The 55,305-nt window shown below is 74.4% G+C and carries 54 protein-coding genes (2 of these 54 running past the window's edge); 27 read left to right on the forward strand and 27 right to left on the reverse strand.

Annotated features, from left to right (window positions below):
- Positions 1-2,016, reverse strand: partial view of an FAD-binding and (Fe-S)-binding domain-containing protein gene (locus ACFQRF_RS25125; protein WP_379873665.1) — the 5' portion only. 1,074 nt of this gene lie to the left of the window's left edge; only the first 2,016 of its 3,090 coding nucleotides appear in the window; it begins with the start codon at positions 2,014-2,016; its stop codon lies beyond the left edge, outside the window.
- Between the two features lie 218 nt (positions 2,017-2,234).
- Here ACFQRF_RS25125 and ACFQRF_RS25130 point away from each other — a divergent pair, with 218 nt between their 5' ends.
- A complete protein-coding gene (locus ACFQRF_RS25130) occupies positions 2,235-3,257 on the forward strand; it encodes an SDR family oxidoreductase (protein WP_379873666.1) in 1,023 nt (340 codons plus the stop codon).
- 48 nt (positions 3,258-3,305) lie between these two features.
- Here the strand turns inward: ACFQRF_RS25130 and ACFQRF_RS25135 are convergent, their stop codons facing one another.
- Complete coding sequence (locus ACFQRF_RS25135; protein ID WP_379873667.1) at positions 3,306-4,115, reverse strand: DUF6597 domain-containing transcriptional factor; 810 nt, start codon at positions 4,113-4,115, stop codon at positions 3,306-3,308.
- Positions 4,116-4,259: 144 nt separating this feature from the next.
- On the opposite strand from ACFQRF_RS25135, the gene ACFQRF_RS25140 reads away from it, so the two are divergent.
- Positions 4,260-4,811, forward strand: a complete 552-nt coding sequence (locus ACFQRF_RS25140; protein WP_379873668.1) for a TIGR03086 family metal-binding protein — start codon at positions 4,260-4,262, stop codon at positions 4,809-4,811.
- A 229-nt stretch (positions 4,812-5,040) separates the two neighbouring features.
- The gene (locus ACFQRF_RS25145; protein WP_379873669.1) at positions 5,041-6,033 is read left to right on the forward strand and encodes a glycoside hydrolase family 5 protein; all 993 of its coding nucleotides are present in this window, start codon (positions 5,041-5,043) and stop codon (positions 6,031-6,033) included.
- A gap of 234 nt (positions 6,034-6,267) precedes the next feature.
- Here ACFQRF_RS25145 and ACFQRF_RS25150 read toward each other — a convergent pair whose 3' ends face one another.
- Entirely contained in the window at positions 6,268-7,170 is a 903-nt protein-coding gene (locus ACFQRF_RS25150; protein WP_379873749.1) for a LysR family transcriptional regulator, read from the reverse strand.
- A gap of 233 nt (positions 7,171-7,403) precedes the next feature.
- Between ACFQRF_RS25150 and ACFQRF_RS25155 the strand changes: the two genes are divergently transcribed.
- Positions 7,404-7,526 carry a hypothetical protein gene (locus ACFQRF_RS25155; protein WP_379873670.1) on the forward strand — a complete coding sequence of 41 codons (123 nt, stop codon included), beginning with the start codon at positions 7,404-7,406 and terminating at the stop codon, positions 7,524-7,526.
- 45 nt (positions 7,527-7,571) lie between these two features.
- Here the strand turns inward: ACFQRF_RS25155 and ACFQRF_RS25160 are convergent, their stop codons facing one another.
- Positions 7,572-8,507: a U32 family peptidase gene (locus ACFQRF_RS25160; RefSeq protein WP_379873671.1), complete on the reverse strand. Its 936-nt coding sequence runs from the start codon at positions 8,505-8,507 to the stop codon at positions 7,572-7,574.
- A 294-nt stretch (positions 8,508-8,801) separates the two neighbouring features.
- On the opposite strand from ACFQRF_RS25160, the gene ACFQRF_RS25165 reads away from it, so the two are divergent.
- The gene (locus tag ACFQRF_RS25165) at positions 8,802-9,092 is read left to right on the forward strand and encodes a hypothetical protein (protein WP_379873672.1); all 291 of its coding nucleotides are present in this window, start codon (positions 8,802-8,804) and stop codon (positions 9,090-9,092) included.
- Between the two features lie 30 nt (positions 9,093-9,122).
- On the opposite strand, the gene ACFQRF_RS25170 is transcribed toward ACFQRF_RS25165, so the two are convergent.
- The 3 genes from ACFQRF_RS25170 to ACFQRF_RS25180 are packed head-to-tail and all read right to left on the reverse strand — an operon-like array spanning position 9,123 to position 10,814.
- Positions 9,123-9,572 carry a MaoC/PaaZ C-terminal domain-containing protein gene (locus ACFQRF_RS25170; protein WP_379873673.1) on the reverse strand — a complete coding sequence of 150 codons (450 nt, stop codon included), beginning with the start codon at positions 9,570-9,572 and terminating at the stop codon, positions 9,123-9,125.
- Between the two features lie 52 nt (positions 9,573-9,624).
- The gene (locus tag ACFQRF_RS25175; protein WP_379873674.1) at positions 9,625-10,059 is read right to left on the reverse strand and encodes an FAS1-like dehydratase domain-containing protein; all 435 of its coding nucleotides are present in this window, start codon (positions 10,057-10,059) and stop codon (positions 9,625-9,627) included.
- On the reverse strand, positions 10,056-10,814 hold the full coding sequence (locus ACFQRF_RS25180; RefSeq protein WP_379873675.1) for a GntR family transcriptional regulator: 759 nt from the start codon (positions 10,812-10,814) through the stop codon (positions 10,056-10,058). Before ACFQRF_RS25180 ends, ACFQRF_RS25175 begins: the two co-directional genes overlap by 4 nt.
- 175 nt (positions 10,815-10,989) lie before the next feature.
- Here ACFQRF_RS25180 and ACFQRF_RS25185 point away from each other — a divergent pair, with 175 nt between their 5' ends.
- The 7 genes from ACFQRF_RS25185 (at position 10,990) to ACFQRF_RS25215 (ending at position 18,988) form a co-directional block, all read left to right on the forward strand.
- The gene (locus tag ACFQRF_RS25185; RefSeq protein WP_379873676.1) at positions 10,990-12,240 is read left to right on the forward strand and encodes a CaiB/BaiF CoA transferase family protein; all 1,251 of its coding nucleotides are present in this window, start codon (positions 10,990-10,992) and stop codon (positions 12,238-12,240) included.
- 99 nt (positions 12,241-12,339) lie between these two features.
- Positions 12,340-12,735 (forward strand): thioesterase family protein, encoded by a 396-nt coding sequence (locus ACFQRF_RS25190; RefSeq protein WP_379873677.1) that lies wholly within the window; start codon positions 12,340-12,342, stop codon positions 12,733-12,735.
- 25 nt (positions 12,736-12,760) lie between these two features.
- A complete protein-coding gene (locus ACFQRF_RS25195; protein ID WP_379873678.1) occupies positions 12,761-13,735 on the forward strand; it encodes a tripartite tricarboxylate transporter substrate binding protein in 975 nt (324 codons plus the stop codon).
- Positions 13,732-14,283: a tripartite tricarboxylate transporter TctB family protein gene (locus ACFQRF_RS25200; protein WP_379873679.1), complete on the forward strand. Its 552-nt coding sequence runs from the start codon at positions 13,732-13,734 to the stop codon at positions 14,281-14,283. The genes ACFQRF_RS25195 and ACFQRF_RS25200 overlap by 4 nt, the downstream gene beginning before the upstream one ends.
- The gene (locus ACFQRF_RS25205) at positions 14,280-15,869 is read left to right on the forward strand and encodes a tripartite tricarboxylate transporter permease (protein ID WP_379873680.1); all 1,590 of its coding nucleotides are present in this window, start codon (positions 14,280-14,282) and stop codon (positions 15,867-15,869) included. The genes ACFQRF_RS25200 and ACFQRF_RS25205 overlap by 4 nt, the downstream gene beginning before the upstream one ends.
- A complete protein-coding gene (locus tag ACFQRF_RS25210) occupies positions 15,866-16,648 on the forward strand; it encodes an enoyl-CoA hydratase/isomerase family protein (RefSeq protein ID WP_379873681.1) in 783 nt (260 codons plus the stop codon). The genes ACFQRF_RS25205 and ACFQRF_RS25210 overlap by 4 nt, the downstream gene beginning before the upstream one ends.
- Before the next feature lie 198 nt (positions 16,649-16,846).
- On the forward strand, positions 16,847-18,988 hold the full coding sequence (locus tag ACFQRF_RS25215) for an insecticidal delta-endotoxin Cry8Ea1 family protein (RefSeq protein ID WP_379873682.1): 2,142 nt from the start codon (positions 16,847-16,849) through the stop codon (positions 18,986-18,988).
- 95 nt (positions 18,989-19,083) lie between these two features.
- On the opposite strand, the gene ACFQRF_RS25220 is transcribed toward ACFQRF_RS25215, so the two are convergent.
- The 5 genes from ACFQRF_RS25220 to ACFQRF_RS25240 form a co-directional block, all read right to left on the reverse strand.
- Entirely contained in the window at positions 19,084-19,707 is a 624-nt protein-coding gene (locus ACFQRF_RS25220; protein WP_379873683.1) for a TetR/AcrR family transcriptional regulator, read from the reverse strand.
- 182 nt (positions 19,708-19,889) lie between these two features.
- A complete protein-coding gene (locus ACFQRF_RS25225; protein WP_379873684.1) occupies positions 19,890-21,221 on the reverse strand; it encodes an MFS transporter in 1,332 nt (443 codons plus the stop codon).
- A gap of 32 nt (positions 21,222-21,253) precedes the next feature.
- Positions 21,254-21,709: an RpiB/LacA/LacB family sugar-phosphate isomerase gene (locus tag ACFQRF_RS25230; RefSeq protein ID WP_379873685.1), complete on the reverse strand. Its 456-nt coding sequence runs from the start codon at positions 21,707-21,709 to the stop codon at positions 21,254-21,256.
- Positions 21,710-22,382: 673 nt separating this feature from the next.
- A complete protein-coding gene (locus ACFQRF_RS25235) occupies positions 22,383-22,592 on the reverse strand; it encodes a hypothetical protein (protein ID WP_379873686.1) in 210 nt (69 codons plus the stop codon).
- Positions 22,593-23,415: 823 nt separating this feature from the next.
- Entirely contained in the window at positions 23,416-23,955 is a 540-nt protein-coding gene (locus tag ACFQRF_RS25240; protein ID WP_379873687.1) for a putative immunity protein, read from the reverse strand.
- A gap of 499 nt (positions 23,956-24,454) precedes the next feature.
- Here ACFQRF_RS25240 and ACFQRF_RS25245 point away from each other — a divergent pair, with 499 nt between their 5' ends.
- Both ACFQRF_RS25245 and ACFQRF_RS25250 read left to right on the forward strand, forming a co-directional pair.
- Positions 24,455-25,396 carry a serine/threonine dehydratase gene (locus ACFQRF_RS25245; protein WP_379873688.1) on the forward strand — a complete coding sequence of 314 codons (942 nt, stop codon included), beginning with the start codon at positions 24,455-24,457 and terminating at the stop codon, positions 25,394-25,396.
- Between the two features lie 124 nt (positions 25,397-25,520).
- Positions 25,521-26,195 (forward strand): lysophospholipid acyltransferase family protein, encoded by a 675-nt coding sequence (locus ACFQRF_RS25250; protein WP_379873689.1) that lies wholly within the window; start codon positions 25,521-25,523, stop codon positions 26,193-26,195.
- Positions 26,196-27,283: 1,088 nt separating this feature from the next.
- Here the strand turns inward: ACFQRF_RS25250 and ACFQRF_RS25255 are convergent.
- The 5 genes from ACFQRF_RS25255 to ACFQRF_RS25275 all read right to left on the reverse strand — a co-directional run bounded on the left by ACFQRF_RS25255 (position 27,284) and on the right by ACFQRF_RS25275 (position 32,449).
- Positions 27,284-28,783, reverse strand: a complete 1,500-nt coding sequence (locus tag ACFQRF_RS25255) for an aminopeptidase P family protein (RefSeq protein WP_379873690.1) — start codon at positions 28,781-28,783, stop codon at positions 27,284-27,286.
- 125 nt (positions 28,784-28,908) lie between these two features.
- The gene (locus ACFQRF_RS25260) at positions 28,909-29,394 is read right to left on the reverse strand and encodes a GNAT family N-acetyltransferase (protein ID WP_379873691.1); all 486 of its coding nucleotides are present in this window, start codon (positions 29,392-29,394) and stop codon (positions 28,909-28,911) included.
- Positions 29,395-29,470: 76 nt separating this feature from the next.
- Positions 29,471-29,689 carry a DUF3099 domain-containing protein gene (locus ACFQRF_RS25265; RefSeq protein ID WP_379873692.1) on the reverse strand — a complete coding sequence of 73 codons (219 nt, stop codon included), beginning with the start codon at positions 29,687-29,689 and terminating at the stop codon, positions 29,471-29,473.
- Positions 29,690-30,059: 370 nt separating this feature from the next.
- Positions 30,060-31,076, reverse strand: a complete 1,017-nt coding sequence (locus tag ACFQRF_RS25270) for a nitronate monooxygenase (RefSeq protein ID WP_379873693.1) — start codon at positions 31,074-31,076, stop codon at positions 30,060-30,062.
- A gap of 35 nt (positions 31,077-31,111) precedes the next feature.
- Positions 31,112-32,449 (reverse strand): TrkH family potassium uptake protein, encoded by a 1,338-nt coding sequence (locus tag ACFQRF_RS25275; protein WP_379873694.1) that lies wholly within the window; start codon positions 32,447-32,449, stop codon positions 31,112-31,114.
- Positions 32,450-33,097: 648 nt separating this feature from the next.
- Here ACFQRF_RS25275 and ACFQRF_RS25280 point away from each other — a divergent pair.
- Positions 33,098-33,505: a hypothetical protein gene (locus ACFQRF_RS25280; RefSeq protein ID WP_379873695.1), complete on the forward strand. Its 408-nt coding sequence runs from the start codon at positions 33,098-33,100 to the stop codon at positions 33,503-33,505.
- A 141-nt stretch (positions 33,506-33,646) separates the two neighbouring features.
- Here the strand turns inward: ACFQRF_RS25280 and ACFQRF_RS25285 are convergent, their stop codons facing one another.
- A complete protein-coding gene (locus ACFQRF_RS25285; RefSeq protein WP_379873696.1) occupies positions 33,647-34,054 on the reverse strand; it encodes a hypothetical protein in 408 nt (135 codons plus the stop codon).
- Between the two features lie 565 nt (positions 34,055-34,619).
- Here ACFQRF_RS25285 and ACFQRF_RS25290 point away from each other — a divergent pair.
- Entirely contained in the window at positions 34,620-35,246 is a 627-nt protein-coding gene (locus ACFQRF_RS25290) for a LysE family translocator (protein ID WP_379873697.1), read from the forward strand.
- A gap of 501 nt (positions 35,247-35,747) precedes the next feature.
- Here ACFQRF_RS25290 and ACFQRF_RS25295 read toward each other — a convergent pair.
- Positions 35,748-36,197: a pyridoxamine 5'-phosphate oxidase family protein gene (locus ACFQRF_RS25295; protein WP_379873698.1), complete on the reverse strand. Its 450-nt coding sequence runs from the start codon at positions 36,195-36,197 to the stop codon at positions 35,748-35,750.
- A 64-nt stretch (positions 36,198-36,261) separates the two neighbouring features.
- Positions 36,262-37,206, reverse strand: coding sequence for a threonine ammonia-lyase (locus tag ACFQRF_RS25300; RefSeq protein ID WP_379873699.1), 945 nt, complete (start codon positions 37,204-37,206; stop codon positions 36,262-36,264).
- Positions 37,207-37,276: 70 nt separating this feature from the next.
- On the opposite strand from ACFQRF_RS25300, the gene ACFQRF_RS25305 reads away from it, so the two are divergent.
- Together ACFQRF_RS25305 and ACFQRF_RS25310 are read left to right on the forward strand one after the other, a co-directional pair.
- Complete coding sequence (locus ACFQRF_RS25305) at positions 37,277-37,885, forward strand: flavin reductase family protein (protein WP_379873700.1); 609 nt, start codon at positions 37,277-37,279, stop codon at positions 37,883-37,885.
- Positions 37,886-37,967: 82 nt separating this feature from the next.
- On the forward strand, positions 37,968-38,993 hold the full coding sequence (locus ACFQRF_RS25310) for a helix-turn-helix transcriptional regulator (RefSeq protein WP_379873701.1): 1,026 nt from the start codon (positions 37,968-37,970) through the stop codon (positions 38,991-38,993).
- Positions 38,994-39,006: 13 nt separating this feature from the next.
- On the opposite strand, the gene ACFQRF_RS25315 is transcribed toward ACFQRF_RS25310, so the two are convergent.
- The gene (locus ACFQRF_RS25315; RefSeq protein WP_379873702.1) at positions 39,007-39,579 is read right to left on the reverse strand and encodes a dihydrofolate reductase family protein; all 573 of its coding nucleotides are present in this window, start codon (positions 39,577-39,579) and stop codon (positions 39,007-39,009) included.
- A gap of 91 nt (positions 39,580-39,670) precedes the next feature.
- On the opposite strand from ACFQRF_RS25315, the gene ACFQRF_RS25320 reads away from it, so the two are divergent.
- Positions 39,671-40,288 carry a TetR/AcrR family transcriptional regulator gene (locus ACFQRF_RS25320; protein WP_379873703.1) on the forward strand — a complete coding sequence of 206 codons (618 nt, stop codon included), beginning with the start codon at positions 39,671-39,673 and terminating at the stop codon, positions 40,286-40,288.
- Between the two features lie 53 nt (positions 40,289-40,341).
- On the opposite strand, the gene ACFQRF_RS25325 is transcribed toward ACFQRF_RS25320, so the two are convergent.
- Entirely contained in the window at positions 40,342-40,902 is a 561-nt protein-coding gene (locus ACFQRF_RS25325) for a dihydrofolate reductase family protein (RefSeq protein WP_379873704.1), read from the reverse strand.
- A 180-nt stretch (positions 40,903-41,082) separates the two neighbouring features.
- Between ACFQRF_RS25325 and ACFQRF_RS25330 the strand changes: the two genes are divergently transcribed.
- Entirely contained in the window at positions 41,083-41,844 is a 762-nt protein-coding gene (locus ACFQRF_RS25330) for a phosphotransferase enzyme family protein (protein ID WP_379873705.1), read from the forward strand.
- Positions 41,845-41,861: 17 nt separating this feature from the next.
- Here ACFQRF_RS25330 and ACFQRF_RS25335 read toward each other — a convergent pair whose 3' ends face one another.
- Both ACFQRF_RS25335 and ACFQRF_RS25340 read right to left on the reverse strand, forming a co-directional pair.
- Entirely contained in the window at positions 41,862-42,773 is a 912-nt protein-coding gene (locus ACFQRF_RS25335) for a DUF817 domain-containing protein (protein WP_379873706.1), read from the reverse strand.
- Positions 42,774-42,918: 145 nt separating this feature from the next.
- The gene (locus ACFQRF_RS25340) at positions 42,919-44,682 is read right to left on the reverse strand and encodes a serine/threonine-protein kinase (RefSeq protein ID WP_379873707.1); all 1,764 of its coding nucleotides are present in this window, start codon (positions 44,680-44,682) and stop codon (positions 42,919-42,921) included.
- 289 nt (positions 44,683-44,971) lie between these two features.
- Between ACFQRF_RS25340 and ACFQRF_RS25345 the strand changes: the two genes are divergently transcribed.
- From ACFQRF_RS25345 to ACFQRF_RS25355, 3 genes are all read left to right on the forward strand, one after another.
- Positions 44,972-45,316, forward strand: coding sequence for a DUF2218 domain-containing protein (locus ACFQRF_RS25345; RefSeq protein WP_379873708.1), 345 nt, complete (start codon positions 44,972-44,974; stop codon positions 45,314-45,316).
- A 63-nt stretch (positions 45,317-45,379) separates the two neighbouring features.
- On the forward strand, positions 45,380-45,961 hold the full coding sequence (locus tag ACFQRF_RS25350) for a sugar O-acetyltransferase (RefSeq protein WP_379873709.1): 582 nt from the start codon (positions 45,380-45,382) through the stop codon (positions 45,959-45,961).
- Between the two features lie 12 nt (positions 45,962-45,973).
- Positions 45,974-46,561: a TetR/AcrR family transcriptional regulator gene (locus ACFQRF_RS25355; protein WP_379873710.1), complete on the forward strand. Its 588-nt coding sequence runs from the start codon at positions 45,974-45,976 to the stop codon at positions 46,559-46,561.
- A gap of 233 nt (positions 46,562-46,794) precedes the next feature.
- Here ACFQRF_RS25355 and ACFQRF_RS25360 read toward each other — a convergent pair whose 3' ends face one another.
- Positions 46,795-48,375, reverse strand: coding sequence for a PucR family transcriptional regulator (locus ACFQRF_RS25360; RefSeq protein ID WP_379873711.1), 1,581 nt, complete (start codon positions 48,373-48,375; stop codon positions 46,795-46,797).
- A 409-nt stretch (positions 48,376-48,784) separates the two neighbouring features.
- Here ACFQRF_RS25360 and ACFQRF_RS25365 point away from each other — a divergent pair, with 409 nt between their 5' ends.
- From ACFQRF_RS25365 to pucD, 4 genes are read left to right on the forward strand one after another with little or no spacing between them, the layout of a single operon-like run.
- The gene (locus tag ACFQRF_RS25365) at positions 48,785-49,654 is read left to right on the forward strand and encodes an FAD binding domain-containing protein (RefSeq protein WP_379873712.1); all 870 of its coding nucleotides are present in this window, start codon (positions 48,785-48,787) and stop codon (positions 49,652-49,654) included.
- Positions 49,645-50,169 (forward strand): (2Fe-2S)-binding protein, encoded by a 525-nt coding sequence (locus tag ACFQRF_RS25370; RefSeq protein ID WP_379873713.1) that lies wholly within the window; start codon positions 49,645-49,647, stop codon positions 50,167-50,169. Before ACFQRF_RS25365 ends, ACFQRF_RS25370 begins: the two co-directional genes overlap by 10 nt.
- Positions 50,166-51,536, forward strand: coding sequence for an 8-oxoguanine deaminase (locus ACFQRF_RS25375; protein ID WP_379873714.1), 1,371 nt, complete (start codon positions 50,166-50,168; stop codon positions 51,534-51,536). Before ACFQRF_RS25370 ends, ACFQRF_RS25375 begins: the two co-directional genes overlap by 4 nt.
- Entirely contained in the window at positions 51,533-53,950 is a 2,418-nt protein-coding gene (gene pucD, locus ACFQRF_RS25380; RefSeq protein ID WP_379873715.1) for a xanthine dehydrogenase subunit D, read from the forward strand. The genes ACFQRF_RS25375 and pucD overlap by 4 nt, the downstream gene beginning before the upstream one ends.
- A 137-nt stretch (positions 53,951-54,087) precedes the next feature.
- Here the strand turns inward: pucD and ACFQRF_RS25385 are convergent, their stop codons facing one another.
- Together ACFQRF_RS25385 and ACFQRF_RS25390 are read right to left on the reverse strand one after the other, a co-directional pair.
- On the reverse strand, positions 54,088-55,038 hold the full coding sequence (locus ACFQRF_RS25385; RefSeq protein WP_379873716.1) for a D-alanine--D-alanine ligase family protein: 951 nt from the start codon (positions 55,036-55,038) through the stop codon (positions 54,088-54,090).
- A gap of 47 nt (positions 55,039-55,085) precedes the next feature.
- On the reverse strand, positions 55,086-55,305 hold the 3' end of the coding sequence (locus ACFQRF_RS25390; RefSeq protein ID WP_379873717.1) for an aminotransferase-like domain-containing protein. 1,109 nt of this gene lie beyond the right edge of the window; the window shows 220 of its 1,329 coding nt (coding positions 1,110-1,329); the start codon falls outside the window, past its right edge; its stop codon occupies positions 55,086-55,088.

A 55,305-nucleotide genomic window follows, 5' to 3' on the forward strand; every position in this document is an offset into this window, starting at 1 on the left:
CCGGAGCCGCCGGGCGTAGTGGTGGGACAGGAACTCGGCCCGGTAGGTGGCCATGTCGACGTTGACCGGGCAGTCGTGGCGGCAGCCCTTGCAGGCCAGGCAGAGGTCGAGGGCGTCGTGGACCTCCCGGGACCGCCAGCCGTCGGCGACCAGGTCGCCCTGCAGCATGTCGAAGAGCAGCCGGGCCCGGCCGCGGGTGGAGTGCTCCTCCTCGCGGGTGACCCGGTAGCTGGGGCACATGACGCCGCCGGAGTCGTGCCGGCACTTGCCGACTCCGACGCAGCGCAGTGCGGCGCGCGCCAGGCTGCCGTCGTCGTCGGGGTAGCCGAAGTGCGTGGCGGGCGTCGCCGGCCGGTAGCGGGCGCCCAGGCGCAGGTTGTCGTCCAGCCGCTGGGGCGGGCCGCCGCCGGGGCGGATGAGCTTTCCGGGGTTCATCCGGTCTGCGGGGTCGAAGATCCGTTTGAACTCGGCGAACGCCGGCATCAGTTCGGCGCCGAACATCTTCGGCCACAGTTCGGCGCGGGACTGGCCGTCGCCGTGCTCGCCGGAGAAGGAGCCGCCGTGTTCGACCACGAGGTCGGCGGCGCGCTCGACGAAGCGCCGGTAGTCGGCGATGCCGGGCCGGGACCGCAGGTCGAACGGGATGCGGGTGTGCAGGCAGCCGTGGCCGAAGTGGCCGTAGAGGGAGGAGCGCTCCGCGAAGCCGAACTCCGTGAGCAGGGCGCTGAGGTCGCGGAGGTAGCGGCCGAAGTTCTCCGGGGCGACGGCCGAGTCCTCCCATCCCTCCCAGGTGTCGCGTTGTGCCGGCACCCGCGCGGTCGCGCCGAGGCCGGACTCCCGGATGCGCCAGAGCGCCGCTTCCTGTTCGGGGTCGTCGTAGATGCGGACGGTGGGCGGGTGGTCCAGCCGGAGCATGGCGTCGCGGAATTCCGCGGCGCGCTCCCGGGCCTGCCGCCGGTCGTCGCCGCCGAAGCGCACCATGAGCCATCCGTCGCCCTCGGGCAGCCCGTCGAGCGCGGCGGTGGGGGCGAGGCGCTTGCGGCGTTCGTAGCCGATGAGCTTGCGGTCGAGCCCCTCCAGGGCGAGGGGCCGGAACGGGGTGACGTCGGGCACGGCGTCCGCGGCGGCGAACACGTCCGGGTAGCCGCACACCGCCAGCGCGGAGGAGGCGGGCTCGCGGGCGAGCCGGAGTTCGGCGCGCAGCACGGTGACGAGGGTGCCCTCCGAGCCGACGAGGGCGCGGGCGACGTCGAACCCGTTCTCGGGGAGCAGCGCGTCCAGGTTGTATCCGGAGACCCGGCGGGGGATGTCGGGGAAGCGCCGCCGGATGGCGAGGGCGTAGTGGTCGCGCAGCTCGCGCAGCCGGCGGTAGATGTCGGCGCGGCGTCCCCCGGCCGCGAGGATTCCGGCGTACTCCTCGTCGCTGGTGGGGCCGACCCACATCCGGCAGCCGTCGTAGGTGAGCACTTCCAGGCGCCGCACGTTGTCCGACGTCTTGCCGTAGCTCTGCGCGGTGGAGCCGCAGGAGTTGTTGCCGATCATTCCGCCGATGGTGCAGTGGTCGTGGGTCGAGGGTTTGGGGCCGAAGACGAGGCGGCCGTGTCGGCGGGTCCGCGCGTTGAGGGTGTCGAGCACGATGCCGGGCTCGACCGTCGCCGTCGCGGCGTCGGCGTCGAGGTCGATGAGCCGGTTGACGTACTTGGACCAGTCCAGGACGACCGCGACATTGCAGCACTGGCCGGCCAGGCTGGTCCCGCCGCCGCGGGAGAGGACGGGGGCGCCGTGGTCCCGGCACACCGCGATCGCCTCGACGGCGTCCTCGACGTCGCGGGGCACCACGACGCCGATCGGCACCTGGCGGTAGTTGGATCCCCCGGTCGCGTAGACGGAGCGCGAGCCGGTGTCGAACCGGACCTCCCCGGCGACGCGCTCGGCGAGGTCCCGGCGCAGCGACTCCACGTCGACGGGCGGCCCCGCGTCGGCCCGCACTCCGGGAGCCGGTAGCTGTACGGCCACGGCTGGGCACCGCCTCTCCGGGTCGTCCGGCATCTCCTGCCCTCGAACGCACCGGCCGGCCGGGACGGCGGCCGGCCGGTGCGCCGTCCCGCTAACCACGAGGCATCGCGGCAAACCCTCCGGCCCGGCCCTGTCCAGGGCGTACACCCGCATGGCGGCGCGCGGCACGGGTAGCGGGTGGGGCGCACGCAGGCCGTCAGCGGGGACTGGGGGGCGAGATGACCGGTCGAGCCGATCGGGGGGCCCGGGCCAAGGTGGTGGTCGTCACGGGAGCGAGCGGTGGGATCGGCCGGGCCTGTGCCCGCCGGTTCGCGGCACGCGGGGACGCGGTGGCCCTGCTGGCGCGCGGGGTGAACGGGCTCGCCGCCGCAGCGGCGGAGGTCCGCGCCGCGGGCGGGACCGCGCTGGCGATCCCGGTCGACGTCGCCGACTTCGACGCCGTGGACCGCGCCGCCACCCGGGTCGAGCAGGAGCTCGGGCCGATCGACGTGTGGGTCAACGACGCGTTCACCTCGGTGTTCGCGCCGGTGACCGAGATCTCCGCCGCCGAGTTCCGGCGGGTGACCGAGGTCACCTACCTCGGCTACGTCCACGGGACCAAGGCGGCGCTGGCGCGGATGCTCCCCCGCGACCGTGGCGCCGTGGTGCAGGTCGGCTCCGCGCTGGCCTACCGGGGCATCCCCCTGCAGTCGGCGTACTGCGCGGCGAAGCACGCCATCCAGGGGTTCCAGGACGCGCTGCGCTGCGAACTGCTGCACGAGCGGTCCGGGGTGGCGGCGACGATGGTGCAGATGCCGGCGGTCAACACCCCGCAGTTCGACTGGGTGCTGTCCCGGCTGCCGCGGCGCGCCCAGCCGGTGCCGCCCATCTACCAGCCGGAGGTGGCGGCGCGCGCGGTGGTGTACGCGGCCGACCATCCGCGCCGCCGGGAGTACTGGGTGGGCGGCTCCACGGTGGCGACCATCGCCGCCAACAAGGTGATCGCGGGCCTGCTGGACCGCTATCTCGCGCGCACCGGCTACGACTCCCAGCAGACGGCGGAGCCCCGGCCCGCGGGGCAGGCCGCCAACCTGTGGCGGCCGGCCGACGGGGCCGAAGGACGGGACTTCGGGGCGCACGGCCGGTTCGACCGGCGGGCGCACCGGCGTTCTCCGCAGGCGTGGCTGTCCCGCCACGCGCGCGCGGTGGCCCTGGGGGCGGCGGCCGCCGGGGTGGTCTGGCTGGCGCGGCGTCCACGGTGAGTTCCGCGCCGGCCCGGGCGGGGAGGGGGCCGCCGGTGCGGGCCGGGTTCAGTCCCGGCAGGCGCGGCGGTAGCGGTGCGGCGGGACGCCGATGTAGGCGGTGAACTCGCGGGTGAGGTGGGACTGGTCGCTGTAGCCGAGTTCGGCGGCGAGCCGTGCCCAGGCGACGTCACCGCCCAGCCTGGCCCGCTCGGCCGCCTCGTACAGGCGGTACCGGCGGATCACCGCCTTGGGCCCCAGGCCCACGTGGTCGGCGAACCGGCGCTGGAGCTGGCGCACGCTCAGGCCGGCCCCGGCGGCGAGCCGTTCGACGGTGACCACGGCCGGGTCCGCGGCGGCGAGCTCGGCGACGGCGGTGGTGTCCTCCGCGGGCTGCCGGTGGCGCGGGAGCCGTTCGGCGAGGAACCGGTCCACGGCCGCCGCGCGCGCCGCGCCGTCCGGTGCGGCGGCGACGGTGGCCGCGGCCGTTGCGGCGTCGGCGCCGAGGACGTCGCCGAGGTCGAGCACCGTGTCGAGGATGCCGGTCATCGGGCGGCCCAGGAACGGCCGGAAGCCGGCCGGGCGGAACATGACGCCGAGCACCCAGCCCGCACCGCGCAGCGTCTGTTCCGACACCCGTGTGGTGGGCCCGTGCACCGTCGCCGCTCCCCCGGGCGTGAAGACGACGTTCACGACGGGGTGGGCGAACACCCGCTGGGTGAAGTCCGGCCGGCCGCGCAGGTCCCACGTGACGGCCCAGTACCGGTCGACGAACCGCGCCACCCCGGCGGAGGGCGGGTACCGGTCCAGCCGGAACCGGGTCAGCCCGGCGGCGGGCGCGATGATGCCGCGGGCGTCCTTGGAGACGGGTTCGACCACGTCAGCAGCTTAGAACGCGGCACCGGGCCACCTGGTCCCCGGTGTGGTGTGTCGCGTTTGTACAAGATCGCCGCGGGCGCCGGCGGCAGGATCTGCCGAGACGGAAGATCACGCGCGGCGCCCGGCCGCGGAGAGGAGAGCCTGATGAGCACGGTCGCGGAGCGGTACGCCCGTTATGCGCGCGAGTTCGCCGCCACGGTGGCGGCGGTTCCGGCGGACAGGTGGGAGGCGGCCTCGCCCTGTGAGGGGTGGACGGCCCGCGACGTGGTGCGCCACGTCGTGGAGACGCAGGGGATGTTCCTCGGCCTGGTGGGCCGTGAGCTCGGTGACATCCCATCGGTGGACGCCGATCCGGCGGCGGCGTGGCGCGCCGCGGCGGACGTGGTCCTGGCCGACCTGAGGGATCCGGAGCGGGCGTCGGCGGAGTTCGAGGGGCGACTGGGGCGGATGACGTTCGAGGAGTCGGTGGAGCGGTTCCTCTGCTTCGACCTCGTGGTGCACCGGTGGGACCTGGCCCGCGCCGCCGGGCTGGACGAGCGGCTGCCGCCGGAGGACGTGCGCTGGGTGCGCGGCCTGACGGCCGGGTTCGGCGACGCGCTGCGCGGCGAGCGGATCTGCGGCCCGGAGCTGACTCCGCCGGAGGGCGCCGACGAGCAGACCGCGCTGCTCGCCTTTCTGGGCCGCCGGTCCTGGTGACCGGTTCCGCCCTCACCGTCGAAGTACGCGCATGGGAAGGCTCCCATGCGCGAACTCGGCCATCTTCGCAGCTCGAGGCGACCGTGTCGGCGCCGACAACGCACTGTCACCCGACCAACCGGTTGTGTGATCGGCGCCACTGACCTACGATGACGCCAACCAGAGCCGGCGGCCCGCTCCCACCGCCGGGTGGTCATGCCCCTCGATCCCCCGACCACCGAGGTAGGTCATGAGAACACCCCTTCCCCTCTCCCTGGGTGCGGTGCTGCTCCTGCTGGTCTCCCTGCTCGGCGTGGCGTCCCCCGCGCAGGCGGCCACCGGATTCCACGTGAGCGGCGGTCAGCTCCTCGACGCCAACGGCACCCCCTTCGTCATGCGGGGCGTCAGCCACGCGCACACCTGGTTCCCCAACGAGACCGGTGCCTTCGCCGACATCAAGTCGCTGGGCGCCAACACCGTCCGCGTCGTGCTCAGCAACGGCCACCGATGGTCGCGCAACGACGTCGGTGACGTCGCCGACGTGGTGTCGACCTGCAAGGAGAACCGCCTGGTCTGCGTCCTGGAGGTGCACGACACCACCGGCTACGGCGAGGAGGGCGCGGCCGCCACGCTCGACCAGGCGGTCGACTACTGGCTGAGCGTGCAGGAGGCCTTGACCGGGCAGGAGCCGTACGTCATCGTCAACATCGGCAACGAGCCCTACGGAAACAACGAGAGCGTCAACGCGTCGTGGGCCGCCGACACCGCCGCCGCCGTGCAGCGGCTGCGCGACGCCGGCTTCACCCACACCCTCATGGTGGACGCGCCCAACTGGGGCCAGGACTGGCGGTTCATCATGCGCGACCAGGCCGCCGGCGTGTTCGCCCAGGACCCGCTGGCCAACACGGTCTTCTCCGTGCACATGTACGGCGTGTACGACACCGCGGCCGAGGTCGACGACTACCTGACCCGCTTCCACGAGGCCGGGCTGCCGCTGGTGGTGGGCGAGTTCGGGCACAACCACTCCGACGGCGACCCCGACGAGGACGCCATCATGGCCCGCACCGAGGCGCTCGGCATCGGCTACATCGGCTGGTCGTGGAGCGGCAACAGCGGCGGGGTGGAGTACCTCGACATGGTGACCGGCTTCGACGCCGACCGGCTCACGCCCTGGGGCGAGCGCATCTTCCACGGCGAGAACGGCATCCAGGAGACGTCCCGCCAGGCCACCGTCTACGACTGATCCACGGAGCGTGAGCCGTCGAGCGTCTGAAGCCGTCGACGCCCCAGCCGAAGGCCGAACCGCGTCGGCGGCGCAAGAAAGCGAGACGGCGAACGCGACCAGAAACACCGAGCAGTGAGCCGCCGAGCACCTGAAACCGTCGGCGCCTACCGCCGAAGGCCCACCCGCGTCGACGGCGCAAGAAAGCGAGACGGCGAACGCGACCACGAACCCGATCCCGGCCCGCCGCGCCCGCTACCCCGCGCGGCGGGCCGCCTCGCGCAGGGTCGCCACCATCGCCGGGACGGGATCGCCGGCCCGGGGCCGGTGCACCACGAAGATCTCCCGTGCGAGATCCAGGCCGGCCAGCGCGACGGCGGCCCACTCCCCCGGCGGCGCGGCCCGCAGGATCGTGCGGGGGATCAGCCCGACCCCCACGCCGGCGCGGACCAGCGCGAGCGTCACCTCATAGTCGCGGGTCTCGTAGGCGACGTTCAGCCGTACCCCCTCGGCTTCGGCGAGGCTGTCCAGGGCGATCCGGTTGGAGATGCCCGGCCCCCCGCAGATCCACTCGTCGGCCACCAGGTCCGCCAGCGGCACCACGGCACGGTCGGCCACGGGGTGGCCGGCCGGGAGCACCAGCAGCAGCGGGTCGGCGAACAGCCGCTCGCGGTGCAGTCCGGCGGCGGCAGGCAGCGCCACGCCCGGATAGCGGTGCGTGATGAGCAGGTCGAGGTCGCCGGAGGTGACCAGCCCGTACCCGTCGGGCGGCTCCACGTCGGAGAGCGCGAGCCGGACGTGCGGGTGGGTGTGCCCGAAGGCCGCCAGTGCGCTGGGCACCAGGATCTTGCCGGCGCTGGCGAACGCCCCGAGGGACAGCCGGCGCGGCTCCTCGTGCGCCACGGCGCGCACCGCCGCCTCGGCGTCGCGCAGCTCCCCCAGCACTCGCTCGCCGTGCTCCAGCAGCACCCGCCCGGCCTCGGTGAGGCGCACGCCGCCGCGGCCTCGTTCCAGCAGCGTGCAGCCGAGTTCGCGCTCCAGCTTGGTGAGCTGCTGGGAGAGCGCGGGCGGCGTGAACGACATGCGCTCGGCCGCCGCGGCGATGGAACCCGCGTGCGCCACCTCGACGAGCACCCGGAGGCGGTTGGCGTCCAGCACCATGGCCTCTCCCGCCTTCACCCGGCACGTCGCGCGCCGTTCCGCTTTGCCATCCACCCTAGAGCAGGCGCCCGGGCGGCCTCCGCAGGCGGTCGCGGACGTCGCCCCGTGTGGAGCGGCCCGACCGGAGCCGCCCGCCGCCTTCGAGCCGGCGGTTCGGCGGCGCCGAGGTGGGCGGCGGGTGCGGGCGGGCGCCCGGGAACGCCGGGCCGCCCGGCCGGTGCGGAGACGCCTTGACGGCGCACGCGAACCCGCACGCGGGCCGCTACGCCCTGCTCGCCGTATCGCACGGCGGCGGCTTCGGCCCCGGCCCGGTATGGGAGTTCCCGGTGCCCGGCCTGGACGGGTGGCGGTGACACGCCGCGCCGGGCGCGGTGCCGGGGAGGTGGCCGCCCGGTGGCTCAGACCCGCGGGACGCCCAGGTCGTCCGGCACGCCGTCTTGCGCCGGGCGGCCGGCGAGTTCGGGGGCGAGGTCGGCGAGGAGGCCGAGCACCAGTTCGGCGCGGCGCACCCGTTCGCGGCCGAGGTCGGCGGCGAGGGCGGCGAGGTGCCGGCCGCTCGGGTAGATGTTGGGGGCATTGCGCACGCCCAGCTTGAGGTGGACCGGGGCGGCCGAGCGGACCAGCGCGGGGACGTCGTAGAAGCGGACGGCGCCGCCCTGATCGTCGGGGACCTCCACGTAGACGTCGACGGCCGCCGTGGTGGCGGCCCGGATCTCGGCGATGTCGCGGACGGGCAGGTCGGTGGAGACGTTGAGGCTGGTGGCGCCGAGCCGCTGGTAGAGGGCGCCGGTGGGGGCGTTGGCGAGGGGCATGAGCACCGATGTCTTGAGGACGAGGTCGGCCGGGAGCGTGCCGTCGGCCTTCATGCGGCCGAGCACGTCGAGCACGCCGACGTCGCCGACGAGGAGGCTGCGGACACCCAGGTCGACCGCGCGCAGCGCCTCGTTGACGCAGGCCGACACCGTCGCGTTGCCGCGGGCGGCGCCCCCGGCCGCCGCGGTGATTTTGGCCTGGCCGCCGATGTCCCAGGCGCCACGCGGGCCGATGAACAGGTTGACCTCGACCCGGGCCTGTGCCCCGAGGGCGGCCATGCGGCGGATCTCGGCGTCCGTGAGCATCATGACCCCGCTGCCCTGGGAGACGCGGTCGATCCGCACGTCGCGCGCGGCCGCCTCCTCCAGGACCGCCGCGAACACGTCGGGGCCCTCGCAACTGGGGATCTCGACCCGGAAGCGCGATCCGTCGGCGAACGTCGCGGTCGACTCCGGCGGCGCGCCGTCGATGACGGGGTGGCCGAACCGGCCGGCCAGGGCCGACAGTGCGGTGTGGTGCATGGGGCCTCCGTGAGTTGTGAAGCGGCCCGGGAGGGCCGGGTGTGGCTGATGGGGTTTCGCCTTCCGTGGCTTCCAAGGAATGGCCGCCCGGCCCTCCGGGGCGCTCCGGTCGCTGATCGAGATCCGCGCACGAGTCGGTGTTCACGGAGATCACGACGGGGTGTCCACGGGCCGACGGCACGAGAGCGAACGCCTGGAGGAACGGATGGAACCTCGCGGCAACGGATCCGGGTCGGTATCGACGCGGGCAAGGCCCACCACTGGGCCACCGCCGTCGGCGAGTCCGGCGGCACCGTGTGGTCGAAGAAGATCGGCAACGACGGAGGCGAGACCCTGGACGCCCTCGCCGGACTCCCGGCCCTGGCCGATGAGGTCGTCCGGGGCATCGACATCTCCTTCGTGTCGTCGGTGCTGGAACCGAGGCTCCGGCGCCTTGGGGGCCGGGTGGTCCTCCTGTCCCTGCCGGGGGCGGCCCCCCGAGGGGGAGCGGAGTTCGCCATCGCGGTCGACGGACCCGTCCACCTCCCGCAGTGCGGGACGCCCGGCCTCCCACGCCGGGGGGAATGCATCGCCGTCAGGCGCTGATGGCCCTGGCCGGCGGACGCTTCCGCGCGGTCAGCCCGCTCCGGGCGGGGGCGGGGCCGGGTCGGTGAGGGTGACGACGGCGCGGCCCACGGTGGTGGTGGCGCCCTCGGCGTTCTCCGTCCGGATGCTGAGTTCGACGCGGCCGTCCCCGGCGGTCTCCACTCGTGCGGCGCAGGTGAGTTCGTGCTCGCGGTAGTCCATCGCCCGGTAGCGCACGCTGAGGGAGGTGAGGCGTCCGGCGTCGCCGGCCCACTCGGTGACGAGGCGGCCGAGCAGCGCCGCCTTGTACAGGCCGTGCAGGGACAGCTCGGGGTGCCCGAGCCGGCGGGCGAACTCCAGGTCGTAGTGCATCTCGTAGAAGTCGCCCGACGCTCCGGCGTAGCGGACGATGTCGCGCAGGGTCGGTGTCAGCCGCAGCGGCGGCAGTTCCGTGCCGGTGGCCACCGACCGGGGGGTCGCGGCGTGGGCGGGCTCGCTCATCGGGTGCTCCTCGGCTTCGTGGTGGGCGGGGAGACGGGCGGGGGTCGTGGCCTCACCGGCGCAGTCGCACGCCGGTGTGGCGGACGAGGAGGCCGCCGTGCTCGTCGGTGAAGTCGGTGACGAAGGTGAGCAGCGCGAACGTCCCCGACCGCCCGCGTTTCTCGGCGACGTCGGTGAGCCGGGGCGCGGAGTGCAGGACGGCGCCGACCCGGACGGGCCGGTGGCCCTCGAAGGCGTCCTCGCCGTTCAGCCACCCGGTGCCGTACCGCAGAGCGGGCGGGCAGTCGGGCGGTTCGCGCAGGAAGCACGCGGCGAAGGTGAGCGGCGCCTCGTCGGAGCGGGCCGCGCCGATGGCGTCCTGGTAGGAGTGCAGGTGCCGCCGTTCCACGGTGTCGATCCGGGCCGGTCCCCGCCAGCCGACCGCCGAACGCAGCGCCGCCATCGCGGGTGATTCGCGGCCGTCGCGGCCGTCCTGCCCGTCGGTCATGCCCGTTCCTCCTCCGTCAGCGTGGCGAGCCAGGCGCGCGCCTGGGCACTGCCGTCCTCCAGGGTGCCGGCGATGTCGGCGATGAAGGTGCGGTCGCCGTGGCGCTCCAGTTCGGCGAGGACCGGCTCGGGGTCTCCCGCTTCGATCAGGTCGAGCAGCCGGCGGTGGCGTTGCGCGTCCTCGGCCAGGGTCTCGTCCCGCCGGGCGCGGGCCCTGCGGTTCAGCGCCATGCAGAGCAGCATCTGCAGGTACAGCGAGCGGTAGGAGTCCTCCAGGCGCTGGTGCCCGGACAGGCCGATCACCGACAGGTGGAACTCGAACGCCGCCTCCGTCAGCGCCGCGGGGTCGTCGTCCCGGGCCGCCGTCTCCATCCGGGCCAGAGCGGCCCGGCAGCGCGCCAGCCGCGCCTCGTCCTGGACGGGCAGCGCGATCTCGATCGCCATGCGCTCCAGGACGCGGCGCAGCGTCACGATCTCGTAGACGTCGTGCAGGGTGAGCGGCGTGACGATCGCGCCCTTGTGGGCGACCTGCCGGATGAGGCCCTCCCGCTCCAGCAGCCGCAGCGCCTCCCGCAGCGGCGGGCGGCTGATGCCGAGCTCCTTGGTGAGCCGGTTCTCGACCACCCGGTCGCCCGGCAGGAGTTCACCGCCGATGATGCTCCGGCGCAGTGCCTGCGCGGCGAGCTGCACCATGCTCGGCGGCCGCTCGATCGGCGCCGGGCCCCTGCGGCCCGCCGCCGACTCGACGATTGCCATGTCCCTCCCCGTACGTCGCCGCCGCACCGCGCGCCGGTGCGGCGGCTCACTCAGCAGTGTGGCGCGCGTCTTGCGTCTTGTCTATTGACTGTTGTAGACAATATTCCACCAACCACCCTGTGGCACCGGTCACGCGGAGAAGTGGCCGACGTCACTTGTCCAGGGGAGGAGTGCCATGCCGCCGCATGCACAGGAGACGGCGAGGCCGCCATTGAGCGGGACCAAGGTCGTGGAGGTCGGCGCCTTCATGGCGGCCCCGTTCGCCACCATGCAGCTCGCCGACCTCGGCGCCGACGTGATCAAGATCGAGAATCCCGGCGGCGGCGACGCCGTGCGCGCCATCGGACCGTTCGTGGAGGGACGCAGCTCCCCCTTCCTCCGCCTGAACCGCAACAAGCGCTCCGTCGCGCTCGACCTCAAGACCGCCGAGGGCGCCGCGGTCCTGCGCCGGCTCCTCGACGACGCCGACGTCCTGGTGCAGAACCTGCGCCCCGGTGCGATGGAACGGCTCGGGCTCGGCTACGCCGACCTCGCCGAGACCCACCCGGCCCTGATCTACGCGTCCGCCTCCGGATGGGGCGCCGACGGCCCGCTGGCCGGCCGCCCCGGGCTCGACATCATGGCGCAGGCCCGTGCGGGACTGATGAGCATCACCGGGACGCCCGACGGCGATCCGGTCAAGGTCGGGGTGCCCATCTGCGACCTGACCTGCGGGCTCTACCTCGCCATGGGCGTGCTCGCCGCCCTGGAGGCGCGGCGCCGCACCGGGCGCGGGCAGCACGTGGACGTCTCGCTCCTGGAGTCCGGCGTCTCCTTCACCATCTGGGAGGCGGCCAAGTACTGGGGCGACGGCACGATCGGCCGGCCCAGCGGGTCCGCGCACCAGAGCACGGCCCCCTACCAGGCGCTGCGCACGTCCGACGGCTGGATCACCGTCGGCGCCGTGACACCGAAGACGTGGCGCGGCCTCTGCGAGGCGCTCGACCTCCCCGGGCTGCTGGCGGACCCGCGCTACGCCGACGCCCACGACCGCCACGGCCTGCGGCACGAGCTCATTCCCGCCATCGAGGCCGCGACGCTGCGGCGGACGACGGACGACCTCGTCACGGCCCTGGACGCGGCGGGCGTCCCGTGCGCGCCGATCAGCCGGACCGACCAGACCTATGAGGACGGCCACCTCGCCCAGCGCGGCTTCTTCTGGGACGCCGGCCACCCGGACCTCGGGCCGGTCCGCCAGATCGGTTCGCCGATGCGGCTGTCCGCGACCCCCGTCCGCCGCGGCACCGCGGGACCGGACCTGGGGGCCGACACCCGGGCTCTGCTGGAGGAGGCCGGCTTCGCCCGGGCCGAGATCGCCGACCTGACCGCCCGCGGCATCGTCGGCGCCGCGTCCGCGGTCTCCGGTGGGAACGAGCCGCCCGGCTGACCGGCGCCACGCGCGTACCTCCGTCTCCCGTCCCCCCGTAGCCCACCCCCGGCCCCCTGGCCGGCACGGCCCCGTACCGCCCCACCGACAGGAGTCCCCATGGCCGTCACGATCACCGTCGGTACCAGCATGACCGCGCACCGCGCCGTCGAGCCGCGGCACTGCACCGAACGCGGCGCGCACCGCATCCTCTCCACCCCCAATCTGGTGCTGTTCCTGGAGGAGACCGCGATCGAGGCGCTCGCCGGCCATATCGGCGAGCGGCAGAGCAGCGTCGGCAGCCGGGTCGACATCGCCCACACCGCCCCCACGCTGTGCGGCCAGACGGTCGCCGTCACCGCGACCGTCACAGAGGTCGACCGCCGCCGGGTGGTCTTCGAGATCACCGCGCACGACGGCGTCGAGCAGATCGCCTCCGGCGGCCACGAACGCTTCGTCATCGACGTGGACCGCTTCGGCGCCCGGCTCGCCGGCAAGAGCGCGCCGCCACGATGACCTCCGTGACTCCGGGAGGCCGCTGATGCCCGCCGCCGTTCGACGTCTCGCCGCCGCCGCGACCGCCCTGCTCCTCGCCACCGGGACGGGCGCGTGCTCGGGCCCGCCCGGGCCGCAGGCGGCGACCACCCGCGAACTCACCGACAACGTCACCATGATCGTCCCGTTCGGCGCCGGCGGCGGCAGCGACGTGGCCGGACGCGCCATCGCCGCCGGCCTGGAGTCGGTCACCACCGCCAACATCACCGTGGAGAACCGCGAAGGCGGTGCCGGCGCGATCGGCTACTCCTACCTCCTGACGCGGCGCGGCGACCCGAACTACCTGCTGGCGACCGAGACCGCCCTGCTCACGCTGCCGATCACCGCCGACACCGAGTTCGACTACACCGACTTCACGCCCGTCATGAGCCTCGGCGAGGACTTCACCCTGCTCGTGGTGCGGGCGGACTCCCCGCTCCACGGCTGCGCCGAGGCCGTCGACGCCGCCCGCCGGGAACGGGTCATCGCCGGGGTGGCCGGCGCGGCCAGCCTGGACAACGTCGTCTTCACGATGGTCGAGCAGGACACCGGGACCAGCTTCGACCGGGTCCCGTTCGACTCGGGCGGCGAGGTGATCGCCTCCCTCCTCGCCGGCCGCATCGACGTCGCCTCGCTGAACCCGAGCGAGGTCGCCGGGCAGTTGCGGTCCGGGGACCTGCGCGCGCTGTGCGTCTTCGCGGAAGAACGGTACGACTACCCCGGCATGACCGGCATCCCGACCGCCCGCGAGGAGGGGATCGACGTCGCCTACGGGCAGTTCCGCGGCGTGCTCGCCCCCGGCGGGATCAGCGACGAGGCGCTGGAGGCGTGGCTGGCCGCGAGCCGGGAGTTCGTGGCCGGCGACGCCTACGCCGAGTACGTCGAGACCAGCCTGATGCAGCCGAACCCGCTCTACGGCGCCGACTTCGGCGCCTATCTCGACGAGAGCAACGCCCGACTGGAAGGGGTACTGCGGCCATGAGACGCTTACCCATCCCGCGCCCCGGCTCCGGAGCACCGGCCCAGTACGGTCAGGTGGTCGCGTTCGGGGTGCTCACCGGTCTCGGCGGCGCGGTCGCCGTGGCGGCGCTGTCCTACGGCGTGTGGCTCGATGAGGGCCGGGTCGGGGCGGGGCTGCTGCCGCTCGTCCTCGGCCTGCTCCTGCTGCTGACCTGCGGCGCGCTCTTCGCCGCCGCGCTGCGCCGCGCGCTCACCCGGCGCTCACCCGCCCCCGGCACCGACTCCGGCACCGACCCCCGCGGGCGGACGCAGGCCGAGCGGGTGCGCAACCTGCGCGTCGTGTTCGCGCTGACGCTGGCGATGGTCGCGGTCCTGCCCTACGTCGGGATCCTCGTGGCCTTCGGCGGCTACGTCACCGCCGTGGCCACCCTGGTGGAGCGGCGGCCCTGGTACGCGGCCCTCGCCACCGCGGCGGCCGTGGTCGCCGCCGTGCACCTGGTCTTCGGGGTCCTGCTCGGCGTCCCGCTGCCCGGCTGGACGCTCACTCCGGCGATCGGCGGCGCGCCGTGATCGAGAACCTGATGATGGGGCTGGGAACGGCCCTCACCCCCGGGAACCTGCTGTGGTGCTTCGTCGGCGTCCTGGCCGGCACGGTGATCGGGCTGCTGCCCGGCCTGGGCTCCAGCACCGGCGTGGCCGTGCTGATCCCGCTGACGCTCGGGTTCGAACCGGTGACCGCGCTCATCATGCTCGCCGGGATCTACTACGGCTCCCAGTACGGCGGCACGATCACGTCGGTGCTGATCTCGACGCCCGGCGAGGCGTCCAGCGTCGCCACCACGTTCGACGGCTACCAGATGGCGAGGCGGGGCCGGGCGGGCGCGGCGCTGTCGATCGCCGCCATCGGCTCGTTCGCGGCGGCGATCGCCTCGCTGCTGCTGCTGTCCGCGCTGGCGCCGGTGTTCGCGCGGATGGCGCTGAATTTCGGGCCGGCGGAGAACCTGGCCGTGATGGTGCTCGGCCTGGCCACCATCATCGGGTTCTCCGGCGGCTCGCGGCTCAGCGGGGTCGCCATGGCCGGGCTGGGCCTGCTGCTCGCCATGGTGGGAATCGACTCCGCCACGGCGGAGTCCAGGTTCACGTTCGGCAGCACGAACCTGCTCGGCGGCATCCCGTTCGTCGAGGTGATGATCGGCCTGTTCGCGGTGGGCGAGGTGCTGTACCAGCTCCGGGTCGGCGAGGCCACGCCGATCCGGGCGCGGTTCCGCGACCTGGTCATCACCCGGGAGGAACTGCGCCGCTCGGGCGGGCCGATCGTCCGCGGGAGCCTGATCGGGTTCGTGCTGGGCTGCCTGCCCGGCGCGGGGTCAACGCTGGCGTCGTTCATGGCCTACGGCGTGGAGAAGCGCGTCTCGCGGCGCCGCTCGGAGTTCGGCTCGGGGGCGATCGAGGGCGTGGCCGCGCCGGAGAGCGCCAACAACGCCGCGGCGAACGCGAACTTCATCCCGACCCTGGCGCTCGGCATCCCCGGCGGCGCCACGACCGCCATCCTGCTCGGCGCGCTGCTGGTGTACGGCGTGCAGCCGGGCCCGCTGATGTTCGAGGAGCAGCCCGAGCTGGTGTGGGGGCTCCTGGCGTCGTTCTTCATCGGCAACGTGATGCTGCTGGTGCTGAACCTGCCGCTCGCCCCGCTCTTCGCGCAGTTGCTGCGGATTCCCTACGCCTACCTGTACCCGGTGATCATCTGCACGAGCTTCGTCGGCGCCTACTCGATCGACAACAGCCTGTACAGCGTGTGGATCGTGTTCGTGTTCGGTGTCGTCGGCTACCTCATGAAGCTGCTCGGCCTGCCCGTCGCCCCGCTGGTGCTGGGGCTGGTGCTCGGGCCGCTGCTGGAGAAGGCCCTGGTGCAGACGTCGGCGCTGGGCGACGGCGGCTTCGTGCTGGTCGCGCAGAGCCCCATCGCGCTGGCGACGTTGTGCCTCGCCGCCGCGCTCGCCTTCGGCCCCGCACTGCTCGCCGGCGTGCGGCGCCGGATCGGACCGGCCGCGGGCGCGCCGCGCCCCGCCGCTCCGGCGTCCGCCACCCCCGGACCCACGACCGAGACCACAACCGAGACCACAACCGAGACCACGACCGAACGGGAGGACCCATGACGAGCGGCGACCCGGAGCTCCGCGTCGAACGACGCGGTGCGGTGCTGGCCGTCACCTTCAACCGGCCCGAGGCGCGCAACGCGATGACCTGGGGCATGTACGAGGGCCTGTACGAGGCGTGCGAGACCGCCGACCGCGACGACGGCGTGCGGGCCATGCTGCTCAGCGGCGCGGGCACCGCCGCCTTCGTGGCCGGGACCGACATCGGGCAGTTCACCGAGTTCCGCGACGGTGCGGACGGCATCGCCTACGAGGAACGGATCGAGCGCGTCATCTCCCGGCTGGAGACCGTCACGGTGCCCACGGTGGCCGCGATCCGCGGCTACTGCGTCGGCGCCGGGCTCGCCATCGCCGCCGTCTGCGACCTGCGCGTCGCCGACTCGACCGCGCGGTTCGGGGTACCGGTGGCGCGGACGCTCGGGAACTGCCTTTCCATGAACACCTGCTCGCTGCTGGTCCACCACTTCGGCCCGGCCCGCACCCTGGACGTCCTGCTGCGGGCCCGCCTGTACACGGCGGAGGAGTCCGCCGCGGCCGGCTTCCTCGCGGAGGTGTGCGAACCGGCGGACCTGGACGACCGGGCCGCGGCCGTGCTGGACCGGGTGCTCGGCCACGCGCCGCTGTCCATGTGGGCGGCCAAGGAGGCGGTCCGCCGTCTGCGCCGCGCCGCCCTGCCCGACGGCGACGACATCGTGGCCCGGGTATTCGGCAGCCAGGACTTCGCCGCGGGGGTGCGGGCCTTCCTGGCCAAGGAGCGGCCGGAGTGGCAGGGGAGGTGACCGGGAGGGGCCGGGACGCCCGTCCGCGCCGGTCCGCGCGTCCGGACGTATCGCCCACCTCCGAATCGGGCCAACATTTCCCCAGCCGCACGTCAGTGCGGGCCGGGCGGGTAGCGGCGCCGGGCGTACACCGTCATGGGGTCGCTCCACGACTCCGCGCAAGGCGGACGGACCGCCCGACACCACTGGAGACACGCGATGACCCGTTCAGAGCACGCCCGCGCCGATACCGCCGTGGACCGGACCGGCGAGGTGCCCGTGCCTCGTCAGGCACGTGACGCCTTCGGGCTCTCGGACTCCGCGCAGCCGCGGGCCAAGAAGGACATGGACATCGCTCTGGCGGCGATGAAGCAGCTCATCAGCGGCATATGCGCCGTGGTCCCCGGCTGGGGCACGCTGATCGCCACGGGTCTGGGGATCGGGCTCTCCTATCTGTGGCCGTCGGGAAAGGACGACGTGTGGCTGGAGATCCAGGACCGTGTCAAGAAGCTCGTGAAGCAGGAGATCGAAAGCCTGTACAAGAAGTTGATGGAGAACGAGCTCAAGGGGCTCTACGGGCTGTGCAGCCGGTACAAGAAGTCGGCCGAGGCGGCGTACAAGAACTCGGCCAGTGACAAGGACAAGGAAGACGCCCGGACGGACTGGAAGGCCATCGAGACGGCGATCATTCGCGATCTGCCCGCCTTCCAGGACAAGGATTACAAGGTGGCGGTTCTGCCGCTCTTCGTCCAGGTCGCCAACATCCACCTGTTCATCCTCCGGGACATGTGCGTGAACGGGAAGAAACTCGGGTTCGGCGACACCAAGATCGAGAACTGCAGAACGACCCTCCGCGACCTCACCCAGGGCGGCTCCCCCACGTACATCGACTACGTCATGGCGACCTACGAGGCCGGCTGGGACAAGATCGACGCGTTCGACAAGAAGGTGGAATTCCACCGGCTGATGTGGTTCGCCGCGGTCGAGTACGCCCAGGTGTACTGGCGCCCGTTCGGGGACTGGCAGAAGAAGTACGATCACCTGACCCGCGATGTGGAGCTCTTCTGGGGGCCTTTCGGGAAACGCTCCTCCACAAATCTGGAACGATTCTTCACCAAGAGCGAATGGAAGCACCGCCCGGCGAAGGGCGGCCGGATGACGGGCGTCAAGGCGTGGTGCCAGAAATACAAGACCCCGAAGACCGCGCACGAGTACACGCTCATGCACGGTATGCGGACGCGCCAGGGCGACAGTTGGCAGGGAGTCGACGGAAAGGAGAAGGGCCAGTGCTTCGGCTGCGACGAGAAACCGCCCTACTCCCCGGGGCAGGGAAAGTACTTCCAGGGTTTCCATGTCTACCACGAGCCGAAGAACGGCCTGTTCAACTACGTCCAGTTCCAGGACAGTACCGGGAGCTACACCGACCATCTCGGAAGCCTGGGGTACCCGGGCGGAGAACACCTCGACTGCGGGATCGAGGACTTCGAGGTCTCCCAGGCCCGGATCCTCGACTTCGACCATCGCCAGCACGCCGGCTCGATGATGTTCGCCTTCCGGCCGGTGAGCACGAAGGTCAAGTACAAGGAGATCAAGCCCCCGCTGTGCCACATGGTGCTGTCGCCCGAGGGCATGGACGGCGTGCTCACGCCGCCGCGCTACAGCGTCGCCGAGGGATCCGGTCTCGCGCTGCGGCCGCCGGACGGCACTCTGGCACAGCAGTGGGAGTTCCAGGGCGCCGGAGACGGGCTGTGCCGCCTCGTCAACCGGTACAGCCGCTTGCACCTCGTCCGCACCCCCGAGGGGGTGCGCCTGGGTGACGCCGCTCCCCAGGCGCCCGAGGCGCTGTGGCGCCAGGTGCGCGACGACGAGGGGCTGCTCACGCTGGCCTGCCCGGGGGACGGCGGGGCGAGGCTGAGCGCCGTCGGCGACGTGGTGGGTCTCGCCGGGGCCGAGGCCGCCCGCTGGGTCGCCGTCCCCGCGATCGCCGCGGGATCGCTGCGTCCATCCGGGGTCCCCGTGGTCGACACCGAGCCGTGTCCGGGCGGTGACGGCCGCGGCTCCACCCGGGTGCGCGTGACGGTCCCCCGGGACGGCGAGCCGGTGCCGGACTGGAGGGTGACGTTCCACCTTCCCTGCGAGGCCGGGGAGGAGGTCGACGTCGACGGCGCCGCGGTCGTCTCGGCCGGCCGTGACGACCGCGGCCTGCGCGTCACCGTGGCCGCACGGGATTCCCGGCAGCGCTCGCTGGACCCGGGGACGGCGGTGGAGTTCACCGTGACCGTGCCGATGCCGGCCGGCGCCCGGGACCGCGGCCCGGTGCCGGCCGACGTCCGCCTCAACGGGACCCAGGTCGGCGGTTGAGGACACCTCGGCCGCGCGAGCCGAGCCCGGCGGAGGGGCCGACCGGCATACCCGGGCCACGGCCCGCCCGCTCCGCCAGGGCCGCCCGGGCGGCGTCAGTGGACGGGTAGGGGCGTCAGGTCGAGTCGGCCGTCGGCGAAAGCCACCGTGGCGGAGACCAGAGCGCGCAGACAGGCCACTTCGTGCTCCTCGTCGGGCACGGCGAACCGCTGGAGCGAGAGCCCGTCGAAACCGGCCAGGAAGAACCGGGCGACCGCCTCCGCCGGCTGGGCGAGCCGCTGACCGGTGCGTTCGGCGGTCCTGGTCACGAGGTCCGCCGTCGCGCCGATCGTGTCGCGGTAGTGGCCGTTGTGCACCTCGATCAGGCCGGGCGTGCGCGACGCGAGCATGCCGAGTTCACAGAGCAGCCGGTAGTTCCGGGGGTTCTCGCGCACGGTCCGCCACAGGGCGGCGGCCAGGGCGGCGATCGCCTCGGTGAAGTCCCCCGCCTCGGGCGCCGCCCGCTCGACCTGCCCGATCAGCTCCTCCGTGAGCTGCTTCAGCACCGCGCGGTACAGGTCCTCTTTCGTGCCGAACGTGTAATGCACCGTCGCCTGCGCCACTCCCAGCTCGGCCGCGATCGCGCGGGTGCTGCCCGCCGCCACCCCCTCCCGGGCCATGAGGTCGATCGCCGCTCTGATCAGCTGGGGACGGCGTTCAGCCGCCGGGACATGCGCCATGGGGACCAGCGTAGCGACGTGGTCGGGCGATCACGTCACTCGCTCGCGTCGCCGTGCGCACGCCGCGAACGCCGTCCCGCACGCCCATCGGCGCGCCTCGCGACGGGACGCCAGGGCGCGTCGCGAAAATCCGCAGGTCGCCGTGGGCGGCGGAGCGGGCTCCGCCGCCCACGGAAGTGCGTTCAGCGTCGGCGGGCGGCGCGCACGAGGGCGCGCACCCGTTCGCGTTCCGCACGGTCCCAGGTCTCCCGGGTGAGGACGATGCCGGCGAGGCCGATCACGGCCGCGCCCAGGTAGAGCAGGGCGGCGCCCGGCCAGCCGAAGGCGCCGGCCAGCGCCGCGGCGAGCAGCGGGGCGAAGCCGCCGAGAGCCGCCGCCACCTGGTAGCCGAGGGAGGCGCCGGACGTGCGGGTCGTGGTGCGGAACTGCTCGGTGAGCAGCGAGCCCTGAGCGCCGGTGAGGGCGGCGTGGATGAATCCGATGCCGATGATGAACACCGCCACGACGAGCGCGGGCTGCCCGTCGTTGGTGAGCAGGTACATCGGGAAGGCGAACAGGATCGCGGCGATGCAGGCGCCGACGTAGATCGGGCGCCGGCCGACCCGGTCGGTGAGCGCGCCCGCGAGGAAGGTGACGAAGATGGCGGTGATGCTCGCGGCGGTGATCGCGCCGAGGGCGACGGGCCGCAGCGACGGGTCGCGTTCGGTGAGGTGGTTGAGCAGGTAGGTCGCGGTGGAGTAGTAGGCGAAGGACTCGACGATGCGCAGCGCGATGACGCGCAGGATGCCGCGCCAGTCGTTGCGCAGTGTCGCGAGGAAGGGGTTCTTCTCGGTCTTCCCGGCCGCCTGGGCCTCCTGGAACTCCGGTGATTCGGAGAGCCGGGAACGTACGACGAGCGCCACGACGACGAGGACGGCGCTGAGCAGGAACGGGGTGCGCCACGCCCAGTCGCCTTCGAGACCGGCGGAGAGCGCGAACATGCCGCTGGCCAGGGCGATGCCGAGCGGGTTGCCCGACTGCGGGATGGCGGCGTACATGCCGCGCCGGTGCCATGGCGCGTGCTCGTAGGCCATGGTGATGGCGCCGCCCCATTCCGCACCGAAGGCCAGCCCCTGGACCATGCGGATGACGGTGAGCAGGATCGGGGCGAGGACACCGATCTGGGAGTAGGTCGGCAGCACCCCGATGATGAAGGTCGCCGCTCCCATGACGATCATGGCGCCGACGAGCACGGGCTTGCGTCCGAATCTGTCGCCGAGGAAGCCGCCGATCGCCCCGCCGAGCGGGCGCATGACGAACCCGACGGCGAGGGTGGCGAACGCCAGCAGGGTTCCGGTGAACCGGTCGCTCTCGGGGAAGAACACCGTGCCGAAGTAGAGCGCGGAGGCGGTGCCATAGGCGATGAAGTCGTAGTTCTCGACGCTGGTGCCCACGGCCGCGGCGATGGCGGTCTTGTTGCGGTCCTTCGAGCCGAGTGGTGAGCGCCGGACGGCCGCGGTGGGTGATGAGGACAAGGGGACTCCTGCGATCGGGCCGGTGCGGCGGCTCAGTGGCGGGGGGTGAGGAGGTCGAGCGCGTTGAGCTTGGCGACGCGGCGGCGGGTGTCCTCGTCGTCGTCGAACGTCGCGTCGAGGAACTCGCGCACGATGTCGGCGACGAGGGCGTGCGGAACCAGCCAGGCGCCCATCGCGATGACGTTCGCGTCGTCGTGCTCGACGGCCTGGTGGGCCGAGTAGGGTTCGTGGGCGAGCCCGCACCGGATGCCGGGGATCTTGTTGGCGGCCATGATCGCCCCCGCCCCGGTCCCGCACACGAGGATCGCGCGGTCCGCGGTCCCGTCGAGCACGGGCCCGCAGGTGGCCTGGGTGATGTCGGGGAAGTCGACGGGGTCGGTGCTGTGCGTGCCACGGTCGAGGACCGTGTGGCCGAGGGCCTCCACCGCCCTGCGGACGGTGTCCTTGAGGGGGAAGCCGGCGTGGTCGGCGCCGAGGGCGACTCTCACGTGCTGCTCCTTTCGTCGTGCGCGTCGGCGACGGTGCCGCCGGCCGCGGATCGTGCCTGCCGGCTGATCGAAGCGGGACCGGCGGCGAACTCCTCGCGGGCGCGGGGACGTTCTCCTCCGGTTTGCGGTCCATGATCGAGTACTCGCTCCGGGGCACGGTCAGGTGGGGGCGGGTTCCCCAGGGCACGGCGGCCTTGGCGGGCGGGACGGTCCCGCCGCGGCGACGGCCTCGCGGGTGCCGCGTTCGCCGTCACGGCCGCGCCGAGCGGGAGAAGATCACGCGCACGACGCTACGGGTCGGACCCGGTGTGCGGCAGGTTCCACCGGTACCCCCATCTCGTGGAGACCGGAACGCCGCTGGCGACGCGGCGCGGCTCCCCACCGGCGCCCGCCATCGCCCCGGCACCGGCCGTGCCGACCCGCACTCGCATCGGCCACCACCGCCGACGACTCCTGTGCGCGTCGCGGCACCTCCTCGCCGCACGCGGGTGCCCGGGTCCACCGGCAGCGCGGTCCTTCCCGGCCTGCGGCGTCGGCCTCCTCGCATGCGGAAGGCCTCCCGGGGCGTCCCCCGGGAGGCCTTCCGCGTGTCCCGCACATTCGGTGCGGGGACCCGGCCGCCGCTCCGGTGACCGGACGGAACGGGGCCGTGCGCGTGTGGTCGGGCCAAGGATCAGGAGTAGACGTACAGGAAATAGTTCCCGGTCAGCGGGGCGACATCGCACCTGTACGGCAGGCCCGACAGCTTTCCGTCGGCGTGGCACGCCGCGCCGCTGGTGTAGTACCCGACATACCTCCACTGCGCGGCCTCGGCGGGGGCGGCGAACGCGACCGCGGCCAACGTGAGCAGCAGTGTGGCCATGCCGCGCTTGAGCATCGACATTTCGTTCCTTTCGGACACGCCTGCGTACGCACACCATGCTGGACGAACGGGAAACGGCCGTCCATGACGCGGGCTGCCCGCATTGTTGACGATGCGTCCACGCGGGACGCCGCCCCTGCCGGACGCGGCCGTCGAGCCCGCGGACCGGCCGCGCCCGGAGAGCGCTCCGCGAACGTTCCCGGTGACGGCCTCCGCCCCTGCGGCGAAGAGCCGCCCGGATCCGGGGCGGTACCGCTGAGCCGTCTCCGCGGCGGTTCCACGACCGGGCCGGTCGGCGGCATCTCGGTCGGCGGGTCCGGAGGCCCACGATCGCCCAGCCGCGGTGCGCGGCGCCGTCCTCCCCCGCCATAGGGGGACCTTTCGCCTCCGCCACCACGTGCGCGCAGGCGCGCCGGTACGCGACGTACCCCGCCTGGGGCGGATGGACCGCGCCTCGGCCGGCTCGTCCATGACGGACGGAAGATCGGCCGTGACCACCGCCGTCACCCGGCCCGCGCCGTATCCGCCCGCCAGCCCGGCGCCACCGCATGGAGCGCCCCCGGGCACCTCGCGTAGGAGACCGCGGCCGGACCGTCCAGCCGCCGAAATGGTGCTACCGGCTGCGGGGGCTCACCCCGCTTTCCGCCAGCCGCCCGCCCGCGCAGTGCCCGCCTCGTATGCCGTCGGCGTGGTGGCCGGCAGGCGCCGCCTGGTCTCCGTACCCTGGCGCCGCCTCACCGGCACCGCTCGACACGGGCCTGGTCCCTAACCTCGTCCCACGGCCGGCGCGCCGCCTCGGGATCCCACGTCAGCGGTTCCTGAGTCGGCTGCACGCCGTCCCGGATCAGCGGAGCGACGCGTCCAGCAGGCGGATCAGGTCCCCGACCCGCCCGCCCCCGGGCGGGGCCGCCGGGTAGCGCCTCAGGACGTCCACCACGACGGGAGACGCGAGGACCCGCAGCCGCGCGATATGGTCCGCCGCCACGGCGGGATCGTCCCCGGCGGCGAGTTCCAGCGCTCGCGCGGCATGGGCGGCCGAAGCGAGGATGTGCTTGACCTGAGTGGCCTTCGCCAGGGGGTGGAGGAACGCCGCACCGCAGGCGCTGGCGGCGGCTCGCGCGGCGTCGCTCGCGGCGGCCCGCCCCGCGTCGCGGGTGTCCTGCGCTGCCCGATGCGCCGCCCACGCGCTGTCACGCAACACCTTGGTCCGCTCCGCTCCCTCCGCGAACGCGTGCGCGGCGTCGACCGCCGCCCGTGGTCGCGGATCGTCAGGGCGGTCGCGTTCGAACACGACCAGGACGGGGCGCGCGCACGCCACCGCGTAGCCGGTCACCTCCCGAAGGTCGGACCGGCTGAGTTCGATCACCGGGGAGTCGTCCGCCATGGAGCCCGCCTTCCGTCTGAGAGCCGAAGCCCCTTCAACGCTATCGTTGAACCTTCCGGTGGAAACTTCGCCGAAGTCTCCGCTGTTCGGCAACGACAAAGCTTCAAGGCATGGTCACCGCCCGTCGATCCGGCACGCGAGCACGGCACGTCCACGCGGGCCGCACGCGGCCACGAGCAGGCCGGGTACCGGCCACCGTCCGGGCGCTCACCGGCAACGTCCATGGACGGCCGCCGCCCCGCCCCGGGCCGCGCTCTCCCGCCTTCTTCCGTAGCGGGCTCAGAGCCGCACGTGCAACGCACCATGCCCCGTCGCCCTGCGGGAATCCACGACCGGCCGCTTCCCGGCCCGCGGCTCGGGGGCCTCGACCGCCCGTGGCGGGACTCCCCCACGGGCGCCGTAGCCGCCGCCTCCGGCGCCCGCTCAGCCATAAGCACTGCTTAATCATCTTTAGCAGCGCGAGCTTTATCTTAAGGATCACCGCGGGCAGAGTGGAGACATGACACCGAGTACCACGGTCCCGACGCCCACCGACGCGCGTCCCGTTCCGACCGAGGCCGACGTCCGCGCCGCCGCCGAACGCATCGCCGGATACGCCCGCCGCACGCCCGTGCTGCGTGCCGAGGTCGACGGCCGGCCGCTGCTGCTGAAGCTGGAGCAGCTGCAGATCACGGGCGCGTTCAAGCTGCGCGGTGCGCTGAACGCGCTGCGCGCCGGCGAGCCCACCGGCAAGGTCGTCACCGCCTCCGGCGGCAACCACGGCCTCGGTGTGGCCGCCGCCGCGCGGATGCTCGGCATCACCGCGGTCGTCTATGTCCCCGAGACGGTGCCCGAGGCCAAGGCCCGGCTGCTCCAGGCGTCCGGAGCCGAGCTCGTGCGGGTCGGGGAGAACTACGCGGCCGCCGCCGCGGCGGCTCACGAGCGGGCCGCCGCTGAGGGAGTGCGGTACCTGCACGCCTACGACGATCCGCACGTGGTGGCCGGCCAGGGCACCGTGGGCCTGGAGATCGCGGCCGACGCCCCCGACTGTGACGCTGTGGTGGTGGCCGTCGGCGGCGGCGGGCTGGTGTCGGGGATCCGGCTGGGATCGGGAGATCGCCGGGTGGTCGCGGTGGAGCCCGAAGGGTGCCGCAGCCTGCACGCCGCGCTCGACGCCGGTGAACCGGTGGACACGGCCGTGGACTCCGTCGCCTCCTCGGCGCTGGGCGCCACGCGGGTCGGCGACGTGCCGTTCGCGGTGCTGCGGCGGCATCCCGTGACGACCGCGATGGTCAGCGACGCCGAGATCCTGGCCGCCCGCGACCGGATGTGGGAGGAGTTCCGGATCGCCGCCGAGCCGGCCGCGGCGGTGCCGTTCGCCGCGTGGCTGGCCGGCCGGGTTCCCGCGGAGAACCCGTGTCTGGTCGTGTGCGGGGCCAACGCGGAGTGGACCCCGGCCTGATACGGCCCCGCCCGGGTACCCGGGCCGGACGCCCCCATCCCGCCGCCGGCGCTCCCGCCGACCGGTATCTTCTTGTGCTGTCCGCCGTGAGGTGCGGCGACGGCGCGAGGACAGGGGGAGACGGGTGCTCTACGGCACACTTCGGGTGATCGGCTCGGTGGTGGGGCGGGCGCTGTACCGGCCCACCATCGAAGGACTGGAGAACGTGCCCGCCAGCGGCCCGGTGATCCTGGCCAGCAACCACCTGTCCTTCGTGGACAGCGTGGTCATCCCGCTCGCGGTGCCGCGCCGGGTGCGCTTCCTCGCCAAGACGGAGTACTTCGACAGCCCCGGCGTCCGGGGCCGGCTGACCCGTCTCACGCTGAGCACCCTGGGCGCCCTCCCGGTGAAGCGCGGCGCCGGCCGCGACGCCATGACCGCCCTGGAGGCAGGCCTGTCCGTGCTCCGGGACGGCGACGCGTTCGGCATCTACCCCGAGGGCACCCGGTCGCGCGACGGCCGGTTGTACCGCGGCCGGACCGGTGTGGGCCATCTCGCGCTGACGTCGGGGGCGCCCGTGGTACCGGTGGCGTTGTTCGGCACCGAGCACATCCAGCCGGTGGGCGCCCGCCTGCCGCGGCTGGCCCCCATCCGCATCCGGTTCGGCCGCCCGATGGACTTCTCGACCGGCTACCAACACCTCCGCCCGGGCCAGGCGCGCCGCCAGGTGACCGACGAGATCATGGCCGCCATCCACGCGCTGTCGGGGCAGGACCGCGCCGACCACTACAACGATCACCGGATGGACCAGGCGGCGTGAGCCCCCGGGCCGGCCCGGGGTTCCCCCGTGGGCACGGCCGGCCCGCCCCTCCCCTGTTCCGCCCGGCCTCCCGTGCCCGATCGCAGGAGTCCCGCGACTCCGGGCCGGTGTTCCGCGTCATGGCGCGCGGACGGGAGACCCAGCTGGTCGTCAGGCGTCCGACGGCCGCCCGCACGGCGCTCGCCACGGCCGCGCCGCTGGCCTGGCCGCGATCCGGGCGATCCCCGCACCGACCCGCCTGAACGGCTCCACTACGACTCCGGCACCGATGGGCACCGATGGGGTCCGTGCGGTGCCGGTGCGGCGGCCGGGGGCACGGGATACGGCGACCCGGCTCCGCCGGGCGCCACGACGCAGGACTCCGCATGGGCGGAGCAACGACCGGACGAACGACCACGGCCAGGACGACGGCCGGTACGGTACCGGACCGGTCCGCGGGTACGGCCGGACGATGTGCGCGCACCTCGTCGCCCGGCACGGCGACCGCCCGCTGCACAATGGCCGGATCGTGGACATGGGGCGATGTGCGCCGCTCACTGGCCGCCGGCCGTCAGCGAACGTTCGGCCGAACCACCGATCAGCCGGTCGTGCCGGATCACGGCGTTCGATGCCGGAATCCGCCGGCGGATGCGCATCCGAAAGCCCTTCGCCCGCGCCCGCCCGGTGGCGGTCCGGTCCGGGCCGGTTCGCCACGCGGCCAGATCACCGCCTCGATCCGCCGTCGCGGCCGGGACGGGGACTCGACCCCCGCCGGTTCGGGCCGGTCCCGGTCCCGAGTGGGTGAGCCCGGGCCCAGGCCGGCGGGCTGCTCGATCCCGGCTCCGGCGAAGTCCTCGTCGCACCCGATCGGGCACTCCCCCCGAAGCGCCTTCCCGGGCCTGCGGCCGACGCCGGGCAAGGTTTCCGGGCGGCGGCGGACGTATCCCGGCGTCCGATCGCGTGACGACGCGGCGGGTGGGCGCCGCCCGTCGCCTCCAGTGCGGGCTCCTCCGGCGCCGATCCCCCGCCCGAGGCACGCCGCACGGCACGGCCGCGTACCGCCGCCGGTTCGCCGTCGGCCGCCGCCCTTCTCGCTCGCCCCGGCCCGGTCAGCGGCGGGGCAGCAGCTCGGCGAGCCACGCCTCCACCTCGTCGGAGCGGCGGGGCAGCGCCGCCGACAGCACCCGGTTGCCCTCGGGCGTGACGAGCACGTCGTCCTCGATCCGCACACCGATCCCGCGCAGCTCGGCGGGCACCGTGAGGTCGTCCGGCTGGAAGTACAGCCCCGGCTCGACGGTCAGCACCATGCCCGGGGCCAGCGTGCCGTCCACGTAGCACTCGGTGCGGGCCTCGGCGCAGTCGTGCACGTCCAGGCCGAGCATGTGGCCGGTGCCGTGCAGGGTGTAGCGGCGCTGCAGCCCGAGTTCGAGCACCCGGTCGACCGGGCCCTCCAGCAGGCCCCACTCCACCAGGCCCTCGGCGAGGACCCGCTGCGCGGCGTCGTGGTAGGCGCGGAAAGGACGGCCGGGGGCGACCTCGGCGATTCCGGCGTCCTGCGCGGCGTACACGAGGTCGTACACGCGGCGCTGCACGTCGTCGAACCGGCCGGAGATCGGCAGGGTGCGGGTGACGTCGGCGGTGTAGAGGGTGGCCGTCTCCACCCCGGCGTCCAGCAGCAGCAGCTCACCGGCGCGGACCGGACCGTCGTTGCGCACCCAGTGCAGGGTGGTGGCGTGCGGGCCGGCCGCGGCGATGGTCCCGTAGCCGACGTCGTTGCCCTCGACCCTGGCGCGCAGGAAGAAGGTGCCCTCGATGTAGCGCTCCGAGGTGGCCTCGGCCTGCGGGAGCACCCGCACGACGTCCTCGAAGCCGCGCACGGTGGAGTCGACGGCCGCCTGCAACTGGCCGATCTCCCAGTCGTCCTTGACCAGGCGCGTGTCGTGCAGGAACACGGCGAGTTCCTCGTCGCGGTCCGCCGTGGCCCGCGCGGAGTCGGCGGAGCGCAGCTCGGCGACCACCTCTTCCAGGGCGGTGTCGTGGCCGCGCACGATGCGGGTGGGCGCGGGCGCCGCCGTGCGCAGGTGCTCCGGCAGGGTGCGGACGTCGCGGGTGGCCAGGCCGAACAGCCGCGCCGACTCGGTGAGGCTGTTGCGCCGTCCCACCCACAGCTCGCCGTTGCCGGCCAGCCAGAACTCGCCGTTCTCCCGGTTGGAGCGCGGCGGCAGGTACAGGGTGGCCTCGTGGCCGCCGCCGGGGCGGGGCTCCAGCACCAGGCAGCCGTCCTCGGACTGGTCGCCGGTGAGGTACACGTAGTCACTGGCGGCGCGGAAGCGGTACTCGGTGTCGTTGGACCGCACCTTGAGCCGCCCGGCGGGGACGAGGAGCCGCTCGCCGGGGAAGCGGGCGGCCAGGGCGGCGCGGCGTTTGGCGGCGTAGGGCGCCTGCTCGACCGGGTGCAGGTCGCGGCGTTCGGTGTCGGCCCACCCGGTGCGCATCCAGGCGGCCAGTTCCTCCGAGACGCTCTGGTAGGGGCCGTTCTTGCGCGGCCGGAACGCCGGCGCCTCGGCGTCGTCCGGTCCGTCGCCCTGCGGACGCTGCTCTTCGGTCACGGTGCGGCTCTCCTCCTCGCGTGCGTGGGCGGCCCGCCCGCCGGGCGGCGTCCGCCGGTGCCTCCATCGTAGAAGCGGCCGGTCCCGCGGGCCATGGGCCAACGCGGTCAGGCCGCTCGGGCGGGTCAGGCGGGCAGCGTCTTCGCGAACGCGTAGTAGTGCCGGCCGCCGTCGGGAGCGGTGCCCTCGCCGTCGAGGAGCGCGTAGCCGAGCCGCCGGTACAGTGCCACGGCCTCAGGCTGGGCGGGCCCGGTGCTGAGGTAGACGTGGCGGTAGCCGCGTGCGGCGGCCGCGGTCTCCAGGGCCGCGACGATCCGGCGGCCGTGCCCGCGCCGGCGGTGTGCGGCGGCGGTCCAGATCCGCTTGAGCTCGGCGGTGTGCGCGTCCTTCCGGCGGAACGCGCCACCGGCCACCGGTAGTCCGGCGTGTTCCAGCAGCAGGACGGCGCCGTGCGGGGCGGCGAAGTCGGAGTCGGGGTAGCCCGCCATTTCCCGGGCCGCCGCTTCGGCGCCGTAGCGCCGGGTGTACTCGGCGGTCAGTTCCGCCATCATCGGCGCGACGGCCGCGTCGCCGATCGTCACCGTCCGCACCGTGTGTGCACGCCCGGTCATGCCCTCGTCTCTCCGGTCCGCTCGGTCTCCGAGCGTGTGCAACACGGCGGGAACGCGGGCTGTTCCCGGCGGGCGGCTACTCGGCGTTGGGACCGTACCGGGTGTCGTGGTCGGCGGGATCGGTCGGGTCCGCGGTGTTGGCGATGATCACGGCGAACGGGGGGATCACCCCGGCGACGGCGCACATCGCCAGCGCCCATCCGGTGCCGGCGAGGTACCACACCGGCAGCGACCCGGCGAAAAGGACGAGGCAGATGCTCATCAGCCAGACGTACCGGCGAGTCCGCCGCTTCATGTCTTCAGCTTAGATCGATGTCGGCGAAACGACTCCCGGCCGAATGTCACGAGCGCGACTCCACCGCCTCCGTGACGGCTCCGGGCGCCGGTGGCCGAGCGGCCCTTCGCCGGGGAAGTCGCCCGGGCGCGTCCCCGGCGGCCTCCGCCGACCGAGCGGTGTCGTCCCGCGTCCGCTGTCGCGGCACGTCGCGGACGTCCTCGCGGCCCGAGAGCCTCCGGACGGGGTCATGATGGTGCGCTCTGCGGTAACGACCGGGGAGCGGGGCGGCGCCGGATGGATGTCGGTGGCGCGTCCGCCGCGCGGCCACCGTGGGCGGCCCGGCCCGAGGCGAGCGGCTCGGTGGCCGGCCGAACCGGCCAAGCCGTCCTCACCCGCCGGCCGCGAGCCCGGCGATGATCTCGGCGGCCGGGGCACTGCGGGCGGCGCGGAAGCCGGTGCCGGCCCACAGGTTCACGGTGCCGGCGTCACCGGCCCGGGCCGCGGCGGCGCGCAGCGGGGCCGTGAGGTGGTGGATCTGCGGGTAGGCGGCGGGCGCGGCCGGGTCGTGGGCGGTGAGGAACCGGTTCACCAGTCCACGGGCGCGACGGCCGCTGAAGGCGCGGGTGACGGCGGTCGCGGTGCGGGCGGGGTCGGCGAGCGCGTCGCGGTGCACGGCGGACGCGCCGCTCTCGTGGCTGCGCAGCAGCACCGTGCCGACCTGGGCCGCGACGGCCCCCGCGGCCAGGACGGCGCGCACGCCTTCGGGTCCGGTGATCCCGCCGGCGGCGAGCAGGGGGAGGCGCACGGCGGCGCTCACCTGGGCCAGCACCTCGGCGAGCGGGGCGGTGCGCTCGGCGGTGTCGTCGAAGGAGCCCTGGTGGCCGCCGGCCTCGGCGCCCTGCACGCTGAGCGCGTCGGCTCCGGCCTCGGCGGCGGCGCGCGCCTCCTCGGCGCTGGTCACGGTGACGACGACCGCGCTGCCGGCCCGGTGCAGGGCGCCGACCGCGGCCGGCGGCGGGCAGCCGAAGGTGAAGCCGACGACGGGTACCGGGTCGGCGGCGAGCGCCGCGACCTTGGCGGTGAACGCGTCCGAGGTCCACCGGGGTTCGCCGAGCCGCACGCCGAGCCGGTCGGCCTCGGGTGCGAGCCGGTCACGGTAGCGGGCGACGGCCGCGGCGTCGGCGATGTCGGGGCCGGGCACGAACAGGTTGACACCGAAGGGGCGGCGGGTGCGTGCCCGGACCGACCGGACCTGCTCGGTCATCGCCGCCACGTCGCGATAGCCGGCCGCGAGGAAGCCGAACCCGCCCGCCTCGGCGGCCGCGGCGACGAGTTCGGGGGTGCTGCCGCCACCGGCCATGGGCGCGGCGACGACCGGGACGTCGAGATCTTCGAACACGGGCACCTGCCGCCTCCTCACCGCACGAGCCGAGCCGGGCGTCATCCGATGATCGGGCGCCCTTCCGGGAAATCGTAGCGGCGGGTCCGCGTCCGCAGCGCGAGCGCCGCCCCCAGCGTGATCGGACCCACCCGTCCGGCGAACATCAGGACGGTGAGCACGAGTTCGGCGGAACTCGGCAGATCGTAGGTGATGCCGGTGCTCAAGCCCACGGTCGCGAAGGCCGAGACGCATTCGAACAGCACCTGGCCGACCGTGAACGGCGTGACGGAGAGCAGCACGATGACGGCGCCGCTGACCAGGCTCAGGCCCAGCGCGACGATGGCCAGCGCCTGCCGGTACACCGGCTCGGGGACGCGGCGCCACCCCAGCGTGACGTCGGGCCGGCCGCGGATCTCGTTCCAGACGCCGAGCAGCAGGATGGCGGCCGTGGTGATCTTCACGCCTCCGGCGGTGCCGGCGCTGCCGCCGCCGACGAACATCAGGATGTTGGTGACCATCAGGGTGTCCGGCTGCATCGCGGCCATGTCCAGGCTGTTGAAGCCGGCCGTGCGCGGCATCACCGCGTGGAAGAACCCGGCGAGCAGCCGGGAGGGCACGGGCAGCGCTCCGAGCGTGCCGGGGTTGCGCCACTCCAGCGCGGTGACGAGCAGGGTGCCCCCGGCGAGCAGCAGGGCGGTGCCGACGAGCGTGATGCGGGCGTGCGCGGACCAGGCGCGGGTACCGAGCAGCGCGCGGCGCGTCTCCAGCAGCACGGGGAAGCCGATGCCGCCGATGATGACCGCGAACGCGATGGGCAGGCAGACCCACGGATCCGCCACGAAGCTCATCAGGTTGTCGGAGAACAGCGCGAATCCGGCGTTGTTGAAGGCGGAGACGGCGTGGAACACCCCGAGGTACGCGGCGCGGCCGGGTGTGACGTCGTAGCCGATGAGGAACCTGCCCGCGAGCACCACCGCGGTGGCCGCCTCGACGGCGGCCGTGGTGCCCGCGATGCCCAGCAGTACCCGGCGCAGGTCGCCCGCGTCGATGCTCTTGGTCTCTGCCTGGGCGATCAGCCGCATTCGCAGGCTGATCCGGCGGGCGACGAGGACCGCGAGCAGGGTGGCCAGGGTCATGGTGCCGAGTCCGCCCACCTGGATCAGCCCGAGGATGACCAGTTCCCCGAAGGTGGACCAGTGGGTCGGGGTGTCGACGACGACCAGGCCGGTCAGGCACACCGCCGAGGTCGCGGTGAACAGCGCGTCGACCAGCCCGGTCGCGCGGCCGTCCTCGGCCGCGGCGGGCAGCATGAGCAACGCGGTGCCCAGCGCCACCGCAGCGGCGAACCCGCCCACCACGACCCGCGCGGGGTGCGCCTGCCACGCGCCCGGCCGCACGCCGCGGGCGCTCGCGGGGTCGCCGGTGCTCCGGGCCGTCCGGAAGCGACCTGGTCGTTTTGCCGGTTTTCGTACCATCTCCAGGCGATCCCAGCACACCCCGGGAACCGCTCGCGCCGACCAAGATGGTCGACGGAGAATTCTTAGCGCGTTCTTAGCGCCGGCCAGACCGGGAGCTCATCACGGGCACGGCGGGACGCGACCCCATCCCGGGGGACGCGGAGCGCGTCACCGCGCGAGCACGCGTCAGCAGGCAGGGCGGCAAGTCAGCCACGCCACGGGCAACGCCGCACGGATCAGGACGAGCAACGCCAGGCTCCACCGGACCGGCGACGCCGCTGCGCCGGCACCGGCGGCAGCGCGGCGCGGCACCCGGCGATCCTGGGATTGCGGCCGCACAGGTGCTCGCCGAGGCCGCCACCGAGGTATGGCCGGCGCGGATGCTCCGGGTACCCCGCCGCGCGATCCGGTGGACGACGAGATCGACGCACTCGGCATCGTCATGCCGCCGATCCGGCCCGGGCGGCGTCCCGGCCGAGCGCGTCCGCCGCTCCCCGCCGCCTCTGGCATACTCTCCCGTCATCGGCCAGGCCGCCCGCCGACGGGCGGACGCCCCGCCGCACACCCACGACCTGGGAGTCCCGCACGGTGACCCGCAACCGCCTGTTCCCCCGCATCCTGGCGGCGTCGGCCATCGGCGCGCTGTCGCTCGCCGTCGCGGTGGGGCTGGTGACCGCCGTGGGCCCCTCGCTTTCGCTCAGCGAGCGGGTCCTGCACGAGGAGTCCTCCCAGGAGGCCGGCGTGACCTACGAGTACGCCGGGGCCCGGCACGCCAGCGACCTCCTCCTCGTACGGGTCCGCCGCCTCACCGGCGTCGACCACGAACTGCGCATCGGCCCGGGCGCGGCCGACTACTACTACCCGGTGGAGGTGGGGTTCGGGTTCGGCGACCCGCAGATCCGCGACGTGGAGTGGCAGACCGACGGGGTGACGGTGACCTTCGAGGCGGGAGACTCCGTGCACGTTCCGGCGGACAACTTCCGCAGCGTCCGTTAGGCGCCGTCCGGCCGATCGGGTGACGGCCGCGCGTCCGGGCCGAAGTGGGGCGTGGGTCGGGTGATCCGCCGGATGAGGAGCGGGTGTGCCCCGCCCCGCGCTCGCCGGGGTCCGGGGGCCATGGCAGACTCCGGGTCGTGATCATCGGACGGTGACCTGCGGGCCCCCGGTTTGGGATCCGCACGCCGCTGGCCCAGGCCCCGGTCGGCCCGCTTCCAGGGCGTCGGCCCGCTGCACCAGGTCGGCCGCGATGTCGTCCCAGTCCGGGCCGTGCAGCCACAGGTGCTCGGCGGCCCCTCGCATCAGCGCGGGGTCGTCCGGCCGCTGCAGGAGCACCAGGCGGTGCGCCAGGTTCCGGATCCACACCGGGAGGTGGCCGTCGACCACGTGCGGGCACAGGTCGCGCAGCATGGCGAGGATCGCGTCCGCGTCGGCGAACGTCAGCTCCTCGACGAAGCGGTGTTCGCGGTGTTCGAGCCCGCAGACCGGCGTGGGCCGGTACTCGTCTCCGTAGAGACACCGGGCGTGCTCCGTCAGGGTACCGTGCATGACCCGGAGCCTACGGCGCCGTGCTCCGCCGGACCGTGGTGCGGGGACGGCACGTGCTCAGCGCAGGGTCGAACTCCACCGCGGCCGCGGCCCGCCGGGGCCACGCCAAGCCCGCCCGCGCCCGACGGTGGCCAGCGCCTCGCGCACGCCGGCTGCGGCCCGCTCGGCCGCTGTGCCCCGGACTCCGGTGCCGCGGCGGCGCCGCGTGTCCGCCCGCCGCCGCTCGGCCCAGGGGCGCGAGCCCGCCAGGCGGCAGGTCGCCACCACTCAGGAGCCACGCGGGACATCCCGCAGAGACCCGGTGCCGGCGCCTGCACACGTGCGGATCGCCCCACGGCAGGTCCGCGCGACGGCCACGACCTCCCACATCCGCCGGACCATGGCGCGACGGCGCCGGTCGCGGGATCGCGGCCGGCCGACGCCGGACCCGCTCCGCGAGCAGTTCCAGCGTGTCAGGGGCGGTCATGAGGGGTGCCCGTCCTTTCCGGTGGCTGCCGTCGCGTGCGGGCGGGCGGTCGACGTGCCCGCCGCCCGAACCCTCTATGTCTTCCGCATACTGGCCCACATGTTGACTCAACTCACGGCCGCCATCGGGGTACTGGCCCTGCTCACCCTGGTGCCCGGCCCCGACATGGCGGTCGTCACCAGGAGCGCGCTGGCCGCCGGCCGCGCCGCCGCCTTGCGGACCGCCGGCGGCGTCGTACTCGGGCTGCTCACGTGGGGGCTGCTGGCGGTCGTTGGCCTCGCCGCGCTGCTGGCCGCGTCCGCCGAGGCGTTCCTCGTCGCCAAGATCCTCGGGGCGGGGTACCTGATCTGCCTCGGCGCCTACACGCTGTGGCAGAGCCGCCGCGGCGCCCCGGTACCCGCGACCTCGTCCGATGACCCCGCGAGGAACGTGGGCGACCCTTGGCTGAGCGGCCTCACCACCAACGTCCTCAACCCCAAGATCGCCGTCTTCTACGCCGCGGTGCTGCCGACCTTGGCACCACCGACGATGCCGGTCCACTGGAGCCTGACGCTGCTCGTCCTGATCCACGCGGCGCTGACGCTCGCCTGGCTGAGCGGTTACGCCCTCCTCCTGACGCGCGCTCGCGCGGTGTTCGAGCGTCCCGCGGTCCGGCGTGCGCTGGACCGGGTGACCGGCGTGGTCCTGATCGGATTCGGCCTGCGCGTCGCGGCCGAGAATCCCTGACGGCCGCGCGCTCATCGGCCAGAGGAGGCGCTGCCGAAGGCCCGCCGGATGCGCGAGGCGGCGGCCTGGCCCGTCCCCCTGCCTTCCGGCCATCGCCCTGGCCCGCGGACCCGGGAGCCCGTGACGCCGCCGGCCGGGAGCGGGCGGACGGCTCCCGGCAGGAGCGTCCCCGCGCCGACGGCGTCATCTCCCCCAAGAACCTCGACGGTGTGGACCCGTCACGCGGCGCGACCCACGCCCGCCGGGCATCCGGCCCGGCGTCCGTGCCCGCCCGCACACCGCTGGGAGCCGACCGTCGTGCTGCACCCGCTCCCCCGCCGACGGCACCACCGAGAGCGCGTCCCCGCCCGGCCGCGCCCCTGCTCCCTCGACCGCATTTCGCCACGGTGCCCGCCCGCTGAGGCGCGCCCGGGCACGGGGAGCAGCGGGCCGGGCCCCGTCGCGTCCCGGCTCCGGCGGGCGCGTCATCACCGGAGAGGCCCGATCGTCAACGTGCCGGGGTCACATCGCGAAGACGCGCTCCGGCCGGATGAGGACCGCCGTGCGGCGGTCGCGCTCCATCGCGGCGTCGTAGGCGTCCCAGTCGTCGTGGCTGCCACCGGCGGCGGTGAACACCTCGCGCAGCAGCAGGCGCAGCCGCTCGGCGTCCACGCCGCCGAACGGGTCGTCGTGCCCGACCAGGTCGACGCCACCGCCGACGCTCGCCCAGTGGTAGTCCGGCTGGAACACGATCGTGGCGCGCGGGCGGGCGCGCAGCAGGCGCAGCTTCACGCTGGTGCCCGGAGTGGTGAAGCCGATCACCCGCTCGCCGGTGACCGGATGCCGGACGATCCCGGCCACGACCACGCTGGACTGGATGGAGCCGTCCGCGCGGGTGGCCGAGACCACGGCGCGGTGCCCGCCCCGGTCGATGAGGGTCTGGACGTCGTCCAGCCCGGACGCTACTGCCATGCTGCCTCCCGTTGTCCTAGGACCGGCGGCCGCCGCCACCCGGCACCCCCGGTTCTTCCCCGCGTCAGGCGGACCGCACCGTCCGGGCCAGCACCTCCGGGTCGACGTTGCCGCCGGAGACCACCGCGACCGTCCGCCCCGGCGGGGTCCGGCCGGCCAGGTAGGCCGCCGCCGCCACGGCCCCGCTCGGCTCGGCCACCAGCCGCGCCTCGCGGGCCAGCCGGCCCATCGCGGACCGGATCTCGTCCTCGGTGACGGTGACGACGCCGTCCAGCCGGGCGCTGAGGTGCGCGAACGTCAGGTCCGACAGCGACACGCGCAGCCCGTCGGCCATGGTGCGGCGGGTGCGGTCCGGCGGCCACCAGATCCGCCGCCCGGCGGCGATGCTCTCCGCGGCGTCCCCGGCCAGCTCCGGTTCCACCCCGATCACCCGGGTCCGCGGACTGAGCGCGGACACCGCGGCGGTCACCCCCGACGCGAGCCCGCCCCCGCCGACCGGCACCAGCAGCACCGCCACGTCCGCGAGGTCGGCGGCGATCTCCAGCCCCACCGTGCCCTGCCCGGCGATCACGTCCCGGTGGTCGAACGGTGGCACCAGCACCATGCCGCGTTCGGCCACCACCCGCGCCGCGGCCTCCTCGCGCTCCCGAGCGGGCACCGTGACCAGTTCCGCGCCGAAGCGGCGCATCGCCTCGATCTTCACCTCGGGCGCGCCCTCGGGCGTCACCACGACGCACGGCACGCCGGCCGCCCGTGCGGCGTAGGCGAGCGCCTGGCCGTGGTTGCCCGAGGAGTGCGTCACCACCCCGGCCGCGCGCGCCTCCGCCGGGAGCAGGGCCAGCGCGTTCGTCGCCCCGCGCAGCTTGAAGGCCCCCGTCGGCTGGAGGCTCTCCGGTTTGAGCCAGAGTTCACCGTCCGCCCACGGGCACGGCAGCAGCGGAGTGCGCACCACCCGGCCGCTGATCCGTTCGGCGGCGGCACGGACGTCGTCGATGTCCACCAGTCGCATGCAGGCAGTATGTCAACGCCGCAGGCCACCGCGGGTGGGGCCGCTCGCGCGCGTGGCTACATTAGGACTGATGCGTACCGACCTGACCCCCGGCGACCTGAGCGGACGCCGGTTCTACCAGCTGCTGACCTCAGTCGTGGTCCCGCGCCCCATCGCCTGGGTCGCCACGACCTCCGCGCACGGGGTGGACAATCTCGCGCCGCACTCCTTCTTCACCATCGCCTGCGCCAACCCGCCGATCGTGCAGTTCACCTCCGTCGGCCGCAAGGACACGCTCAGCAACGTCGAGGCCACCCGCGAGTTCGTCGTCAACCTGACCACGGAGGCGCTGTGGGCGGAGGTCAACGCGACGGGAGCGGACTTCCCGCCCGACGTCAGCGAGTTCGACGCGGTCGGCCTGGAGCGGGAGGCCAGCGCCCGAGTGCGCCCGCCCCGGGTCGCCGGATCGCCGGTCGCGCTGGAGTGCCGGCTGCACTCCACGCTGCCGCTCGGCGATTCCACGGTGGTCTTCGGCGAGGTCGTGCACGCGGCGGTCGACACCGCGGCCATGGACGGCGACGACCTTCCCGGGATCGGCCGGCTGCGCCCGCTGTCCCGCCTGGGCCGCAACGAGTGGGCGACGGTCGGCGAGGTGACCCCGCTCGACCGGATCAGCCACACCGAGTGGCTGCGCGGCTGACCGGAGCGGCGGAGCCGGCCCCGCGGCCGGCGCGGCCCGATACCTGACACCGGCTGTCAGCCACGGAAGCGAGACTGGAGGCATGCGCGCCAGCCGACTGTTGTCCCTGCTCCTGCTGCTGCAGAACCGCGGCCGGATGACCGCCGCCCAGCTCGCCGCCGAACTGGAGGTCTCCGAACGCACGATCTACCGCGACGTGGAGTCCCTCGGCTCGGCCGGAATCCCCGTCTACGCCGACCGCGGCACCGGGGGCGGGTACCGGCTGCTGGACGGCTACCGCACCCGGCTGACCGGGCTGACCGACGCCGAGGCGCACTCGCTGTTCCTGTCGGGCGTGCCCGCGGCGGCGGCCGAACTCGGCCTGGGCGCCGAGATGGCGGCGGCCGGCCTCAAGCTGCTGGCCGCGCTCCCGGACGAGCTGCGCGACCGTGCCGAGCGCGTCCGTGAGCGCTTCCACCTGGACGCGCCCGGCTGGTTCCGCCGTCCCGAGGACACCCCGCACCTGGGCGCGCTCGCGACGGCCGTGTGGAACTGCCACACCGTCGAGGCGGAGTACCGCCGCCGGGACGGCCGGGAGGTCCGGCGCACCCTGGACCCGCTCGGCCTCGTGCTCAAGGGCGGCTCCTGGTACGTGCTGGCCCGCCCGCACACCGACCGGCCGGACCCCGCGCCGCGCACGTTCCGCGTCGGGCGCCTGCGGCGGCTCGTCGACACCGGCCGGGTGTTCCAGCGCCCCGCCGACTTCGATCTCGCCCGTGCGTGGGCGGCATGGGCGGCGGAGTTCGAGGCGACCCGCTACACGACGGTGGCCCGTGTCCGTATCACCGAACGGGCCCGCTACCTGATCAGCCAGCTGTCGTCCGCCCCGGCCATCGCCGCGATCGAGGCCGCCGGGGAAATGGGCCCTGATGGCTGGCTGGAGCTCGACCTGCCCATGGAGTCGGTCGAGACCGCGCTCGTGGAGTACTCCGGCTACGGCCCCGACATCGAGGTCCTGCATCCGCCGGAGCTGCGCGCCCGCCTCGCGGAGTCGGCCCGGGCCACGGCCCGGCTGTACGGGACGCCGGACGCCGGACCGGCGCCGGATCCGCCGCCCCCGCCGGAGTGAGCCGCCGACTCGGCTACCCGGCCGGGCGGTAGGTGGTGATGGTCCCGCCGTTGCTGAAGGCCAGCGTCTCCACCGGGGTGAACGCGCGCGGCCGGAACGGCCCGGCGAACATCGGCAGGCCGCCACCGGCGACGACCGGGTATCGCTTGACGACCAGCTCGTCGATCTGGGGCAGCAGCTGCCCGGCCAGCACGCCTCCGCCGCACAGCCAGATGTCGCCGTCCCCGGGTTCGTCCTTGAGCCTGCGCACGAGGCCGGCCGGGTCGCCGGGGACCACTTCCACGGCCGGGTCCGGGCTCTCGCCGAGGGACCGGGAGACCACGTACTGGCGCAGGTGGGCGTAGGGGCTGGTCACCTCGATGTCGACCTGGTAGGTGGCACGCCCCATGATCACGGTGCCGAACCGCCGGTTGGGCGCGCCCTCCAGGCCGATGTGCGGACGTATGTGGGTGGGCATGGTCTCGGGAAACTCCGCGCGCAGGTGGTCGACCATGTCCGGCACCTGCGGGTAGAAGTCGAACTCCCCGCCCGGGCCGGCGATGAAGCCGTCGACGGAGACTCCCACGTAGTACACGAGCTTTCGCATTCACGACCTCCGCGCCACTGAACAACACTCTGAATGTAGTACTTTGTTCGTAGTGCCAAGAACGTAGTACTACACATGGAGTGGTGTCAACATGGTCCGCCGCAACCCGGAGAGAAGGGCGGCGCTGCTCGACGCCGCGATCGAGGTACTGGCCCACGAGGGCGCGCGGGGCCTGACGTTCCGCGCGGTGGACCAGCAGGCGGGAGTCCCCGCCGGCACGTCCTCCAACTACTTCGCCAGCCGCGAGGAGATCCTCACCCAGGCCGGCGGGCGCGTGTACGAGCGGCTGGACCCCGGCGAGGCCGCGCTCGCCGCCGGCCTGACCGGCTCCCGTGACCGGTCCCGCCTCACCGAACTGATGCACGAACTGGTGGAACGGGTGGCCGCGTTCCCGACGGGCTTCCTGGCGCTCCTGGAACTACGGCTGGAGGCCACCCGCCGCCCGCACCTGCGGGAGATCCTGACCGAACGCGTCCGCGCCGACGTGGACTTCAACATCGGCTACCACCGCGAGACCGGACGGCCGGGCGACGCGACCACGGTCGTGCTGCTCTGGCTGGCGCTCAACTGGCTCATCCTCGAACGCCTCACACTGCCCGACCTGTTCGCACCCGAACAGCGCGGCGACCTGGTGACCGCCCTGGTCGACCGCCTCCTCGCCGACCAGCCGACGCCGGCACCCCCGGTTCCCGGCGACGCGGCGCGGTAGCGCGCCCCCGCGGCGGCCACGTACGCGGCGCCGCCGGAGGTGGCGGCGCCGCGTCACCCCCGCACGCGGTAACCCACGTACACCATCCCGTCCGCGAACCGCCGCTCCGCGACGCACTCCAGCCCCAGGCGGACACCGTCCGGAAACGCCCGCAGGCCGCCGCCCACCACGGCCGGAGCCAGGAACACGTGGCAGTCCTGGACCAGGCCGGCCCGGAAGGCGTGGGCGGCGAGGGTGGGGCCGCCCACGCTCACGTCGCGGTCGGCCGCGGCCACCATCCGCCGGACCGCCTCCGGGGCGAACTCGCGCTCGATCCGGGTGCGGGCGGTGGCCGGGCGGTCCAGCGTGCGCGAGTACACGACCTTGTCCGTGGTCCGCCACCCGGCCGCGAAGTCCCGCGTCGTCCGCGCGTCGCCCGGATCGGTGCCCATGGTCTCCCAGACGCGCATCGTCTCGTACATCCGCCGGCCGAACAGGTAGGTGCCGACCGACCGTTCGAGACCGTTGACGAAGGCGTGCGCCTCCTCGCCGGGAACCGCCCAGTCGAAGCGCCCGTCCTCATCGGCCACGTAGCCGTCGAGCGAACAGATCGCCGAGTACACCAGCCGCGCCACGTCTCCCCCTCTCCCGTCGCCGCCCGGTCCGCCCGCGCGACCGCTCCGTCCAGGGCGCCCGGCGGAAAACCGGTGGCCCGGACCCGTCCCAGGATGCTTTCATCCGGGTACGACAGCGGCGGGCTCCGCCGCCCGTGCCCCGGCGCGGCGGCGCCGGGCCCGACTCCCCGGAGGTGGCCGGTGCCCCGCGACGTCGAGGTCCCGCTCACCGGCGGTAACGTCAGTGTCGGTGTGGTCCGGGTGGGCGGCACCGTCCGCAAGCCCGCCACCGCCGCCACCCCTGCCGTCGAGGCGTTTCTGGGCCACCTCGCCGCGGCCGGGTTCACCGGCGCGCCCCGCACCCTCGGGCGGGACGAGCGGGGCCGGCACGTCCTGGAGTACGTACCCGGCGTCATGGCCGACACGCTGCCGCCCATGACCCCCGCCGAGCTGCGCCGGCTGGGCGCCATGATCCGGGGGCTGCACGACGCCGCCGCCGGGTTCACGCCGCCGCCCGGCGCGCGGTGGGAGGTGGTGATCCCGCCGGACCGCGAGGAACTGGTCTGCCACCACGACCTCGCCCCGTGGAATCTGGTCCGCGACGGCGAGCGGTGGGTGTTCATCGACTTCGATGGAGCCGGCCCCGGATCCCGGCTGTGGGACCTCGGCTACGCGGCGCACGGGTTCGTCCCCTTACGCCCCGGCGGCGACCCGGCCCACGACGCCGCCCGGCTGCGGGCGCTGGCCGACGGCTACCGGCTCGACGCGCACCAGCGGGCCGCGCTGCCGGAGCTGACCGCCGAGCACGTGCGCGGCATGCACCGCCTGCTCGTGGACGGCGCCCGGCGCGGCCGCCGGCCGTGGGCCCGCCTGCACGCGCAGGGGCACGCGGCCTACTGGGCGGCGGCGGCCGACTACGCCGCCGCCCACCGCGGCCGGTTCACGGCCGCGCTGCTGGCGTGAGCGGACCGCCGTCCGGCTCAGCCCGCTGCGGCGCCCCTCGGCTCTGCGGCGCGGTGCCGCCACGTCGCGACCAGCACGAACGACACCGTGACCAGCAGCGCCCACGCGCCGAACTTCGCGGGGTGCACCATCGCCCACGCCGCTTCCTGGTGCGGGTAGCTCCAGGCGCCGAGCAGCGTGGCCGCGTTCTCCGCGACCCACAGGAAGAACCCGATCAGCACGAAGGCCACCGCGAGCGGCATCCGGTACCACCGCTCCCCCACCCGGTAGCGCACCCACGCGCCCCACGTCACCGCGACGATGCCGGCGGCCAGCGGCAGGCGCAGGTCGGGCAGCCAGTGGTGGGTGAAGAAGTTGGCGTACACGGCGGCCGCCAGCAGCGCGGTGGCCACCGGCCGGTAGCCGGTCAGGCCGAGCTCCAGCAGCGTCCAGGCCCGCACCACGTAGCTGCCGACCGCCGCGTACATGAATCCGCTGTACAGCGGGACCCCGGCGATCTTGGCCACCGCCTCCTCCGGGTAGCTCCACGAGCCCATGTGCACCTTGAACAGCTCGAAGGCCAGCCCCACCACGTGGAAACCGAGGATCGCCATGACCTCTCGGCCGGTCTCCAGCCGCAGCCCCCAGAACGCCGCGGTGACCGCGACGGCGTACAGCAGCAGCGCGTCGTAGCGGGGGATCGGCAGCGGCAGCACGCTCGACACCGCCAGCCCCGCCAGCAGACATCCCGCGAACGCGCACGCGCGCGCCTGCAGCAGGCCGAACCGCACCAGCTGGGTGAGCGGGCCGCTCCCGGCCGGGGGTCGTTTCGTCTCCCTCGTCACCCGGCTCTGACGGCGCCGCCGGCCGCCGGGGTTCCCGGCCGGCACCATCGGCGCCGCGAGCTGCGCCCCGGCCGGCCGCGGTGCGGCCACGCGATCGCACGGCACGGCGGCGTACGGTCCGCCGTCGGACCATCGCGCCCTGGCGGGCCACCGCAGACGCACCCTGGGCACCGCGCATGCGGGGGCGAAACGCCGAGGGGGCGGCCGTGCCATCCGGCGCGACCGCCCCCTCGGGCCGTTCAGCGGCGGGTCAGCCGAAGAACCCGAAGTACCAGAGTGTCGCGTTGGTGCCCACGATGGTGGCCGCGGCGAGCATCGTGCCCGTCGCGAACCCGGTGCGCAGCGAGCGCACCAGGTACTCCAGCGAGACCACGTTGTTGAGCAGGAAGTACCCGAGATACAGGGCGTGGAAGAACCCGCCGGTGGTGAGGATGCCCTCGTAGTACCAGGGCGAGCCCCAGTAGCCGTCGGTGAGGGTGAACCACGACCACGCGTGCGACGCGCCCCAGCCGAGGGGGATCTGGATCAGCGGGATGATGAGGAGCGGCAGTACTTTGACGAAGCTCCACAGGCTGGGCTGGTCCGCCACGCGGGCCGCCTGTTCGGCGCGGCGGGCCGCCTCCCGCTCCGCGCGCAGCCGCTCGCGGTGCGCCTCCTCGGCCTCCCGCTCGCGGCGGCGTTCCCGCTCGCGCTCCCACTCCTCGCGGCGGCGCTCCTCCTCCCGGCGGCGGCGCAGTTCCTCCTGCTCGCGGCGGGCCCGCTCCTGTTCGGCGTGGCGCCGCTCCTCGTCGCGCGGGGATCCGCGGTACAGGTCGGAGTAGGCGGACTCGTCACCGCGCCGCGGGTCGCTCCGGGTGTGGTCGGCGGTGCCGGCCGGCGGCATCGCGGCGGTCGGCGCGGCCTGGGTGCCCGGGTGGCCGGCGGCGGCCGGGTAGCCGGCGGTCCGCCCCGACTCCGCGCCCATGACCGAGGTGGCGTCCGGTGCCGCCCCGTGCTGGGTGACGGCGCGGGTCGCCTGGTGGTCGTCATAGCGCTGGGTGGCGGCGGCGCCCGCCGCGGCACCGGCCGCCGCGCCAGCCGCAGCGCCGAGCGCCATGGTGGCGCCGCCGTCCGTGGGGGCGCCCGCCCCGGCGGCCCCGCCGGCGAGAGCGGAGTTGACGCGGGCGACCTGCTCCTGGATGCCGCGCATGAACTCCGGCGGCAGCCAGGAGCCGCCCACCTCGGCGTCGCCGAGATGGTCGAGCACCTGTCCGGGGGTCGGGCGCTGGCGCTCGTCCTTGGCGAGGCAGGCCGCCACGAGACGCTGGAGGGACGGCGGCACAGCCGAAATGTCGGGATCGTGCTGCAGGATGCGCATCACCAGGGTCGGCATGGCGCCTTCACCGAAGGGGCCGATGCCGGAGGCCGCGTAGACCAGGACGGCACCGTAGGCGAACATGTCGCTCTTGGGGGTGAGCGCCTCGCCCTGGATCTGCTCGGGCGACATGAAGCCGGGCGTGCCGATGATGGACTGGGTGGCGGCGGTGCCGCTGGTGGCGCGGGCGATGCCGAAGTCGATGACCCGTGGCCCGTCCTCGGCGAGCAGCACGTTGCCGGGCTTGAGATCGCGGTGGATGAGGCCGACGCGGTGGATCTCGGTGAGCGCCTCGGCCAGCCCGGCGGCGAGCACCCGCAGGCTCGGCTCGGGCAGCGGCCCCAAGGCGCGGACCGCCTCGTCCAGGGGCAGCGAGGGGACGTAGGAGGTGACCAGCCAGGGCACCTCGCCGTCGGGATCGGCGTCGATGACCGGGGCGGTGAACGCGCCGCTGACCTGGCGGGCGGCGGTCACCTCACGCCCGAACCGCTGCCGGAACGAGGGATCGGTGGCCATGTGCGGGTGGATCCGCTTCACCGCCACGGCGCGTCCACCGGCCGAGCGGCCGAAGAACACCTGGCCCATGCCGCCGGCGCCCAGCCGTCCGATCAGCCGGTACCGGCCGATCCGCTCCGGGTCGCCGTTCTCCAGAGGGCCCACGCCAAACCTCCGTTGTCCGCCGCTGTGTCAACCGCTTGAGATCGTAACGAAAACCGGGGGCACGGTGACCGAAAACGCCTACGGATTGCGGTCTTCGGTGGTGATAGGAGGTGATGGGGCGCGGAGTGTGGGAAGGATGAGATGTCGCTCTGCTGGGAGAGTGAGTTCCCTCTCCTGTACGTCATAGATCGGCCGATTCGTCCGCACCGCGCACGCCCCCGCCACACGGATAGCTTAGGCTGACCTAAGTAATCGCCCGTCGTGTCCCCCGATCCCCGGAGGTGCCCGCATGTCCAGAACCGAGGCCCGGGTGGCCACCGAACGCCCGCACCGCTACGCCCGGCAGCTCGCGGCCCACATGGGCCGGCGCATCGAAGCCGTCTGGGACGACGCGGCCGGCCACGGGCGACTGTCCTTCCCCTTCGGCGAGGTGGAGCTCACCGCCGAGCCGGGCGCGCTGCTGCTCGCGGCCAGCGGCGCGGCCGCGGACCTTGAGCGCCTGGAGGACGTCCTCGGCCGCCATCTCGTGCGCTTCGGCACGCGCGAGGAACTGGTCGTCCGGTGGGTGCGGGACACCGGCGGGCCGGGCCTGGTTCAGCGGGGCGGCGAGGCGGCGGGCCCGTCCGGCACGTGATCGCCGGCCGGTCCGGCCGGCGGGAGTGTACGTTCGTACGCTCCTTTCGGTAGCATCGCCGCCATGCCGCTCGACCACTTCGCACCGGACCCCCGCACCAACTTCGAGCGGATGCTCGCAGGCGACCTGTACATCGCCGACGACCCGGAGATCACCCGCCGGCAGCAACGAGCGGTGCGGCTGGCCACCCGCTACCAGGCCGCCTACGCGGAGGACGCCGCCGCCGCGCGGCCCATCCTGGCCGAACTGCTCGGCGCGCTCGGCGAGGAGGCGCACGTGCGGCCCCCGCTGTACGTCGACTACGGCGACAACATCACCATCGGGGCGGGCACCTTCGTCAACTACAACCTGACCGCGCTGGACGTCGCGGCCATCACCATCGGGGCCGACTGCCAGATCGGGCCCGGCGTCCAGCTGCTCACGCCCACCCACCCACTGGAAGCACAGCCCCGGCGCGACAAGTTCGAGGCCGCGCGCCCGATCACCATCGGCGACAACGTGTGGCTCGGCGGCGGTACCATCGTGCTCCCCGGCGTGACGATCGGCGACAACGCCGTCGTCGGCGCCGGCGCGGTCGTCACCAAGGACGTGCCCGCCGACGTCGTCGCCGTCGGCAACCCCGCGCGGGTCGTCCGCAGACTGTGACGGCGCACCCACATGGCGACCGGACACACCGACCCGCGGCGGCGCGAACGCATCATCACCGCCGCCCTTGACCTCATCGCCGACGAGGGCGTGGCGGGCGTCTCCCACCGCAAGATCGCCGCCCGCGCCGGCGTGCCCCTCGGGTCCATGACCTACCACTTCCGTGGCATCGACGACCTGCTGCACGCGTCCTTCACCCACTTCGCCGCGGGCGTCGCCGCCGTCTTCGAGGCCCACCTCGCCCGCGCCGCCGACCGCGACCAGGCCCGCGTGGCGGTCGCCGACCTCGTGCACGCCCTCGCGGAGGGACCCCGCCGCGACCTCGTCCTCGCCCAGGAGCTGTACACCCTCGCCGTCCGCGAGCCGGCCTACCGGGAACTGGCCCGGGAGTGGATGCGCCGCAGCCGCGTGCACCTGGAGCGCCACTTCGACCCCGCCACGGCCCGCGGGCTCGACGCCCTCATCGAGGGACTCGTCCTGCACCGCGCGGTGGACGGCGAGCGCCATGATCGCGCCCTGACGCTGGAGGCCGTCGTCCGCATCACCGCCACCGGCGAAACCATTGACGGGAGTTCTTCGAACGGGCCGCTGACGCGGTGAAGCGGCACCGGGGAACGGTGTGCGGCGACCGGCGGTGACGCCCTTGCGCACACCACGCGCACTCCCACGGCCAGGTACCGCCCACCGGCCCGGCCCGTCCAGGCCCGTGCCCGGCCGGGCGCGGCACGCGCTTCGCCGAGGGCCGCCTGGAGCGCCGAAGGCCGGGGCGCACCGCCCGCGTACGGCCACCCCGTCAACGATCCAGCCGCCCGCACGGCGGGCACGCGGCCGGATCAGCCGCGCAGCTTCAGGGCGAGGAACAGATCGACCCGGTGCTCCAGGCTGCTGAGATCGCGGCCGGTCAGCTCCTCGATGCGGCCGATACGGTACCGCAGCGTGTTGACGTGCACGTGCATGGACGCCGCGCAGCGCTGCCACGAGCCGGAGTGCCGCAGGAACGCCTCCAGGGTGGCGACCAGGTCGGAGCGATGGCCGCGGTCGTAGTCGACCAGCGGCTCCAGCAGCCGCTCGCGGTAGGAGGACTGCACCTCCTCGGGCACCGAGGCCAGCAGCAGCTCGTGGGAGTCGATCTCGGCGCCGGCGACCACCCGCGCCCGGCCGCCGCGGAGTTCGGCGAGGCGGCGGGCGTGCCGCGCCTCCACCGCGGCGCCGCGCAGGGCGGCCGGTTCGCGTGTCATCGCGGCGATGCCGATCGCGAGCCGGCGATCCGTCAGACCGGACTCCAGGACGCGGACACCGGCGGAGACCGCGGCGTGCAGCCGCTCGGCGTCGGGCCCGGCCGCACCGCCGACCGGGACCACCGCGAGCGCCGCGTCGTCCCCGCCGTCCTGGGTGATCACCGCGCCGGGCCAGTCGGCCACGAGCTCGGCGGCGATCCGCCGGGTCAGCCCGGCCGGGCGCGGCTCCGGGCGCAGCGCCACACTGAGCGGCACATAGGCACCGGCGCGCCGGCCCGGCGCGCGGCCGGCGGCGCTGAGCAGTTCGGCGACCTCGTCGAAGCGCTGCGCGGCCAGCAGCCGGGGCAGCCCCTCGGCGTGCCGCGCGTCGACCACCGCGCGCTCCTCGTCGCGGCCGCGTGCGAGGACCGCGAACGACACGAGTTCGGCCACCGCGTCGCGGGTCTCCTCCGACCAGGTGGTGTGGTCGCCCGCGCACGCCAGGAACCACCCGGCCAGCGGGTGGGTGTCGCGGGTGCGGACCGGGAACAGCGTGACCGGCCGCGCCGCGCCGCAGGCGGCGGGCAGCTCGACCCGGCGGGGGAACGCCCCCGGGACCAGGTGGCGGCGGGCGAGCAGTTCCCGCTCGGCCGCCGGCAGGTCGGGCCCGGCCGCGGCGACCGTGCGCCCGGTGCAGGAGAGCACCCAGGCCGTGACACCGGCGTGCCGCGCGGCGGGGGCGAACACCTCGGCCAGATCCGCGCCGCCGGCCAGGTCGGTGATCAGCCGCCGGCGGCGGTCACGGTGCTGGGCGAGGGCGGTGGTCCGCCGGGACGCCAGTGACCGCGTCACCTCCTCGGTCACCGCGCCGAACGAGGTCTCCGCGGGCACCTCCACGAGCGGCAGGCCGTGGCGGCGGCACGCCTCCACCAGGTCGGCCGGCACCTCGCCGAGCGCGGCACCGGCGCCCAGGCAGGCCGCGCCGCCGTGGGTGAGCGCCCGGACGAACGTGTCGGAATCGGCCGCCCCCGTGCGCCACATCATGCCGGTCAGCACCAGCTCGCCGCCGCGCAGGTAGCGCTCCGGGCGCAGCAGGTCGGTGGTGTAGACCGCCCGGAGCGGGCGGCCCGCGTGCTCGGCGCCGGCCAGGAAACGCAGTCGCAGCCGGGGGATCGCGACGAGGTCGCTGATCTGCATGGGGGGTCCTTCGGTGTCGGTCGCTGGCCCGCCGCTCGGGGTGCGGACACGTTAGCCCACGCCCCGGCTTGGAGGAAAGCACGAACCGGCGGGCCCGGCAGCGCGCCGACTTCATGTCTTCGTGAGCTGGCCGGGTCCGCGGCGGCGGGGTTGGATGTCACGCAACCTCCACGTCGACACCAACAACCGGCCAAGTCTCATCGCGGGGCGTTTCCTCGGCGTCCCGGTGACCAACGAGGACGAGTGTGACTCCACCCACGCACACAGCCACGGGCGTCCCACGTCAGGGGCCGGGGCTCCGCGCAGCGGACCGGCCCCGCCCGGCGGGACGGAAGGCGCGGACAAGGCAGCCGTCGAGAGAAGCGCTTCCGCGCAGCGGGAAGCCGGAAGTCCCCGCGTTGGGCCGCCGATGGAATTCCTGACGCCCACCACCCTGCGGGAGGCACTGGCGGCCCGGAGCGCCCACCCCGAGGCGGTGCCGATCATGGGCGGCACCGACGTGATGGTGGAGCTCAACTTCGGCCGCCGGCGTCCCCCGGCCCTGCTCGACCTGACCCGCGTCCCGGAGCTGCGCGCGTGGCGGCCCGACGGCGACCGGCTGCGGCTGGGCGCGGGCGTGCCCTACGCGGTGATCGTCGGCGAGCTGGCCGGGCACGCTCCCGCGCTGGCGCTGGCCGCCCGCACGGTGGCCTCGCCGCAGATCCGCAACCGCGGGTCGGTCGGCGGCAACCTGGGCGGCGCCTCGCCCGCCGGAGACGCCCACCCGCCGCTGCTCGCCACCGACGCGGAGGTGGAGCTGGCCTCGGTCCACGGGGTGCGGCGGGTCCCTGCCCGCGACTTCTACCTCGGCCCACGCCGCACCGCCCGCCGCGACGACGAGCTGATCACGGCGGTCCTGCTGCCCGCGCCCGCCGGTCCGCAGCAGTTCGCCAAGATCGGCACCCGCAACGCCATGGTGATCGCGGTCACCTCGTTCGCGCTGGCGCTGGACGCCGGCCGGCGCACCGTGGGCACCGGGATCGGGTCGGCCGGGCCCGTCCCGCTGCGCGCCCCGCAGGCGGAGGAGTTCCTGGCCGCGGAGTTCGACTGGTCGGGCGGCGGGGCGCCGTCGCCGGCCGTCGCGCGGCGGTTCGGCGAGCTGGTGGCCGCGGCGGCGCGTCCCATCGACGACGTCCGGGGCAGCGCCGCCTACCGGCGGCACGCGCTGTCCGTACTGGCCCGGCGCACCCTCGGGTGGGCCGCGGCCGACTACCGGAAGGAGATCGCGGCGTGCGAGTGACGATGACGGTCAACGGCCGCCGGGTGAGCGCCGACGACGTGTGGGAGGGCGAGAGCCTGCTGTACGTGCTGCGGGAACGGCTCGGCCTGCCCGGCAGCAAGAACGCGTGCGAGCAGGGCGAGTGCGGCTCCTGCACGGTGTTCCTGGACGATGTGACGGTCTGCGCGTGCCTGGTCGCCGCCGGGCAGGCGCACGGCCGCTCGGTGCGCACGGTCGAGGGGCTGGCCACCGACGGCGCGGACGGCGAGCCCGCGCTGAGCGACGTGCAGGAGGCGTTCGTGGCGGCCGGTGCCGTGCAGTGCGGCTTCTGCACACCGGGGCTGCTGGTGCAGACCGAGGACCTGCTGCGGCGCACGGTCGGGGCGGGCGCGGGAGCGCCCTCGGACGCGGAGATCCGCGAGGCACTGGCCGGCAACCTGTGCCGGTGCACGGGGTACGAGAAGATCATCGACGCGGTACGGCTGGCCGCGGAGTGGACCGAGCGGGGCCGCCCGGCCCCCGAGGAGGCGCGATGACCCCACGAACCGACACCCCCCTCATCATCGACGGCGCCCACGTGGCGACCGTCGGCGGCCCCGAGCACCCGAGCGGCCACATCGTGGTCGAGGACGGCCGGATCACGGCGGTCGGCCCGGGCCCGGCCCCCGAGATCGCCGGGGCGCACCGGGTGGACGGCACCGGCTGCCTGGCCACGCCCGGCCTGGTCAACACCCACCACCACCTCTACCAGTGGGCCACCCAGGGGCTGGCCCCCGACGGCACGCTGTTCGACTGGCTGCTCGCCTCCTACCCGGTGTGGACACGCCTGGACGCCGAGGTGGTGGCCGGCACCACGACCGCCGGCCTGGCGTGGCTTGCGCTCTCGGGGTGCACCACGGCCTCGGACCACCACTACGTGTTCCCGGGCGAACCCGGTGACATCGTCGCGGCGGAGGTCGCCGCGGCCCGCGCGGTCGGCGTCCGGCTGGACCTCGCCCGCGGCTCCATGGACCGGGGAGCGTCCGGCGACGGCCTGCCGCCGGACGCGGTCGTGGAGGGGACCGACGAGGCCCTGGCGGCCACGGCGGCGGCGATCGAGGCGCACCACGACCCGGGCTTCGACTCGATGACCCGGCTGGCGGTCGCCCCGTGCTCGCCGTTCTCGGTCACCCGCGAGCTGATGACCGGAGCGGCCACGCTGGCGCGCGCGCTCGGCGTGCGCATGCACACCCACCTCGCCGAGACCATCGACGAGGAGGAGCTGTGCCGGGCCGAGTTCGGCTGCACTCCGGTGGAGTACGCCGAGAAGCTCGGCTGGCTGGGGCCCGACGTGTGGCTGGCGCACGCTGTCCACCTGTCCGACACCGCCATCGCCCGGCTCGCCGCCACCGGAACCGGGGTGGCGCACTGCCCCACCTCCAACGCCCGGCTCGGCGCCGGCATCGCCCGGGTCACCGAACTGCTGGCGGCCGGCGTGGCGGTCGGCCTCGGCGTGGACGGGCCGGGGTCCAGCGAGCTGACCCCGCTGGCCGGCGAGGCGCACCAGGCGCTGCTCATGGCGCGGGCACGGCGGGGACCTCGCGCGCTGAGCGCCCGGCAGGCACTGGAGATGGCCACCCTGGGCGGCGCCCGCTGCCTGGGCCGGCAGGCCGAGCTGGGCAGCCTGGAGGTCGGCAAGCTGGCCGACGTCGCGCTGTGGCGGGTGGACGGGTTCGGGCACGACGTCCTCGCCGACCCGGTGGTGGCACTGGTGTTCGGGCCGACACCGCCGCTGGAGCGGCTCCTGGTGGGCGGGCGCACCGTCGTCGAGCGCGGCGAGCTGCGGACCGTCGCCGCCGACGCGGCGGCAGCGGCCGGCCGCCGGGCGCACCGCGCGCTGGCGCGGGAGGCGGACCGCCGATGAGCACGTCCCCGCCGCCCACGACGATCCGCCGCCTCACCGGCCTGTCCACCACCGTCCCGGACGGGCTGGGCGCCAGCCCGCGCCGGCCGGACGGCACGCTGAAGGTCACCGGCGAGTTCGCCTACTCCTCCGACATGTGGACGGACGACATGCTGTGGGGCGCGACGCTGCGCAGCCCGCACCCGCACGCCCGTATCCACGGCATCGACGTCACCGAGGCGGTGCACCTGCCGGGCGTGCACGCGGTGCTGACCCACGAGGACGTGCCCGGCGAGAAACGCTACGGCCTGGAGTACCGGGACCAGCCGGTGCTGGCGTTCGGCAAGGTCCGCTACCGGGGCGAGCCGGTGGCCATCGTCGCCGCCGATCACCCGGAGACGGCGCGCCGGGCCCTGGAGCGCATCCGGGTCGACTACGAGGTGCTGGAGCCGGTGGACGACCCGCGGCTGGCCGCCTTCGACCCGGGGTGCCCGCTCGTGCACGAGGCCGGCGAGCGGCTGCCCCCGGCGCCCCCGCAGCACCGCCGGTCGGGCAACCGGGTGCGCCACCAGCCGATCCGCACCGGCGCGTTCGCCGAGGGCGCCTCGCTGGCCGAGGTGCGCCGGCTGGCCGACGTCGTGGTCACCGGCGAGTACCGGGTGGGCATGCAGGACCAGGCGTTCCTCGGGCCGGAGTCGGGACTGGCGGTGCCGGCCGAGGACGGTGGGGTGGACCTGTACATCGCCACCCAGTGGCTGCACGCCGACCAGAGCCAGATCGCGCCGTGCCTCGGGCTGCCCGCGGACAAGGTGCGGCTCACCCTGGCCGGAGTGGGCGGCGCGTTCGGCGCCCGCGAGGACATGTCGATGCAGGTGCACGCCTGCATGCTGGCGTTGCGCACCGGCCGCCCCGTGAAGATCGTGTACAACCGGGAGGAGTCGTTCCACGGGCACGTGCACCGGCATCCGGCGACGCTGCGCTACGAGCACGGCGCGACCCGGGACGGCCGGCTCATGTACGCCGCGGCGGAGATCGTGCTCGACGGCGGCGCCTACGCCTCCACGACCGCGGCGGTGGTCGGGGTGGCCTCGTCCCTCGGCCTGGGGCCCTACGAGATCCCGAACGCCCGGGTGGACGCCTACGGCGTGTACACCACCAACCCGCCGTGCGGGGCGATGCGCGGCTTCGGTGCGGTGCAGGCGTGCTTCGGCTACGAGTCGCAGATGGACCGGCTGGCCGCCGAACTCGGCCTGGACCCGGTCGAGCTGCGGGTCCGCAACGCGATGTCGCAGGGGTCGCGCCTCATCACCGGCCAGCGCATCGACGCGCCCCTGCCGATGGCCGACATGCTGCGCCGGATCCGCGACATGCCGATGCCCGCGGACCGCACCGGCCCCACGGGGCGGCCCGATCCGCGGACGCTGCCGGGCGGGGTGGCCAACACCAGCCGTGGCGAGGGCGTGCGGCGCGGGGTGGGCTACGGCGTCGGACTGAAGAACCTGTGCTTCTCCGAGGGGTTCGACGACCATTCCACCGCGCGGGTCCGCCTGGAGGTGGTCGGCGGCGAGCCGGCCGTGCAGGTGCACACCGCGGCCGCGGAGGTGGGGCAGGGACTCGTCACCCTGAAGGGCCAGATCGCGCGCACCGAGCTGGGCGTGCAGCGGGTGACGATCGTGCCGTCCGACACCCGGGTCGGCTCCGCCGGCTCCTCCTCGGCCTCCCGGCAGTCCTACATGACGGGCGGGGCGGTGCGCGCCGCGTGTCTGGCGGTCCGCGAGCGGGTGTTCGAGCTGGCGCGGGCGGCGGGGCTGGTGGAGCGGGACCACCCCGGCGAGCTGCTCGGCCTGGCCGGCGGCAAGGTGGTATCGGCCACCGGCGGCGCGCTGGTGTCGCTGAGCGACCTGCTGGGCGCCACGGTGATCGAGGAGACCCGCGAGTTCCGTCACCGCCGCACCGAGATGCTCGACCCCACCACCGGCCAGGGCGCCTCGCACACCCAGTTCGGGATGTGCGTGCACCGCGCGGTGGTGGACGTGGACGTCGAGCTCGGCCTGGTCAAGGTGGTGGCGCTGGACGCCGTGCAGGACGTCGGCCGGGTGCTGCACCCGCTGCAGCTCGCCGGCCAGATCCAGGGCGGCGCGGCGCAGGGGCTGGGGCTGGCGCTCATGGAGGAGATCCAGGTCAGCGGCAGCGTGATCCGCAACCCGTCGTTCACCGACTACCTGATCCCCACCATCCTGGACGTCCCGCCGATGCGGATCGAGGTCCTGGAACACCCGGACCCCGAAGCGCCCTACGGCCTGCGCGGCGCGGGCGAGCCGCCGACGCTGTCGTCGACCCCGGCGATCGTGGCCGCGGTGCGCGCGGCGACCGGCAGGCCGCTGAACCGGGTCCCGGTGCGGCCGGAGGACATCCTCGGCATCGAGCGGGAGTGAGGGGCCCCGCCGCTCCACCGCGCCCGCGCCGGCGCGTGGGCCTCCCGTTCGAGGCCGGCGCGGGGCGCGGGACGAGGTGCGGAACCTCCGGTGCGGCGGCGGCCCGCGTCAGGTGGGCGGGCGGCCGCGCCCTGACGTCAGCCGCGCAGCAGCGCCCGGTGTGCCAGCTCGCGGCACACGACGGCGAAGTCGAGACCGGCGGCCTCCACCGCGAGCGGCAGGGTGGAGGTCTCCGTCATGCCCGGGGCGACGTTGACCTCCAGGAACCGCACCCGGCCGCCGGGGTCGACGATCAGGTCGGTGCGTGAGAGGTCGCGCAGGCCCAGGGCGCTGTGCGCGGTGATGGCGGCCTCGGCCGCCGCGGCGGCGGTGGCGGGGTCCAGGCGGGCGGGGCTGAAGAACTCGGTGCGGCCGGCGGTGTAGCGGGCGGCGTAGTCGTAGACCCCGCCGTCGGGAACGATCTCCACGGCCGGCAGGGCGAAGGGGCCGTCGCCGAGATCGAGCACTCCGACCGCGATCTCGGTGCCGGCCACGCGCTCCTCGATGATGGCGGTGTCGCTGTAGGCGAAGCAGCTCACCAGCGCGGCCGGCAGCGCCTCGGCGCTGTCGACCGAGGTGGCGCCGAACGCCGACCCGCCCTGGTCGGGCTTGACGAACAGCGGCAGGCCGAGCGCGGCGACGATCCGGTCCAGCAGCGCCGGGGCGCCGAGGTCGTGGAAGACCGACTTGGGCAGGGTGACGCCGCGCGGCACCGCCAGGCCCTGCTCGGCGACCAGTGCCTTGGCGGTGGGCTTGGCGTAGGCCACCCGGCAGGCGTGCGGGGGCGCCCCCACGTAGGGGACGCCCGCCAGCTCCAGGATCTCCCGGATGGCGCCGTCCTCGCCGGCCGCGCCGTGCAGGACGGGGAACACCACCTGAGGCGGGTCCGCGGCGAGGGTGGCGAGCAGCGCGGCGTCGGCGTCGGCCACCTGTACCTCGATGTCGAGGCGGCGCAGCGCCTCGGCGACCCGGCGGCCCGAGCGCAGGGACACCTCGTGCTCGGGCGAGATGCCCCCGGCCAGCACGAGCACGCGGTCGAGATCGCCCACGGTTCGGTCCTCCGTCTGTTCTGCTGTGTTCACGCCGTGTCCCGCAGCTACGGCAGGTCGGGACCGGGCGCGTCGCCGCCGGGGGTGGGTGGCGGGGACGCGGTGCCGAAGGTATCACGCAGCTTCGTCTCGGCCTCGATGACGCCCACGAGACGGCGCACGCCCTCGCGGATCTGCTCCGGGGTCGGATAGCAGAACGACAGCCGCATGTTGCGGTGCCCGTCGTCGGTGGCGTAGAAGCCGGTGCCCGGCACGTAGGCGACCCGC

This window comes from Marinactinospora rubrisoli (assembly GCF_042664915.1).
GTDB classification, from domain to species: Bacteria; Actinomycetota; Actinomycetes; order Streptosporangiales; family Streptosporangiaceae; genus Marinitenerispora; species Marinitenerispora rubrisoli.

Coding starts and splice junctions, on each gene's coding strand:
- ACFQRF_RS25130 (WP_379873666.1), top strand. CDS start 2,235: ATGACCGGTCGAGCCGATCGGGGGGCCCGGGCCAAGGTGGTGGTCGTC.
- ACFQRF_RS25140 (WP_379873668.1), top strand. CDS start 4,260: ATGAGCACGGTCGCGGAGCGGTACGCCCGTTATGCGCGCGAGTTCGCC.
- ACFQRF_RS25145 (WP_379873669.1), top strand. CDS start 5,041: ATGAGAACACCCCTTCCCCTCTCCCTGGGTGCGGTGCTGCTCCTGCTG.
- ACFQRF_RS25160 (WP_379873671.1), bottom strand. CDS start 8,507: ATGCACCACACCGCACTGTCGGCCCTGGCCGGCCGGTTCGGCCACCCC.
- ACFQRF_RS25170 (WP_379873673.1), bottom strand. CDS start 9,572: ATGAGCGAGCCCGCCCACGCCGCGACCCCCCGGTCGGTGGCCACCGGC.
- ACFQRF_RS25175 (WP_379873674.1), bottom strand. CDS start 10,059: ATGACCGACGGGCAGGACGGCCGCGACGGCCGCGAATCACCCGCGATG.
- ACFQRF_RS25180 (WP_379873675.1), bottom strand. CDS start 10,814: ATGGCAATCGTCGAGTCGGCGGCGGGCCGCAGGGGCCCGGCGCCGATC.
- ACFQRF_RS25185 (WP_379873676.1), top strand. CDS start 10,990: ATGCCGCCGCATGCACAGGAGACGGCGAGGCCGCCATTGAGCGGGACC.
- ACFQRF_RS25190 (WP_379873677.1), top strand. CDS start 12,340: ATGGCCGTCACGATCACCGTCGGTACCAGCATGACCGCGCACCGCGCC.
- ACFQRF_RS25195 (WP_379873678.1), top strand. CDS start 12,761: ATGCCCGCCGCCGTTCGACGTCTCGCCGCCGCCGCGACCGCCCTGCTC.
- ACFQRF_RS25200 (WP_379873679.1), top strand. CDS start 13,732: ATGAGACGCTTACCCATCCCGCGCCCCGGCTCCGGAGCACCGGCCCAG.
- ACFQRF_RS25210 (WP_379873681.1), top strand. CDS start 15,866: ATGACGAGCGGCGACCCGGAGCTCCGCGTCGAACGACGCGGTGCGGTG.
- ACFQRF_RS25215 (WP_379873682.1), top strand. CDS start 16,847: ATGACCCGTTCAGAGCACGCCCGCGCCGATACCGCCGTGGACCGGACC.
- ACFQRF_RS25220 (WP_379873683.1), bottom strand. CDS start 19,707: ATGGCGCATGTCCCGGCGGCTGAACGCCGTCCCCAGCTGATCAGAGCG.
- ACFQRF_RS25235 (WP_379873686.1), bottom strand. CDS start 22,592: ATGTCGATGCTCAAGCGCGGCATGGCCACACTGCTGCTCACGTTGGCC.
- ACFQRF_RS25240 (WP_379873687.1), bottom strand. CDS start 23,955: ATGGCGGACGACTCCCCGGTGATCGAACTCAGCCGGTCCGACCTTCGG.
- ACFQRF_RS25245 (WP_379873688.1), top strand. CDS start 24,455: ATGACACCGAGTACCACGGTCCCGACGCCCACCGACGCGCGTCCCGTT.
- ACFQRF_RS25260 (WP_379873691.1), bottom strand. CDS start 29,394: ATGACCGGGCGTGCACACACGGTGCGGACGGTGACGATCGGCGACGCG.
- ACFQRF_RS25265 (WP_379873692.1), bottom strand. CDS start 29,689: ATGAAGCGGCGGACTCGCCGGTACGTCTGGCTGATGAGCATCTGCCTC.
- ACFQRF_RS25285 (WP_379873696.1), bottom strand. CDS start 34,054: ATGCACGGTACCCTGACGGAGCACGCCCGGTGTCTCTACGGAGACGAG.
- ACFQRF_RS25290 (WP_379873697.1), top strand. CDS start 34,620: ATGTTGACTCAACTCACGGCCGCCATCGGGGTACTGGCCCTGCTCACC.
- ACFQRF_RS25295 (WP_379873698.1), bottom strand. CDS start 36,197: ATGGCAGTAGCGTCCGGGCTGGACGACGTCCAGACCCTCATCGACCGG.
- ACFQRF_RS25300 (WP_379873699.1), bottom strand. CDS start 37,206: ATGCGACTGGTGGACATCGACGACGTCCGTGCCGCCGCCGAACGGATC.
- ACFQRF_RS25305 (WP_379873700.1), top strand. CDS start 37,277: ATGCGTACCGACCTGACCCCCGGCGACCTGAGCGGACGCCGGTTCTAC.
- ACFQRF_RS25310 (WP_379873701.1), top strand. CDS start 37,968: ATGCGCGCCAGCCGACTGTTGTCCCTGCTCCTGCTGCTGCAGAACCGC.
- ACFQRF_RS25315 (WP_379873702.1), bottom strand. CDS start 39,579: ATGCGAAAGCTCGTGTACTACGTGGGAGTCTCCGTCGACGGCTTCATC.
- ACFQRF_RS25320 (WP_379873703.1), top strand. CDS start 39,671: ATGGTCCGCCGCAACCCGGAGAGAAGGGCGGCGCTGCTCGACGCCGCG.
- ACFQRF_RS25345 (WP_379873708.1), top strand. CDS start 44,972: ATGTCCAGAACCGAGGCCCGGGTGGCCACCGAACGCCCGCACCGCTAC.
- ACFQRF_RS25350 (WP_379873709.1), top strand. CDS start 45,380: ATGCCGCTCGACCACTTCGCACCGGACCCCCGCACCAACTTCGAGCGG.
- ACFQRF_RS25355 (WP_379873710.1), top strand. CDS start 45,974: ATGGCGACCGGACACACCGACCCGCGGCGGCGCGAACGCATCATCACC.
- ACFQRF_RS25360 (WP_379873711.1), bottom strand. CDS start 48,375: ATGCAGATCAGCGACCTCGTCGCGATCCCCCGGCTGCGACTGCGTTTC.
- ACFQRF_RS25365 (WP_379873712.1), top strand. CDS start 48,785: ATGGAATTCCTGACGCCCACCACCCTGCGGGAGGCACTGGCGGCCCGG.
- ACFQRF_RS25375 (WP_379873714.1), top strand. CDS start 50,166: ATGACCCCACGAACCGACACCCCCCTCATCATCGACGGCGCCCACGTG.
- pucD (WP_379873715.1), top strand. CDS start 51,533: ATGAGCACGTCCCCGCCGCCCACGACGATCCGCCGCCTCACCGGCCTG.